Here is a 47,424-nt window from a genome sequence, read left to right on the forward strand (position 1 = left end):
AGAAATTTGAGGCGCTACTCAAGGCCAATGTTGCTTCCACGGCTTGACACTGCCCGTACTAGGATTGGATTGTGTGAGTTCTTGATATTTCCGACTTTCGATTTTCGCATGAGGTGTAGTGCGGCGGTTGCTGCGGCTCGTGTTACGGCAACATCGTCCAGGAGTTCATCCAATAGGTCCAGGTTTTCCGCGATCACATTGTAATTGAACGGTCCGGATGCTTGGTATGGTGCTTCGTCAATGATGACACCGGGATGCTGGCGAAGGAATCTGACTATCGACTTGTCGGACATACCGTCGCCGAATAGTTCGACTCCATTGACCTGTACCCACCCCGACAGGTGGCCACTCTGGTCGATGTTCAGTCTGAACGCTTCCGTCCACCCGATGCTCAGATTGGATAGAGCCCTGTGGGGTGGGATCCGCTCGGGCGAGCTGAGAACCCAGTAGTCGTACTCGGTAAGCAGCGGCAAGGGGACGCACCGCTCGATGTATGTGCGTATGAGGTTGAGTGCGATCTCCGACTGTCCATCTGTTCGGGAGAGCCACTTCTTGTACGCGGGCACACCTCTGGCGCGCTGGTTGGGGGAAATCGTCAGGTTCCGGGCTACTTTACTGAACTTTGAATTCTGCTGAATAGGCTGAGCCAGCCAGTCCGACGTTGAGATCCTGTTTGCAGCGAAAATCTCATCGAGAGCTCGTTTTCCGCTGATATATGTCATTTCACTTTTGTTTCGGGAGTGAAGCCCAGTTTGCTGGAGTGCGGCGAGGAGTTCTCGCTCGACGCGCAGGAGATGGCGTAGGGGGTTCGCCATACGGGCTGCTGCTGGATCAGGGCTTAGACGAATACTGGAGATGTCCTTGTGTACTAACCTGTGTCCTTTGAGTCGCTCCGATATATCAACCGACTGGCCGAGGTAGCAATCACCATTGTCGAATTCAAGAAGGTAATACCCGGTCTCGCCGAGATCCAGCTCGCTGAGAGTCTTCTTGGTGGCTGAGGGGGTTGCCGGCTGAACGATGGTGTGGAATCCATACTCGGATGCCCATGATTCGATGCTTGCCTTCTTCTCGGCTACTTCTGCAGATGATGGCTTATGGTTGTCATCTATTCTGGCGGACGATGAGATCGTTGTTTGCGGCATTGGAGATCCCGTGCTGTGTCGCCTGAAATCGGAATCGATTCCGCTCGTGAGCGTCCATGCTGGAGCTGATGCAATGGCGAGTGCGCTGATGAACCGAGGTGTTGTGGCTATTTCTTCCTGCTCGTTCACCAAGAAGTGAGTGCAATCTGGTTGCCAGTGCCACAGTGGATCTGAATCAGCGTCTGTGGTTGTCCAGCGTGTTTCGAATGCCGTGATCCCCGTCGGGTAACTCCAAGCCTGCAGTGTGGACGAGGCGCGAACCATATCGAGGGTAGGCGGTGTTGCGTACACGTTGACGTCAAAGCGCTGGGGGTCAAAGGCGTTTCTACTATGGGTGATGTGAACCTGCCAGCCGGCGCCGGTCAAAGTCAAGTAGAGCTCGATGAGTTCGGCATGGATTTCTTCAATTTCCATGAGCCATTGATCTGATGTATCATCATCCAATGTCTGACCTCGCAAGTAAGGTGGTATGAGCGGCTCCCAGAATTCATAGTCGGTTGGACTTTCGCGTTCAGTGTCCCAGGTGTCGGTATTGTGGACGTATGAAGATGTAAGTTCTTTGTCTATTTCGTGAGTTATTTTGATCCCGGTGAGTGTGCGTTGCGTTGTCGTTGTCGACCCCTGGGACAATAGTGGTACGTGTGTGCGCCAGATTATTTGGAGGATGTCGGATTTGAAGGCTGGTTGGGGCGAAATATCGGTCACCTGCGCTCCTGATGTTGTGAATGTGGCTCTGCTGATGATGGGGTAAATCGCGCGGATGCCTTCTTGACAGGGGCGTGTGGCCTTGGCACGTACCTGGAATTGTCCTCAGGCTCAGCAGACGATACTGGGCGTCATTCCGTTCAGCACCGCGCCGCGCCCGTCTGTAGGGCTCGGCGGTAGGCAACTTGTTTGCCATTCACCTTGATGCTGCACGTCGCATAGATCTGCGGAGACTGGATGCGGGCGGCGATGTTCTGGCGTTTGGTGACGCGGAACCGGGTCGAGTACCCGTACTGTTCTCGCGAGAAGCCGACGGGTAGCGGCCGGAACCGCACCTGCTTGGTGATCTGCTTGCCGTCTTTGCCGATGTAGGTGATTTGGTTGCCGACGCTGTCCGAGGTCCACTGGTAGTGGACCGTCGAACCTGCTCCGGCGGTCCGGGCATCGGCGACACCCGGAGCGGCGATGACGGCACCGGCTACAGCCGTTCCGACGACGAGTGCACGCATAGTCTTGTTCATCAGGTCTCCACTCTGTGGTTCCGACTTCGGCGGCCCGCCCAATCGTCCCCCGGCCGCCGCGTGATTCGGTGGCGGATCTGAGGTGATTGGTCCATTCGGGCGACAGCGCGGTCACCGGTGCCGTAGAGCGTCGAAGAATGCACGCTCCCCATCCTCCGTGAGACCGTCGATGACGGTGTCCTCTGCGGGCAGGAGTGGGCGGGCCGAGGCCAGAATCGAATCGACGGACTTCTCGAGTGCGATGCAGGGTCGCTCATGCTGCGTCGACGGTTCGCCCATTGTGCCTCCTGCGGTCCCGCTCGATGCTACTCGTACTTCCCATAGTCCTTCCCGCTCAATCATTTCCTTGATCGCCAAACGGATCCGTTTGGCGATCAAGGAAATCGTTGCGCGGGAAGGTCAGGTGAGGGTGGTGCGGATGAGGTCGAGGTTGGCTTGCATGGCGTTGCGCCAGTCGGTTAGGCGGTGGGTGATTAGGCGGGACTCCTTGGCGGGATTGGCCTGGATGAACTCCGAGAGGCGGGAGGGGCCGGGGCCCAGGCGGGCCCATTGGCGGACGATGGTGCCCTTGCTCGACGGCTCGACTTCGAATGCCCACGTTGCCCAGGGGTCGCCACCGGCGGCGGGGCCGACCTGCCATACCCAGCGGCGGCCGGGGTCGACCTCGGTGATCTCGCATTCGCCGACCCAGGTGCCCAGATGCTCGGCGGTGTTGGTGCCGCGGAACCGGGCGCCGACGGCCACACCCGGGTCGCCGACCCATTCGGTGGACTCCAGTTCGCCGGCGGCGCGGGTGGGGAGGGTGATGTCGGTCACCAGGTCCCAGACCTGGTCGACGGTGGCGCCTTCGATGAGCGTGGATACCTCGACGGTCGGTGCGTCCCGGTACAGCATGTGGCCTCCGTGGTGGTCGTCGGTGATTCGGTGGGTACTGACATTGTTATCTCACCGGGTTTCGAGGTTCGTCGCTTGCGCTCCTCTCGCCTCAACCAGCGGAGGGGCGACTTCGCCGGATGCGGGGTGTCGGGGTGATTCGGGGGCTGATCCGGCGGCAGTGGGTAGGCGCATTCGAAAACCGGTGGCCACTCCACATATCCTGGGAAAGTCAACCCCTTCCAGCCAGGAGAGATCATGCTCGCCCGAACCGACCTGCGCGGTAGCACTCCGACGCTCGCCGAATTGCGTCGTGCCCTGCCGCGCGGTGGCACCGATGTCAATGCCGTACTCGAGACGGTGACGCCGGTGGTCCATGAGATCGCCGACCGTGGCGTCGAGGCGGCACTGGAATACGGGGAGAAGTTCGACGGCATCAAACCGGGTTCGGTGCGGGTTCCGGCCGACGTCATCGCGAAAGCTGCGGCCGACCTCGACGCCGAAGTGGCCGATGCGCTGCGTGAATCGATTTCCCGGGCCCGGAAGGTGCACGCCGACCAGCGCCGGGCCACCACCCGCACCGACGTCGTCGACGGTGGCACAGTGAGCGAGAAGTGGATCCCGGTGCGCCGCGTGGGGCTGTATGTGCCCGGTGGTAACGCCGTCTACCCGTCGAGCGTCATCATGAACGTCGTTCCCGCCCAGGAGGCCGGCGTCGGGTCGCTGGTGGTGGCCTCACCCCCGCAGAAGGACTTCGGCGGCTGGCCGCACCCGACGATCCTGGCCGCTTGCTCGCTGCTCGGTGTCGATGAGGTGTGGGCTGTCGGCGGCGCGCAGGGTGTGGCGCTGCTCACCTATGGCGGTGTCGACACCACCGGTGAGGTGCTCGACCCGGTCGATCTAATCACCGGCCCCGGCAATATCTACGTCACCGCCGCCAAGCGCCTGTGCCGCGGCGTGGTCGGCATCGACTCCGAAGCCGGGCCCACCGAGATCGCGATCCTCGCCGACAGTTCCGCCGACGCCGGCATCGTCGCCTCCGACATGATCTCCCAGGCCGAACACGACGTGCTCGCCGCGTCGGTACTGGTCACCGACAGCGTCGAACTCGCCGACGCCGTCGACGCCGCACTCGACACCCAGGTCGCCGCCACCAAGCACCGTGAACGCGTCACCACCGCGCTGTCGGGCAAGCAGTCCGGCATCGTTCTCGTCGACGATCTCGAAGCGGGTATCGCCGTCGTCGATGCCTACGCCGCCGAACACCTCGAAATCCAGACCCGCGACGCCGCGGCCGTCGCCGACCGCATCACCAACGCGGGCGCGATCTTCGTCGGCCCGTACGCGCCGGTCAGCCTCGGCGACTACTGCGCCGGATCGAACCACGTGCTCCCGACATCCGGATCGGCGCGGTTCGCGTCGGGCCTGTCGGTGCAGACCTTCCTCAAGGGCGTGCACGTCATCGACTACGACGAGGCCGCACTGCGGGAGGTTGCCGCCAAGGTGGTCACCCTCGCCGACGCCGAAGACCTGCCCGGGCACGGCGATGCGGTGAAACAACGTTTCGCGGGTGGGGTCGGCGCGTGAGCACACCCACTGTCCCCGGATCACAGATCACCGTCGACGATCTGCCGATCCGCGATAACTTGCGCGGCAAAAGTGCTTATGGCGCACCGCAATTGAAGGTTCCGGTGGTGCTCAACACCAACGAGAACCCGCACCCCCCGTCGCAGGCGCTGATCGACGACGTCGCCGAATCGGTACGCGAGGCCGCCGGTGAACTGCACCGCTACCCGGACCGCGATGCCGTCGCGCTGCGTACCGATCTCGCCGCGTACCTCTCCAAGGCCACCGGCACCGCGCTCGGCCAGGAAAACCTCTGGGCCGCAAACGGTTCCAACGAGATCCTGCAACAGCTCCTTCAGGCGTTCGCCGGACCGGGCCGCACCGCAATGGGTTTCGTACCGTCGTATTCGATGCACCCGATCATCTCCGACGGCACCGACACCACCTGGCTGCCCGCCAAACGAGCCGACGATTTCGGCCTCGACATCGACTACGCGATCGTCGAGATCGAAACCCAGCGGCCCGACGTCGTATTCGTCACCTCACCCAACAACCCGACCGGCGGGTCGACGGGCATCGCAGACCTGCGCCGCATCGTGGCCGCCGCGCCGGGCATCGTGATCGTCGACGAGGCGTACGCCGAGTTCTCCGCACAGCCCAGCGCCGTCACCCTCATCGACGAGTTCCCGGCCAAGGTGGTGGTAAGCCGCACCCTGAGCAAAGCGTTCGCCTTCGCCGGCGGACGACTCGGCTATCTCGCGGCGTCCCCGGCGATCATCGATGCGATCCTGCTGGTCCGGCTGCCGTATCACCTGTCGGTGGTCACCCAGGCCGCCGCCCGCGCCGCCCTGCGCCACGCCGACGACACCCTGGCAGGGGTGGCCGCGATCGTCGCCGAACGCACACGCGTCACCACTGAACTGGCCGCGATGGGATACGACGTCGTCGACTCCGACGCCAACTTCGTCCTGTTCGGGCGGTTTGCGGACGCACCGGCAAGCTGGCAGCGTTACCTCGACCGTGGTGTGCTGATCCGCGACGTCGGCATCCCCGGCAGACTGCGCGCCACGATCGGATTGGCCGAGGAGAACGACGCCTTCCTCGACGTGAGCAGGGAACTGGCGTCAACAGATCTGGAGAACCGCTAGTGTCCACCGCCCGTGAACCGCGCATCGCGCGCGTCGAACGCACCACCCGCGAATCGTCGATCACCGTCGAGTTGAACCTCGACGGCACCGGTGTCACGGACATCTCCACCGGCATCGCTTTCTTCGACCACATGCTCACCGCGTTCGGCCAGCACGGCAGCTTCGACCTGACGGTGAAGGCCGAAGGCGACGTGGAGGTCGAGGGTCACCACACCATCGAGGACACCTCGATCGTGCTCGGCCAGGCCCTCGGTCAGGCGCTCGGCGACAAGAAGGGCATCCGGCGCTTCGGTGACTGCTGGATCCCGATGGACGAGTCCCTCGCCCACGCCGCCGTCGACGTCTCCGGCCGCCCGTACTGCGTGCACACCGGCGAACCCGACCACATGCTGGGCGCCGTCATCGGCGGCTACCCGGGCGTGCCGTATTCGCCGGTCATCAACCGGCACGTCTTCGAGGCCCTCGCCATGAACGCACGCATCGCGCTACACGTGCGGGTGCTGTACGGCCGAGACCAACACCACATCACCGAAGCCGAGTTCAAGGCGGTGGCGCGCGCGTTGCGGGCTGCCACCGAATACGACGCCAGGGTCACCGGCATCCCGTCGACGAAGGGAGCTCTGTGAGCACGAACGTCGCGATCCTCGACTACGGTTCGGGCAACCTGCGTTCGGCCCAGCGTGCGCTGGAGCGCACCGGCGCCGACGTCACCGTCACCTCCGACATGCAGGAGGCACTGAACGCCGACGGTCTCGTCGTTCCCGGCGTGGGTGCGTACGAGGCGTGTATGACGGGCCTGCGCGAGGTGCGCGGGGAGCGGATCATCGGCCGACGACTGGCCGGCGGGCGTCCGGTCCTCGGGATCTGCGTCGGCATGCAGATCCTGTTCGAACGGGGCGTCGAATTCGGAGTGGAAACCGACGGGTGCGCCGAATGGCCCGGCGCGGTCACCCAACTCCAGGCCACGGTGCTGCCGCACATGGGATGGAACACGGTCCAGGCGCCCGAGAGTTCGATCCTGTTCGACGGGCTCGACGCCGATACCCGCTTCTACTTCGTGCACTCCTACGCCGCACAGACCTGGGAGATGGACAACGTCGGCACCGCACTCACCGCACCCAAGCTGACGTGGGCTGACCACGGTGGCCCGTTCCTGGCGGCGGTGGAGAACGGGCCGCTGTCGGCAACCCAGTTCCATCCCGAGAAGTCCGGTGATGCGGGTGCGCATCTGCTGCTCAACTGGGTCCGGGGTCTGTGATGAACGCCCAAGGCAAGCAACAGGATTCGGGCGTTCCCGGATTCTCGTTCGCCAAGCTGGCCCTGTTCTCGCTCGGCTCCGGCGTGGCCGTACTGCTGGTGTCCATCCCGATCATCATGGTGCTCACCCAGGTGTCGTCGGTGGCCGCTCTCGTCGCCGGCCTGCTCGCACTCGTATTGATGGTGGCGGTGATCGGCCTGGTGTCCCATCGCATGATCGCCGCCGTCGAACGGCAGGTGCGCGGCGAATCCGCGGACGACACCTGATACCCCGATCCGGCCAGTAGATTTTCGCTCGAACCCTTCACAGAACAGGAACACCACAACCGATGGGCACAACCCTCGAACTCCTCCCCGCAGTCGACGTCGCCGACGGGCAGGCCGTCCGGTTGGTGCAGGGTGCCGCCGGCACCGAAACCTCGTACGGGTCACCGCGCGAGGCTGCGCTCGCGTGGCAGCGGGACGGAGCCGAGTGGATCCACCTCGTCGACCTCGATGCCGCCTTCGGTAAAGGCAACAACCGTGAACTGCTCGCGGCTGTGGTCGCCGAACTCGATGTGAAGGTGGAACTGTCGGGCGGTATCCGCGACGACGATTCGCTGGCCGCGGCGATGGCCACCGGCTGCACCCGCGTCAACCTGGGCACTGCGGCGCTGGAGAACCCGGACTGGTGCCGCAAGGCGATCGCCGAATACGGCGACCGGATCGCCGTCGGCCTCGACGTCATCAACGAAGGCGGTTCCTGGCGGCTGCGCGGTCGCGGCTGGGTCACCGACGGCGGCGACCTGTGGGAGGTGCTCGAACGCCTCAACAACGACGGCTGCGCCCGCTACGTGGTCACCGACGTCTCCAAGGACGGCACCCTCAAGGGCCCCAACCTTGAACTGCTGGCCGAGGTCGCGTCGAAGACGTCCGCACCCATCGTTGCCTCGGGAGGGGTCTCGGCGATCGAGGATCTGGTGGCCATCGCCGGACTCGTGCCGCACGGTGTTGAGGGCGCGATCGTCGGCAAGGCCCTGTACGCCGGACGTTTCACCCTGCCCCAGGCACTGGAGGCGGTGTCCGGGGCGTGAGCGCGGATCTGGACTATCCGCGTCTGCTGCATGTGGCCGGGACGATCCTCGACGGCGCGGTCGAGGAGTTCCGCGCCGGGGTGGGCGCACCGAGTGCGGTCGTCAAGGGCGCCACCGACTTCGCCACCCAGGTCGATCTCGACCTCGAACGCCGACTGTCGGCGGAACTGGCCGAGCAGACCCAGATCCCGGTGCACGGGGAGGAGTTCGGCGGTCCCGACCCGGACTCGGGCGTGGTGTGGGTGCTCGACCCCGTCGACGGCACCTTCAACTACTCCACCGGTGTACCGCTGACCGGCATCCTGCTCGGCCTGGTCGTCGACGGAGATCCGATCCTCGGACTGACCTGGCTGCCGCTGCAGAACCGGCGGTACGCGGCGCACGTCGACGGTCCGCTGCTCGTCGACGGTGAGCCGGCGCCACCGTTGACCGAGACGGACCTGGCCACCTCGGTGCTTGCCTACGGCCCGTTCAATGCCGGCTATGGCGGCCGCTATCCCGGTGCACAGCGTGCCGATGTGTTGCGTGGCCTGAGCTCGCGGGCGGCACGGGTGCGGATGACCGGCAGCACCGGCGTCGACCTGTCGTTCACCGCCGCCGGAATCTTCGGTGGCGCGGTGATCTTCGGCCGCCACGCCTGGGACAACGCACCGGGCACGGCACTGGTGCGGGCAGCGGGCGGCGTGGCCACTGACCTGGCCGGAGCACCGTGGACTGTCAACTCGCCCTCGCTGGTCGTCGGTGCGCCCGGGCTGCATTCCGAACTGCTGGACGTCATCACCGAGGCCTCGCACGGCGAGTGGAAAGAGTAGTCACATGCCAGTAGCTGTCCGGGTCATTCCCTGCCTCGACGTCGACGACGGTCGCGTCGTCAAGGGCGTCAACTTCCAGAACCTCCGCGACGCCGGCGACCCCGTCGAACTGGCCGAACGCTACGACCGCGAAGGCGCCGACGAACTGACGTTCCTCGACGTCACCGCGTCGAGTTCGGGTCGCGCCACCATGGTGGACGTGGTCAAACGCACCGCCGACCAGGTGTTCATCCCGCTCACCGTGGGTGGGGGCATCCGCACCGTCGACGACGTCGACACCATGCTGCGCGCCGGCGCCGACAAGGTCAGCGTCAACACCGCCGCCATAGCCCGCCCGGAGGTGCTCGACGAGATGAGCCGACGATTCGGCTCGCAGTGCATCGTGCTGTCGGTGGACGCTCGTACCGTTCCCGACGGCGAGCGGCCCACCCCGTCGGGCTGGGAAGTCACCACGCACGGCGGCCGCAAGGGCACCGGCATCGACGCCGTCGAATGGGCCCGACGCGGCCAGGACCTGGGCGTGGGGGAGATTCTGCTGAACTCTATGGACGCCGACGGTACCAAGGCCGGATTCGATCTGCGCATGCTCAAAGCGGTCCGCGAGGCCGTCAGCGTGCCGGTGATCGCGAGCGGCGGCGCGGGCAAGGTCGAGGATTTCGCGCCCGCAGTCCATGCGGGGGCCGACGCGGTGCTCGCGGCGTCGGTGTTCCACTTCGGTGAACTGACCATCGGCCAGGTCAAGGACGCGATGCGCGCCGACGGCATCACGGTCCGGTAGGAGGGAGGTTCCGATGGCATTGGATCCCGAACTGAGCGCCAAGCTCACCCGCAACGCCGACGGCCTGTTCGCGGCGATCGCGCAGGAACGCGGCACCGGCATCGTGCTGATGATGGCGTGGATGGACGACACCGCCCTCGAACGCACCCTGGAGAGCCGCCGCGCCACCTACTACTCGCGCTCGCGGCAGCAGTACTGGGTCAAGGGCGAGACGAGCGGCCACTTCCAGCACGTGCACGACGTGCGCATCGACTGCGACGGCGACACGCTGCTGCTGATCGTCGACCAGGACGGTGCGGCCTGTCACACGGGCAGCCACAGCTGCTTCGACACCCCGTCACTGCTGCCCGAAGTCACCGCACCACAACCGACGTACACACCAGAGAGCTGAGGAGCAGACGATGCCCTTGATCCAGATCTCCCAGACCCCCGGCATGTCCGATCGCATCAAACGCGAGACGATCGCCGCGGTCACCGAGGCCTACGCCCGGGCCACCGGCAAGAACCCCGACTCGGTGTGGGTGACCATCAACGAGATCCCGCGCACCCAGTGGGGCGTCGGCGGCGAGCCGCTCGGATGAGCGCGGCCGTACAGCAATCGGGCTTCGGGCACACGACGACGTTCGAGGAGTTCGCCGACCTGGCCCGTGACCACCGGGTGGTGCCGGTGACCCGCAAGGTGCTCGCCGACGCCGAAACCCCGCTCTCGGCGTACCAGAAGCTGGCCGGTGACCGTCCGGGCACCTTCCTGCTGGAGTCGGCGGAGAACGGCCGTTCGTGGTCGAGGTGGTCGTTCATCGGCGCGGGCACCCCGTCGGCGCTGACCGTCGCCGACGGTGAAGCGCACTGGTGGGGGACGGTGCCCGACGGCGCACCCACCGGAGGTGATCCGCTGGAGGTGCTCGGTGCATCCCTGAAGCTGCTGGCCACCGACCCGCTGCCGGGGATGCCGCCGCTCACCGGTGGTTTCGTCGGCTTCATGGCCTACGACATGGTGCGCAGGCTGGAGAATCTGCCGTCCACCACCGTCGACGATCTCGGGCTGCCCGATCTGGTGATGCTGCTGGCCACCGATATAGCGGCGGTCGATCACCACGAGGGCACTATCACCCTCATCGCCAACGCCGTCAACTGGGACGGCACCGACGATCGCGTCCACGATGCGTACGACGACGCCATCGGCAGGCTCGACACGATGACCGCCGCGCTCGCGGCTCCGCTGGCCTCGACCGTCGCCCAGTACGACCGTCCCGCACCCGAGTACACCGCGCAGCGCGACGTCGACGAATACGGTGCCGTCGTACGGGCCATGGTCGGTGAGATCCAGGCCGGCGAGGCGTTCCAGGTGGTGCCGTCGGTGCGGTTCGAGATGGAGACGACGGCCGACCCGCTCGACGTGTACCGGGTGCTGCGCGCGTCCAACCCGAGCCCCTACATGTATCTGTTGCGGATGCCAGGGGCGAGCGAAGCGACGGGAGGTGTCGGGGCGAGCGAAGCGACGGGAGGTGTCGGGGCGAGCGAAGCGACGGGAGGTGTCGGGGCGAGCGAAGCGACGGGGGATGCGACCGGTCAGCTCGCCGGACACGGGATCGCGCAGGAGCCGTTCACCATCGTCGGCAGCTCACCCGAGGCGCTGGTGACGGTGGCCGACCGGGTGGTCACCACACATCCGATCGCCGGAACCCGGTGGCGCGGGGCGACCGAGGAAGAGGACCTGCTGCTGGGCAAGGGCCTGCTCGAGGACCCCAAGGAGAACGCCGAGCATCTGATGCTCGTCGATCTCGGCCGCAACGATCTCGGACGCGTCTGCCGTCCCGGTACGGTGAAGGTCTCCGACTACTGTCACATCGAGCGGTACAGCCACGTTATGCACCTGGTGTCGACGGTGTCGGGCACCCTGCGCGATGACCAGGAGGCCTTGGACGCGGTCACCGCATGCTTCCCGGCGGGCACTCTCAGCGGTGCGCCCAAGGTACGGGCGATGGAACTGATCGAGGAACACGAACTGACCCGCCGCGGACTGTACGGCGGCATCGTCGGCTACCTCGACTTCGCCGGCAACGCGGACACCGCGATCGCGATCCGCACCGGGATCCTCGCCGGTGAGCGGGCGTTCGTGCAGGCCGGTGCGGGCGTCGTCGCCGACAGCGACCCGGTCTACGAGTACACCGAGGCCAAGAACAAGGCGATGGCCGTCCTCAACGCGATCGCGGCGGCGGGAACGATGCGCCGCGTCGGGGACATTTCGTGACCGACGACCCATCCGGACAGACCGGCGACACCCAGCGCCGCGTGCGCCGCACCAAGATGATCGCGGCGTTGCTGCTGGCACTCGCGGCGGTGGTGTTCTGGGCAGCCGGACAGTTGCACTGGTGCCGGGTCGAGGCCGAACCGCTCGACGGACTGACGCGGCAGCGGGCGTTCGACGTGAAGGGCTCGGACTGGAGCCCGTGGCTGACGCCGCTCGCGCTGGTGCTGCTCGCGGCGATCGCGGCCGCGTTGTCGGTGCGGGGCTGGGGTCTGCGGCTGATCGCGGTCCTGGTGGCAGCCGGTGGGGTGGTGGCGGCGATCCCGGTCATCTCATTGCTCAAAGACGGCGCCGACTCCGGCTACGCAGGCGATGTGGCCGACATGCCCGACCGTTATCAGGTGCTGTTCGTCGACGTCCACGAGTGGGCGGTGGCCACGGTCCTGGCGGGTAGCGCGCTATGTGTGGCGGCGGGTGTGTTCCTGCTGCGGGCGGCCCGGGGCGGTGCGGCGCCGGCATCGAAGTACCGGACGCCCGCGGCGCGCCGCGAGGACGCCGAGCGCGAGATCTTCCGCGAGTACGAGGAGCGTAAAGCTGCGCAGGCGCAGAGTCCGGGCGAGTCGGCGGCCGAGGGCGGCACCAGCGAGCGGATGCTCTGGGACGCACTTGACACCGGTCTCGATCCGACGGATCTCGACGTCGGTGACAACCCTCGCACCGATCCGGACGTCCACTAGGGACACGCATCAGGTGACCGCGTTGTACCCGCGATCACCACTGTTTCCCGATGCGTCTACCCTTAATCCACATACTTCAGGTGAAAGGGGCCGACCACCCGTGAGCACGCCGACCGTCCTCGACTCGATCATCGAGGGAGTCAAGGCTGACGTCGCCGCACGCGAAGCCGTTATCGACTACGCGGCGATCAAGACGGCCTCGGAGAAGGTCGCGCCGCCCAAGGACGCGACGGCCGCACTGCGGCTGCCCGGCATCGGGGTGATCGCCGAGGTCAAGCGCGCTTCGCCGTCGAAGGGTGAGCTGGCCAGCATCGGCGATCCGGCACAACTGGCCAAGGCCTACGAGGACGGTGGCGCCCGCATCATCAGCGTCCTGACCGAGCAGCGGCGATTTCGCGGATCGCTCGCCGATCTCGATGCCGTCCGGGCCGCGGTTTCGATCCCGGTGCTGCGCAAGGATTTCATCGTCGGGCCGTACCAGATCCATGAGGCACGGGCGCACGGCGCCGACGTGATCCTGCTGATCGTCGCCGCTCTCGAACAGAACGTGCTGGCCTCGCTGCTGGACCGCACCGAAAGCCTGGGTATGACGGCCCTGGTGGAGGTGCACACCGAGGAAGAGGCCGACCGGGCACTGCAGGCGGGTGCATCGGTGGTGGGTGTGAACGCCCGCAACCTCAAAACCCTTGAGGTCGACAGGGATTGCTTCGGCCGGATCGCACCTGGATTGCCCACCAAGGTGATCCGGATCGCCGAGTCCGGTGTCCGGGGCACCGCCGACCTGTTGGCATACGCCGGTGCGGGAGCCGATGCCGTTCTGGTGGGTGAGGGTCTGGTCACCAGCGGTGATCCGCGGGCCGCGGTCAGCGAGCTGGTGACCGCCGGTACGCATCCGTCGTGCCCCAAACCTGTTCGCTGAGAGCAGTTTTCGGCGCGTGAGTATTTAATAGTTTGTGCCCTGGGGATTTCCGGGGTGTGATCAGTTGTATCCGGGGGTTCTGGCCGCCGGTGCGATGATGAGGGAGTCCGCGAGTTCATGACCGGTAGCAATGCCCAGGAAACGGCCGAATTTCCCACGGCCAGTACGGGATTGACGACGCGGACCAGTATCGAACCGGACGCCGGGGGACACTTCGGGGTATACGGCGGGCGACACGTTCCCGAGGCGCTGATGGCCGTCATCGAGGAAGTCACCGCCACCTACGACAAGGTGCGTTCCGACGACACCTTTCTCGCCGAACTCGACCGCCTGCAGCGGCAATACACCGGACGGCCGTCGCCGCTGTACGAGGCGACCCGGCTCAGTGAGTTCGCCGGCGGTGCTCGGATCTTCCTCAAACGAGAAGACCTGAACCACACCGGATCCCACAAGATCAACAATGTGCTCGGGCAGGTGCTGCTCGCGCACCGTATGGGCAAGACGCGGGTGATTGCCGAGACCGGTGCCGGCCAGCACGGTGTGGCCACCGCCACCGCCTGCGCGCTGCTGGGCATCGAATGCGTCATCTACATGGGCCGCGTCGACACCGACCGCCAAGCCCTCAACGTGGCCCGGATGCGGCTCCTCGGCTCCGACGTGATCGCCGTCGACAACGGCTCGGCCACCCTCAAGGACGCCATCAACGAGGCGCTGCGCGACTGGGTGACCAATGCCCACAACACCTACTACTGCTTCGGCACCGCCGCCGGACCGCACCCGTTCCCGGCTATGGTTCGCGACCTGCAGCGCATCGTAGGCCTCGAAGCGCGAGTACAGATCCTCGAACAGGCCGGGCGGCTGCCCGACGCCGTCGTCGCCTGCGTCGGTGGCGGCTCCAACGCCATCGGCATCTTCCACCCCTTCATCGACGATGCCGGGGTGCGCCTTGTCGGTTACGAGGCGGCCGGTGACGGTGTGGAGACGGGGCGCCACGCGGCCACGTTCACCGGCGGCACACCCGGCGCGTTCCAGGGCGCCTACTCGTACCTGTTGCAGGACGAAGATGGCCAGACCATCGAATCGCATTCGATCTCGGCGGGCCTGGACTACCCGGGTGTCGGCCCCGAACACGCCTACCTCAAGGACATCGGCCGTTCGGAGTACCGGCCCATCACCGACACCGAGGCCATGGACGCCCTCGCCCTGCTGTCCCGGCGCGAGGGCATCATTCCGGCGATCGAGTCGGCGCACGCCGTCGCCGGCGCGCTGCAACTCGGCCAGGAACTCGGTGAAGGCGCCATCATCGTGGTGAGTCTGTCCGGGCGCGGCGACAAGGACGTCGACACCGCCGGACGCTGGTTCAACCTGTTCGACCCCCCGCCGTCGGAGAACGACGTGCACGCCATCGACAACGCAGGGAAACAGTGATGAGCAGCGAGAGCGCCGTGGCAGAAACCGGGACCGTGAAGGCGGCCCCCGAATCCAGGCTCGCGTCGGTGTTCGCCCGCTGTAAGGCCGAAGGCCGCGCCGCCCTCATCGGGTATCTGCCCGTCGGCTATCCCACCGTCGAGAAGTCGATCGAATCGTTCCGGACAATGGTAGAGGCCGGCTGCGACATCATCGAGGTCGGCGTGCCCTACTCCGACCCGGTGATGGACGGCCCCACCATCCAAGAGGCCGCCGAACTCGCCCTCACCAACGGGGTGCGGGTGCGTGACGTGTTCACGGCCGTCAAGGCCATCACCGAGGCCGGTGGTGCCGCCGTCGTCATGAGCTACTGGAACCCGGTCCTGCAATACGGTGTCGATCGGTTCGCCCACGACCTGGCCGAGGCCGGCGGTGCGGGCGTGATCACCCCCAACCTGATCCCCGAGGAGGGCGCGGCCTGGCACGAGGCGTCCGACAAGCACGGCCTCGACCGCATCTATCTGGTCGCGCCGTCATCGACCACCGAACGGATCGCACTCACCGTCGACGCCTCCCGCGGCTTCGTCTACGCGGCTTCGACGATGGGCGTGACGGGTGCCCGAGACAGCGTGTCCAACGCGGCCCCCGAACTGTGCGCACGGGTCCGTGCCTATTCCGACATCCCCATCGGGGTCGGCCTGGGTGTGCGTAATCGTGAGCAAGCTGCCGAGATCGCCGCCTACTCCGACGGTGTCATCGTCGGCTCGGCGCTCGTGACCGCCGCGCACGCCGGCCAGGACAGGCTGCGTGAACTTGTCGCTGAACTGGCCGAAGGTGTCCGCGGCCACCGGGCCCTGTAGCCGGTCGGTTAGTGTTGGCAGGCGTGACCATTGCACCTCTGGCCTACATTCCCAGCCCGTCACAGGGCGTATGGCATCTCGGCCCCGTGCCGTTGCGCGCCTACGCGCTGTTCATCGTTCTGGGCATCATCGTCGCGGTCTGGTGGGGCGGACGCCGCTGGGTGGCCCGCGGTGGCCGCGAGGGCGACATCCTCGACATGGCCATCTGGGCGGTGCCGTTCGGCCTTATCGGCGGCAGGCTCTACCACGTCATCACCGACTGGAAGACCTACTTCGGTGACACCCCCGACGACGGCAAGAACGCCGTCGATGCCCTGCGTATCTGGGAGGGTGGCCTCGGCATCTGGGGAGCGGTGGCCCTCGGCGCGGTCGGCGCGTGGATCGGTGCCCGCCAGTACGGCATCAAACTGCCGGCCTTCGGTGATGCGATCGCGCCGCCGGTCCTGCTCGCCCAGGCGATCGGGCGTCTCGGCAACTACTTCAACCAGGAGTTGTACGGCCGCGAGACCGACGTCCCGTGGGGCTTGAAGATCTACGAGCGCATCGACGAGTCCGGCCATCGGGACGCCATGAACGGTGTGTCGACCGGCGTCGTCGAGAAGATCGTGCATCCGACATTCCTGTACGAGTTGCTGTGGAATCTGCTGGTGGTGTTGATCCTGGTGGCCATCGACCGCTACGCCCGCATCGGCCACGGCCGGCTGTTCGCGCTGTACGTGGCGATGTACTGCGTCGGCCGGCTCGGGGTGGAGCTGATGCGTTCGGATCCGGCGACGGAGATCGCAGGTATCCGCATCAACGTGTTCACCGCCTGCATCATCTTCGCGATCGCGGCCGCCTACTTCGTGATCGCCCCGAAGGGCCGCGAACAGGGTCTGACGATGTACCGCGACGCCAAGGCCGCCGAACTCGAGGCACTCGGCCATATCGGTTACGTCGACGAGTTCGACTATTACGACGACGAACCGGTCGCCGAGCCCGATCCCCACGAAACCCTCACCGAGGCCATTGCCCGCCACACAGGCAACACCGGAAACATCCCGGTGATCACGGACGCTCCCGGCAACGAAACCGATCCCGAGGCCGACCCATCGGACAAGCCGAAGTAGCTCACATTCGCCGCCCGGCGCATTCACCGGCATTGGGTTAGTGTTGAGAACGCCACTCGACCACGGTATTTGACCAGCCCCACGTGGTGTCGGGCGGCGCTCATGCTCCACCGGACAGTGTTGTCCTGAGGATGCCGGTACATGTCGGCGTCGGCGACACGCAGCGCGTTGCCGGCGCGTTCGAGTGTGGAGGTCTCGATGCTGTTTTCTGCGCTCCCCGAAAAGCAGGGTCTGTACGATCCGGCCCAGGAAGTCGACTCGTGCGGTGTGGCGATGGTCACCGACATCTACGGCCGGCGCACGCATTCGATCGTCGCCGACGGGTTGCTCGCACTGGAGAACCTCGAACACCGGGGTGCGGCGGGCGCCGAACCGAACAGCGGTGACGGTGCGGGCATCCTGATCCAGCTTCCCGACGAACTGTTCCGGGCCGCCACCGATTTCGCATTGCCGGCGCCGAGTGCGTCGGGTGCCAACACGTACGCGGCGGGTGTGTGCTTCCTGCCCGCGGACCCCGAACTCCGGGCGGTCGCCGTGCGGCGGGTCACCGAGCTTGCGCAGTCCGAGGGCATCACCGTGCTCGGCTGGCGCGACCTGCCCGTCGACCCGCAGCGCGCCGATGTCGGCGCCACCGCACTGGCCTGCATGCCGTACATGAGTCAGCTGTTCGTCACCGTCGACCCGTCCTTGGGCCACGACCGCCTCGCCGGGATCGACCTGGACCGGGCGATCTATCCGTTCCGCAAACAGGCCGAACGCGTCACGCCGGAGATCGAGGCCGAAGGTACGGGCCTGTACTTCCCGTCACTGTCGAGCCGGACGATCGTGTACAAGGGCATGCTCACCACGATGCAGCTGCCACTGTTCTACGACGATCTGCGCGACGAACGCTGCCTGAGCGCGATAGCGATCGTCCATTCCCGCTTCTCCACCAACACCTTTCCGTCGTGGCCGCTGGCGCATCCGTTCCGGTTCGTCGCCCACAACGGCGAGATCAACACCGTCCGCGGCAACCGCAACCGGATGCGCGCACGCGAGGCGATGCTCGCCACCGACCTGATCCCCGGCGACCTGTCGCGGGCGTTCCCGATCTGCACCCCGGAGGCATCCGATTCGGCGTCCCTCGATGAGGTGCTTGAGCTTCTGCATCTCGGCGGTCGCAGCATCCCGCATTCGGTGATGCTGATGGTGCCGGAGGCGTGGGAGAACGTCACCGACATGGACCCCAAACGCAAGGCGTTCCTGCAGTTCAACTCCTCGATCATGGAGGCCTGGGACGGACCTGCCTGCGTCACCTTCACCGACGGAACCCTCGTCGGTGCGGTCCTCGACCGCAACGGGCTGCGCCCCGGCCGCTGGTGGCACACCCGCGACGGCCGGATCATTCTGGCCTCGGAAGCCGGTGTGCTCGACGTACCGGTCGACGACGTGGTTGCCAAGGGCCGCCTGGAACCGGGGAAGATGTTCCTCGTCGACACCGCCCACGCCCGGATCATCCCGGACGAGGAGATCAAGGGCGACCTGATGAACGCCGAGGCGTACGACGAGTGGCTGCACGCGGGGCTCCTCGACATCGCCACGCTGCCGCTGCGCCCGGTGTACCAACCGAACCACAACACGGTGGTGCGCCGGCAGCTCTCGTTCGGGTATACCGAGGAGGATCTGCGGGTGTTGCTCACCCCGATGGCCTCGTCGGGGTACGAACCGCTCGGGTCGATGGGCACCGACACCCCGATCGCGGTGCTCAGTAAACGTTCCCGGCTGCTCTACGACTACTTCGTCGAACTGTTCGCGCAGGTCACCAATCCGCCGCTGGACGCGATCCGCGAGGAGATCGTCACCTCGATGGCGCGGGTGATGGGTCCGGAACAGAACACGCTGGAACCGTCGGCGGCGTCGTGCCGGCAAATCATGTTGCACGGGCCGGTCCTGGACAAGGTGGGGCTGGCCAAGATCGTGCACATCAACGACGACGGTGAGCATCCGGGGCTGGCGACGACTGTGCTCTCGGGTCTCTACGAGGTCGACAGGGGTGGTGAGGGGCTGGCCGCGGCGCTGGAAGACCTGCGGACGCGGGCGAGTGAGGCGATCGCGCAGGGCTACCGGACGCTGGTGATCTCCGACCGCCACACCGACCGCGAGCACGCGCCGATCCCGTCGCTGCTGGCGACCGCGGCCGTGCATCATCATCTGGTTCGCACCAAGGAACGCACGAAGGTCGCGCTGGTGGTGGAGTCCGGCGATGCCCGCGAGGTGCACCACATCGCGTTGCTGATCGGTTTCGGCGCTGCGGCGGTCAATCCGTATCTGGCGATGGAATCGATCGAGGACCTGATCAGCGAGGGTGAGCTGATCGGCGTGCGTCCGGCGAAGGCGGTGCGCAACTACGTCGAGGCATTGGGCAAGGGCGTGCTCAAGGTGATGAGCAAGATGGGCATCTCCACCATCAGCTCGTACACCGGCGCGCAGGCATTCGAGGCGGTCGGGCTGTCCTCGGAAGTGGTGCGCGAGTACTTCACTCGCACCGTGTCCCGGATCGAGGGCGTGGGTCTGGACGAACTCGCCGAGGAGGTGCGGCTGCGCCATCACCGGGCGTTCCCGGAGAACCCGACCGAGCAGGTGTACCGCCGTCTCGACGTGGGCGGCGAGTACCAGTACCGCCGCGAGGGCGAACTGCACGTGTTCACCCCGGAGACGGTGTTCCTGTTGCAGCACGCCACGAGAACGGGTCAGGCGGAGGTCTTTCAGAAGTACTCCGACGAGGTGGACCGGCTCTCGCGCGCCGGTGGTACCCTGCGCGGTCTGTTCGAGCTCGATCTCGCTGAGCATCAACCGATTCCGCTCGATGAGGTCGAACCGGCGTCGGAGATCATGAAACGCTTCAACACCGGCGCGATGAGCTACGGCTCGATCTCGGCCGAGGCGCATGAGACGATCGCGATCGCGATGAACCGGATCGGCGCGCGCTCGAATTCGGGGGAGGGCGGTGAGGATACCGACCGCCTCTACGATCCGCAGCGGCGCAGCGCCGTCAAGCAGGTGGCGTCGGGCCGGTTCGGCGTCACCAGCGACTATCTGATCAATGCCACCGACATTCAGATCAAGATGGCCCAGGGTGCCAAACCCGGTGAGGGCGGCCAGCTTCCGGCGTACAAGGTGTATCCGTGGATCGCCAAGACCCGCCATTCCACGCCCGGCGTGGCGCTGATCTCCCCGCCGCCACATCACGACATCTACTCGATCGAGGACCTGGCGCAACTGATCCACGATCTGAAGAATGCCAACGCACAGGCCAGGATTCACGTCAAACTGGTGAGCGCGGTGGGCGTGGGAACGGTTGCCACCGGTGTGTCCAAGGCGCACGCCGACGTCGTGCTCATCTCCGGGCATGACGGCGGCACCGGCGCCTCACCGCTGACTTCGCTCAAACATGCCGGGACGCCATGGGAGATCGGCCTGGCCGACGCACAGCAGACCCTGATGCTCAACGGTCTGCGCGACCGGATCACGGTGCAGTGTGACGGCGCGCTGCGCACCGGCCGGGATGTGATCATGGCGGCGTTGCTCGGCGCCGAGGAGTACGGATTCTCGACCGCGCCTTTGGTTGTCAGCGGTTGCATCATGATGCGGGTCTGCCACCTCGACACCTGCCCGGTGGGTGTGGCGACCCAGAACCCGACGCTGCGGGCCCGGTTCACCGGCCAGGCCGAGCACATCGTCAACTTCTTCCGGTTCATCGCCGAGGACGTACGAAAGTACCTGGCGCAGTTGGGGTACCGGACACTCGACGAGGCGATCGGGCAGTCGCAGCGACTGCACACCGATGCGGCGCTGGCGCATTGGAAGAGTCAGGGCCTGGACCTGACACCCATCTTCCGCCGGGTACCCGACGCCGGATCACCACGCCGGATCACCGGTCAGGATCACGGCATCGACAAGGCGCTCGATAACACCATCGTGCAATTGGCAGAGGGTGCGCTGAACGACGCGCGTCCGGTCACCGTCGAACTCCCGGTGCGCAACGTGAACCGCACCGTGGGCACGCTCTTGGGGTCGGAGGTGACGCGGCGATACGGTGCCACGGGCCTGCCCGAGGACACCATCACCGTCAACCTCACCGGCTCCGCGGGACAGTCGCTCGGCGCCTTCCTGCCGCCGGGCGTCACCATCAACATGGCCGGCGACGCCAACGACTACGTCGGCAAGGGATTGTGTGGTGGCCGGATTGTCGTTTCGCCGCACCAGGATTCGTGGTTCATCGCCGAGGATCAGGTGATCGCCGGAAACACCATCCTGTACGGGGCGACGTCGGGTGAAGTGTATCTGCGCGGCCGGGTGGGTGAGCGCTTCTCGGTACGCAATTCGGGAGCGATCGCCGTCGTGGAGGGTGTGGGCGATCATGCCTGCGAGTACATGACCGGCGGACGCGTGGTGATCCTGGGACCGACGGGCCGGAACCTGGCGGCCGGTATGTCGGGCGGTATCGCCTTCGTCTACGACCTCGACGCGGACAAGGTCAACACGGCGCTGGTGACGCTGATGCGTCCCGACCCCGACGATCTGCTGTGGCTGCACGACACCATCGCCACCCACACCAAGCTCACCGATTCGTCGGTGGGGGCGTCGTTGCTGGCCGACTGGCCGCGCCGGTGCCTCGGCTTCACCAAGGTCATGCCCAGCGACTACAAGCGGGTTCTCGACGCGGCCCAGATCGCCGAGGCCGAGGGGCGTGACGTCGATTCAGCGATCATGGAGGCGGCACGTGGCTGATCCACGCGGTTTTCTCGACGTTCCCAAGCACGAGGCCCGCTACCGGCCGGTGGATCAACGCGTCCACGACTGGGGCGACGTCTACGCACATCCGGCCGATCCGAGGCTGGAACTGACCGACGTCTCCGATCAGGCCCGGCGCTGCATGGACTGCGGTATCCCGTTCTGCCACTCCGGAACTGCCGGATGCCCGCTGGGCAACCTGATTCCGGAATGGAACGACCTGGTGCGCCGCAGCCGCTGGGACGCGGCCAGCGCCCGGTTGCACGCCACCAACAATTTTCCCGAGTTCACCGGTATGGTGTGCCCGGCGCCGTGCGAGGCGGCGTGTGTGCTGTCGATCTCCGAACCGACTACGGGCGGCTCGGTCACCATCAAGCGCATCGAGAAGACAATCGCGCACCAGTCCTGGGACGACGGCTTCATCCAGCCCGAACCACCCGAGGCACACACCGGGAAGTCGGTGGCGGTGGTGGGGTCGGGTCCGGCGGGTTTGGCTGCCGCACAACAACTCACGCGGGCCGGTCACGATGTCACCGTCTACGAGCGGGACGACCGGCTCGGCGGGCTGCTGCGCTACGGCATTCCCGAATACAAGTTGCAGAAGTCCGACATCGACCGCCGGATCGGTCAGATGGAGGCCGAGGGCACCAGGTTCGTCGTCAATTGTGGTGTGGGAACCGATATCTCGGTTTCCGACCTCCGGGCGAAACACGATGCCGTGGTGTTGGCGATCGGCGCGATGACCGCCCGCGACAACCCGGTGCCCGGCCGCGACCTGAACGGCGTGCATCTGGCGATGGAACATCTGGTGCCCGCCAACCGTGAATGCGAGGGCGACGGACCGAGCCCCATCACCGCCGCCGGCAAGCATGTGGTGATCATCGGCGGCGGCGACACCGGCGCCGACTGCCTGGGCACCGCGCACCGGCAGGGCGCGGCGTCGGTGGTGCAACTCGACTACAACCCCGAACTTCCGCTGGACCGCGACGATTCCAGATCGCCGTGGCCGACGTGGCCGCTGGTGATGCGGACCTCATCGGCGCACGCCGAGGGCGGGGAACGAAAATATCAGGTCGCGGTGCAGCGATTCACCGGCGACACCGACGGCAATGTCACCACGATGGTGCTGGCCGAGGTCACCGTCATCCGGGACGCCGACGGGCGCCGGTCCGTCACTCCGGTGGGTGAGGAATTCGAGATCCCCTGTGAGCTCGCATTGTTCGCGATCGGATTCGAAGGTGTCGAACGTGGGCCGCTGCTAGACGGACTGGGCCTGGCGCCCAACCGGCGCGGCGCGCTGTCCTGCGGCAGCGACTGGCAGACCGACACGCCGGGCGTATTCGTGTGCGGGGACGCACACCGCGGTGCCTCGCTCGTGGTGTGGGCGATCGCCGAGGGCCGCTCCACCGCGCGCGCCGTCGACCAGTTCCTCATGGGTGCTTCGGATTTGCCGTCACCGGTGAAACCGGCGGCGCTGCCCCTGAGCGTGCGATAGCGGTCGGCGTCAACCGGAGGTCTATGTTCATCGGCTGAAGGGGCCGGGCACCAAGCCCGCAACCGCATAGAGATGCTTACCCGACGGGACTAAGGTAGCCAAGGTGACGATGCGACGTACAAAAATTGTCTGCACGATGGGTCCGGCCACCGACTCCGACGAACGGATTCTTGAGCTGGTCCGCGCCGGGATGGATGTGGCCCGGCTCAACATGAGCCACGGCAAACATGAGGATCACGCCGAGATGTACATGCGCATCCGGCGCGCCACCGATATCACCGAAAAGGCCGTCGGTATCCTCGCCGACCTGCAGGGCCCCAAGATTCGTCTCGGCCGGTTCGACGGCTGTGACGGTAAAACCCTGTGGGAGAACGGCGAACAGATCCGGATCACCATCGACGAGGTCGAGGGCACCCACGACCGGGTGTCCACCACCTACAAGGGTCTGGCCCGCGATGCGGTGGCCGGGGACCGCCTTCTCGTCGACGACGGCAAGGTGGGTCTGGTCGTCACCGGAGTCGACGGCAACGACGTGATCTGTACCGTCACCGAGGGTGGCCCGGTCAGCAACAACAAGGGCATCTCGCTTCCCGGCATGAACGTATCGGTGCCGGCGCTGTCGGAGAAGGACATCGCCGACCTGGAGTTCGCGCTGCAACTCGGCGTCGACATGGTGGCCTTGTCGTTTGTGCGCAGCCCTTCCGACATCGAACTGGTCCACGACGTGATGGACCGTGTGGGGCGCCGGGTGCCGGTGATCGCCAAGCTGGAAAAGCCGGAGGCCATCGACAATCTGGAAGCAGTGGTCCTGGCCTTCGACGCGATCATGGTGGCCCGTGGCGACCTCGGTGTGGAATTGCCGCTGGAGGAGGTTCCGCTGGTGCAGAAGCGGGCCATCCAGATGGCCCGGGAGAACGCCAAACCGGTGATCGTGGCCACCCAGATGCTCGACTCGATGATCGAGAACTCGCGACCCACCCGCGCAGAGGCCTCCGATGTGGCCAACGCCGTGCTCGACGGCGCCGACGCCGTGATGCTGTCGGGCGAGACATCGGTGGGCAAGTTCGCAGTGGAGGCCGTCGCCACGATGGACAAGATCGCCAAGGCCGTCGAGGGAGGTTCGCGGGAAGTACCGCCGCTGTCGCACGTTCCGCGCACCAAGCGCGGCGTGATCTCGTTCGCGGCCCGCGACATCGGTGAGCGGCTGGAAGTGAAGGCGCTGGTGGCGTTCACCCAATCCGGCGACACTGTCCGGCGCCTGGCCCGGCTGCATTCTCGGTTGCCGTTGCTCGCGTTCACGCCGCTGCAGGAGGTGCGCAGCCAGCTCGCCCTGAGCTGGGGCACCGAGACATTCATCGTCGACCACGTCGACAGCACCGACAAGATGATCGCCGAGGTTGATACGCAGTTGATGCGGATCGGTCGGCTCAACGACGGTGACGTGGTGGTCGTGGTGGCCGGCGCGCCGCCCGGAACGGTCGGCTCCACCAACATGATCCACGTCCACAAGATCGGCGAGAAGGACCACTGACGGCCCCCGATAGGGTGTGCCTATGACCGCGCCACCTCCCGACGAAGTCGGCAACGTTTCAGACGAAGTCGGTAATAATTCAGACGATCTCGGGCAACTGTTGTCGATTCTCGACCTCGAACGCTCCGGTGACGATCTGTTCCTCGGGCAGAACCCGCCGAAGGTGAGCACCCCGCGCACCTTCGGCGGGCAGATGCTCGCACAGGGAGTGGTCGCCGCCGCCCGCTCACTGACTCGCGGCAACCCCCCGGTGCACGCCCTACACGCGCATTTCATCCGGGGCGGCGATGTGCACAAGCCGATCGAGTACCACGTGCAGCGTTTCCGCGACGGCAAGTCCTTCGCCAATCGGCAGATCACCGCGATGCAGGACGGTGAGGAACTGTGCACGATGCTCGTCGCGTTCCAGGACAATCTGGCCGGCCTCGAACACGCTGTCCGGATCCCGGAGGTGCCGCACCCGGAGGAACTGCCGACGATGGGTGAGCAGTTCGCGGGTTTCGAGGACAAGATCGCGACGTTCGTCGACGCCCTGCATCCGATCGACGTGCGGTTCGCCAACGATCCGAGCTGGAAGCTGCGCGAGGCCGGCCGCAGTCTCGATCACAATCGGGTGTGGATGAAGACCGACGGCCCGTTGCCCGACGACCCGGTCCTGCATGTGGCGGCGATGTGCTATGCCTCCGACACCACGGTGCTCGACTCGATCATCACCACGCACGGATTGTCGTGGGGATTCGACCGGCTGTTCGCCGCCACCGTCAACCATTCGATGTGGTTCCACCGCGAGTTCCGGTTCGACGATTGGCTGCTGTACGCCACCGAGTCACCGGTGGCGGCAGGTGCCAGGGGATTGGGCTCGGGCCGGTTCTGGACGCGTGACGGAGACCTCGCCGCGTCTGTCACCCAGGAAGCGCTGATCAGGCACTTCCCCCGGAAGAATTGACGCGAGCCCCCGGAAAAATTGACACGAGCCCCCGGAAGAACTGACACGAGCCCCCGAACGAACTGACCTTGGACCGTCGCGCCGTCATTTATCCAGGGCGGCAATGCTTTCTGGATCGGGCTCGGGGTCACCCCAGGTGGCGCGAATCAGTGCCCACGGGTCGGCGTACTTGCCGGGTTTGCCGCGGTATGGCGAGCGGTGTTTGAGGATCTGCTTGATCAGCGGGGTGGTCGCCGACATACCGAGGCGTTTGACGCCGCTGAGCCGGCCGCGGGCCATCAGCTCACCGAACGTGGTGTTCTGGAACTGCAGCACCCGCTGGGATTCGGTCGAGTCCATCCAGTCGGTGGCGAACCAGGCCGCGTCGTCGTCCGGGGTGGCGGGCCGGGCGGGGGCCCCCCATCGCCCCGCCGATGCCGAGTGAATCACCAGCCGCCTTCACCAGCGGTCCCTGGATATGGCGGTGGGTGTCGTCGCCGCCGATCAGGTACTCGCGGCGGGTTTCGGGGGTGGTGACGGCGTTGGTGAACGCCGTGGCCACATCCGATGCGGCGACTGATTGCACGTGGCCGTCGTCGGGGAGGACCGCGTCGAGTTCGGCCAGGCGCGGATTGGCGGTGAGGAGACTGTCGGGCAGCACGCCACCGAGCCGCAGAATCACCCATTCGAGTCCGGAGTCGCGCACGATGGCGTCGGCCTCGGCCTTGTGCCCGCCGTAGAGGTCGCCCGGTGCGACGGGTGTGTCGGACCGCAGAATTCCTCTGCGGGAGTATGGATTGCGGGGACCGTACACCGCGATGCTCGACGTCTGCAGGAATCGTGGGGGATTGTCCAGCTTCTTCGCGGCATCGACGAGACTGCGGGTGCCTTCGACGTTGACAGCGCGTGCGAGCTTGCGGTTCTCGTAGCAGAACGGTGGGATGACGGCGGCCAGGTGCACGATCGCATCCGGCGCGGTGCGGGCCACGAGGGCATCGACGGCCGATCCGTCGGTGAGATTGACCCATTCGACGGCCAGGGTGCCCGGCGAGTCGGCGGTATCGGCGGCCAGTTGCCTGATCGCCTTGCGGCCGGCGGGGGTGTCGAGGTCGGTGGCGGTCACATGAAAACCGCGGCGCCGCAACTGCGCGACGGTCGCCTTACCGACCAGCCCGCATGCTCCGGTGACCAGCACCCGGGCTGCGTTCCTCGATGCGGGGCCGTTCTGTGTCGCAGATGTCTGGGTCATGGATCCACTCTCCTGTTCGACTGTTCCGGCGGGCTCGCGCCCTCTGCGCGATAGTGTCGCCATCGTTGGGCTGGTCTGACGGGTGTGCCACAGCTCACCCGATCAGCACGGTCAGACCCGGACCACGGTCCGTCCGCCCACTGACGCCCGCTGCCGGGGCGCGAGGTCGAGCCGGTACAGCGTCGCCCAGAACGCCAGAAGCATGAGGACGGTCGTCGCTGCGGCCAACAACTGCGATCCGAGCAGGAACCTATCAGACGACGCCCAGTCGAGTGGCGTCCGGTTCCAGCCGTCGGCGATCACCATGACTCCCGCCGCGGAGACCGTCATCGCCCCGGCCGCGAGCGCCACGACCGCCGCGTTACGCAGTGCGGTACTGCCTATCTCGTCTGCCACCACTCGCAACCGGATCGCGCCGCACGCGGTGAACATGATCATCACCAGGCATGCGACGCCGACGGCGACCGCGTTGGCGCCCACGGTGTCCGAGAGCCGATGCCACTTGGCGACGACGGTGTACGTACTGATCGCGGTGGCGGCCACCACGCCGAGCACCCCGACGATTCCCCGTAGGCGGAACGGCACGACCACCAGAAGGGCACAGACGATACTCGCGGCGATCGCGCTGTGGCCGCTGGGGAAACTGTTATGGCCGGGTGCCCCGGTCGCCGTGAGCAGGAACGGCCGGGTCAATTCCTCCTTGAGAGGCTGCGCGACGATCTGGCCGCCGATCACGATCACGACACCTGCCAGTGCGAGCAGCGGCCGGCCACGGACGAGCCCGATGGCAGCCACGACGATCGTGGTGATGATCAGTGAACCGGTCGTTATCTGCGACAGGAAGTCGCTCGCCCGAAGTTGCGCGTTGTTTCCGATCTGGTCGGCGCCCGACAGCGCGTAGTCCTCGATGATCTGGCCACGTTCGGTGCGGACCATCAGGTAGTAGGTGGCCGCACACACCGCTGCCGCGACGACAAGGAGTAGCACCCAGCGCACGACGGCGCGCACCGACCCGTTGACCGGGTAGTCGGCGTTCCGGTGGTCGTGGTGCATCTGTGTCCTTTCCTGGGGCGTGGCGATTCCCGAAATCGAAGGGTAGTCGCCGGGTGCGGCACACCGCACGGTGTGCCGGATTGAGCCTAGGCTGGGCGGGTGTCGTTGACCGAGCTCGTTCCGCTGCCCGGCGGGGTGTTCGTCATGGGCTCGGACCGCCACTATCCCGAGGAACGGTCGGCGCACGAGCGTCGGGTTGCGGCGTTCGCGATCGAGCGCCACCCGGTGACCAACGCACAGTACGCCCGATTCGTCACCGACACCGGTTACCGTACCGTCGCTGAGGAACCCGTCGATCCGGCTGATTTTCCCGGTGCCGACCCCGCACAGCTCGTGCCGGGCGCGCTGGTGTTCACCGCGACGGACGGTCCGGTCGACCTCGGTGACTGGACCCGCTGGTGGCGGTGGGTGCCCGGGGCACACTGGCGGGCCCCGGCCGGGCCGGGCAGTGGCGTCGACCATCGGCCCGACCATCCGGTGGTGCATATCGCCTACCGTGACGCGACCGAGTACGCGCGCTGGGCGGACCGGCGCCTGCCGACGGAGGCCGAATGGGAGTACGCGGCGTGGGGAGGGCGGACCGGTACCGAGTACGCCTGGGGATCGGAGTTGCGTCCCGACGGACGGGTGATGGCCAACACCTGGCAGGGACGCTTTCCATATGTCAGTACCGGCTGGGGGTCGACGTCGCCGGTCGGAACGTTTCCGGCCAATGGCTTCGGGCTCGACGACATGATCGGCAACGTCTGGGAGCGGGTGAGCGATGTCTTCGTGCCCCGACATGACACCGGTGTCGGTCCGGTGATCGATGCCGACGGGCGTCCCGATCTGCTGTCACCCACCACGTCACCGAGGGTGATGCGGGTCACCAAGGGCGGGTCGTTTCTGTGTGCGCCCGAGTACTGCAAGCGCTATCGTCCGGCGGCCCGCTCGGCCCAGTCCGACGATTCGGCCACCGCGCACCTCGGATTCCGCTGCGCCGCCGATCTCTGACCCCGGTCGCGACGGGACGGACCACATCCTGTCGGACGACACGAGTTGGCGGATTTGTACCACCCACGGCTACGGTCGACGGTGTGTCTGGGATCGCGAATTGGCTCGAGGGCCTCGTCTCCGACGTGCCGTCGTGGGCGGTGTATCTGATCGCGTGCGCCGTCGTCTACGTGGAAACCGCGACCCTTGTGATGGGATTGATCTTCCCGTCCACGGGAGTGGTGCTCGCGGCCGGCGTCGCGGCCGCGGTGGGCCCCACCAATATCGGCTGGCTCGTCGTCGCGCTGTGTGTGGCCGCGTTCGCCGGTGACCTGACCGGCTACTGGATCGGCCGGGCGAGCGGCCCGCGCATCATGTCATCGAAGGCCGGTCGCCGGTTCGGCGGCGAACGCTGGGTGAACGCGCAGAAGCGGGTGGACGAGAGCGGCATGATCGCGGTCGCCACCGGACGTTGGCTCGGGTTCGTCCGCACGGTGATGCCGCCCGCCGCGGGCATCGTACGGATGCGCGTCGCCAACTTCGTGATCGCCGACGTCGTCGGCGTCGTCACCTGGGGAACGACGATCCTGCTCGTCGGCTATTTCGCGGGCGCCAAACTCGGCACCACCCTGATGTTCTCCATGGGTTTGGCGATCATTGTCGGCCTCGCGGTGTGGTGGGTGGTCAAACGGTTCCGGCATCCGGGTGTGCCCGAAGGTGTCGGCGAGTCCGGACAGGGGCGTCCGGTCGGTCAGTGATCCCGGCCTTGCCCGCAGGCTCCGGCCCGCGGCGTCACTTCAGGAAGTGGAAGTCGTAGGCCGATTCGGCGTGCTGCCCGTCGTCGATGCCGTCGGCTTCATGTTGCCGGTCGGCACGAAGACCGATGGTGCGGTCGATGGCGAATGCCAGGATCGCGGTCACCGCCATCGCGTACGCCATGACCGCGACGACGGCCACGGCCTGCCGCCAGAGTTGGTCGAGGCCGCCGCCGTAGAACAGGCCGTCGACGCCGGCCGGTGCCGAACTGCTGGCCACCAGCCCGATCATCAGCGTTCCGACCACACCGCTGACGAAGTGGACACCGACGACGTCGAGGGAGTCGTCGTAGCCCCAGCGGAACTTCAGTTCGATGGCCAGGCAGCTGATCGCTCCCGCGGCGATGCCGACGGCGAGCGCACCCAGGGGCGTGACCGCCGAGCACGACGGCGTGATGGCGACGAGTCCGGCCACCACACCGGAAGCGGCGCCGAACGACGTCGGATGTCCGTGCCGGATCTGTTCGACGACCAGCCAGGCCACCATCGACGCCGCACCCGCACCGAGGGTGTTGACGGCGATCAGCGCTGCCGACCCGTCGGCCGCCAGCGCCGATCCGGCGTTGAATCCGAACCACCCGAACCACAGCAGCCCGGCGCCGAGCATCACGTAAGGCAGATTGTGCGGCCGCATCGGATCCTTCGGCCAGCCGCGGCGCCGTCCGATCAACAGCGCGAGAACCAAAGCCGAAGCACCTGAATTGATCTCGACGGCTGTACCGCCGGCGAAGTCGATCGCCTTGAGATGCGAGACGATCCAGCCACCGTGCTCGTCGGTGAGTCCGGGAGCGCTGAAGACCCAGTGCGCGACCGGTAGATACACGAAGATCGACCAGGCCGTGGCGAAGAGGATCCACGACGCGAAGCGCATCCGGTCGGCGACGGCGCCGGCGATCAGCGCGACCGTCACCATCGCGAAGCCGGACTGGAAGGCGACGAACAGGATCGCCGGGATCGTACCGACCAGCGGAGTCCCGGCCCCGCCGTCGTCGCCGTAGAGGTGTTCGAGACCCGCGAAGCTGGTGAAGTCCCCGATCAGGCCGCCGTGATCGTCACCGAACACCAGCGAGTATCCGAACGTCACCCACACGATCCACACGATCGGGATGGACGTAAGGCACATCATCATCATGTTGAGGACGCTCTTGGAGCGCACCATGCCACCGTAGAAGAGGCCGAGCGCCGGTGTCATCAACAACACGAGCGCGAACGCCACCAGCATCCACGCGGTGTCGCCCCCGTCGGGCGTGCCGTGCGCAGGGAACATGAACTGTGTCCTTCCGTCGAACCAAGCGACGAAAGTTTAACCAGGACGTCTACGGCTTCTGCGATCAATCCCACAATGCCGCAATCGATTTCCGGCATTTCCGGCAAACCATACCCACTGCTGGTGACTCAACCGACGAGGGGGCGCACACCCTGGTGGTGGGGCGCCCTGGACGCGAGGAGTGCGACCACGGCGATCAGTGCCGACGCCGCCATAACGATCGCCATCGGGGCGGCGGTGTCCTCGCCGCCGAGACCGACGAGCGGGGAGACGACCGCGGCCAGGCCGAACTGCAGGGCTCCGAGCACCGCCGATGCGCTGCCGGCCGCCGCAGGAACGGCGCCGAGGGCCAGCGCGGTGGCGTTACCGAGGATCAAGCCTAGTGAGGCGACGGTGAAGAACAGCGGAACGCTGAGCCAGATCGGGTCGACGCCTGCGGCCACCAGCACGCCCACGACGATGACGCCGGTGGTCATCAGGCCGACGCCGGCGGCGAGCATGCCGCTCACCGAGCGGGTGGCGGCCAGCCGGGCGGCGATCCCGCTGACGATCATCAGGGCGAAAGCATTGCAGCCGAAGGCGATTCCGTACGCCATGCTGCTCAGACCCATCATGTCCTGATACACGAACGGCGAGGCCGAGATATAGGCCATCATCACGGCGAACGAGAATCCGAAAGTGAAGGTGTAGGCGAGGAATTCGCGTGAGCGCAGTGCCGCTGACGATGAAGCACTTTGCGCTCGCTGAGCTTTCAGCTCGGCGCGCCGTGGCGCGGGCAGTGTCTCGCGGATTCCGGCCACCACGCATGCAACCATGATCACCGCCAGCGCCAGGATCACGGTCAAGATGCCGCGCCACCCGATCGGATCGACCAGGAATCCGCCGATCATCGGCGCGATCACGGGGGCGATGCCACCGACGATCATCATGAGGCTGAACGCGCGCGCCGCGGCCTTGCCGTGTGCCACGTCGGAGATGATGGCCCGGCCGATCACCATGCCGGCCGCACCGCCGATGCCCTGCACCAGGCGTGCTCCCACGAGCACCGCGACGTTCGGCGCGATCACGGCGACGATACTGGCGACGACGCACAGCACCGCGCCGATCAGCAGGGGCCGCAGCCTGCCGAACCTGTCGGACAGGGGACCGAAGATCAACTGCCCGATAGTGATTCCGACGAGGAACGCGGTCAGGGTGAGCTGGACCGCCGACGTAGAGGTGGCCAGATCGTCGGCCATCGCCGGGAACGCCGGCAGGTAGAGGTCGATCGAGAGCGGGGCCACCGCGGAGAGCAGGGCGAGGATGACGAGCAACTTCGTGGTCAGCGGCGTGTTCGCGGCGACGGCGTTCGCTTCATCGGTGTTGTGTGCTGCGCCGGCTCCCGGCGCGGCGTGTGCCTGTGGCATGTCTGGCCATCCTTTGACTTTTCGGTAATACAATTATGAAAACATAACTAGTTGCTCGATGTAAAGTCCCGGAGATGGCGATGCCCGACACACCTACACCCGATCCCGTCCTGGTGGAGCTGGCCGATGCGATCCTGCGGGTGGCCAGGGAACTGGAACCGCATTCGCTGGCCGGTGCGGGACTGCCGGCGCTGACCGGCACCGAGGCGACGGTCATGCGGTGGGTTCATCGCAATCCCGGATGCACGCCGAGCGCGGTCGCGCAAGCGAATGGGTTGCAGCGCAGCAACATCAGCACCGCGCTACGTAGTCTGACCGCCAAGGGGCTGATCGAGCGCCGCCGTGACGGCACCGACTCCCGTCAGATCAGTCTCGACGTGACGGACACCGCCCGTGAAGGCATCGCCGGGCTGTATGCGACCTGGTCGCAGATCATGGGTGACGCGCTCGGGGACCGGACCCGGCAGGCGGATACGGCCGTGGAGGTTCTCGGGCTTATCGAGGAGTACCTGCGCCGAGCGCGGTGACGGGTCTACTTGGTGACCTCGGTGCATGAGACGCGTTGGGTGCGGTTGTACAGCCAGGCCACCGAGGCGGCGAAGACGATCACGCCGAGCGCCTGGGCCCACTTGTCGAAGCCGTCGCCCACCACCTGCAGCACGCTGTCGTCGCTGGTCGCGGCGACGATACCGGCGAACACCACCCCGAAGAGCGCCTCACCGACGATCAGGCCGGTCGCCAGCAGGGTACCCATCCGCTTCTTGTGTTCCACGTTGCCGCCGGAGCGTTCGGCCCACTTGTTGTAGTACGAGCCCAGGAACGCACCGACTGGGATGATCAGCGTCACCACCATAGGCAGGTACATGCCCATCCCGACGGCCAGCGGCGGCAGCCGGAATCGCGACGTACGGGTCAGCACCTCGTCGATCACGATGACGCCGGCGCCGATCAGAGCGCCGACACCGATGAGACCCCAGTCGAGGTCGCCGCCGAGAACGCCCTGGGTGAGGTCCTTGAGCAGACCGGCCTGCGGGGCCGCGAGCGAATCCTCGGTTGCGCCGGGGGCGCCGACGAAGCCGAACGCGTCGTACATCAGGCCGAGGATCGGCGGGATCACCGCCGAGCCGAACAGCACACCGATCACCAGCGCGACCTGCTGTTTCCACGGGGTGGCGCCTACCAGTTGACCGGTCTTGAGGTCTTGCAGGTTGTCGTTGGAGATGGTGGCCACACCGAACACGATGGCCGCGGTGAACAACGTGAACGCGACGAGCGCCTGGACGTGGGAGTCGTCGGTGTCACCGAAGGTGGCCTTGATCAGGATGGCCGCGATCAGTACCACCAGGATCCCCACGCCGGAGATCGGGCTGTTCGACGAGCCGATCAGACCGGCCATGTAACCGCAGACCGCCGCGACGGCCAGACCGATCACGAAGACGAAAACAACACTCACCGTGATGATTCCGGCCGAACTGCCGCTCAGCACCGTGTCGTGGGCGAAGTCCCACAGCATGAACGCGATGGGAATCAGCAGAACGAGGATGGTGCCGCCGACGATGGTGATCGGGATGTCGCGTTCGGTGACGTCGACGCTCACCCCTTCGCGACGTGCCCGCGTCGACTTCATCGCCGACGTCATTCCTTTGACGATCGGGCCGATGATCTTGACCAGCGTCCAGATGGCGGCGATCGCGATGGCACCGGCGCCGATGAGCCGCACCTCGTGGCTGAACACCGAGCCGATCACGTCGGATAGGACGTCACCGGCCGCGGCCTTGTCCTGTGACTTCATCGGCAGCAGCACCGCGTACGAGATGAGCAGGCCCACCAGCATGGCGATACCGACGGCCACACCCACCAGATGCCCGATGCCGATGAGCGACATCAGGAGTCCGGCGCTGAACAGGGTGCCGCCGGTGCCGATCTTGAGGGTGCCCGAGACGGTGTCGCTGATGACCTTGAGCTTGGTGAGCAGTGAATAGACGGCCGATGCGACGGCACCGAGGATGATGACGTGCAGTCCGGCCTTGTTCTCTGCGGCACCGCCGGCCGAGTCACCGACCTTGAGGACCTCGGCCGCCGCGACACCTTCCGGATACGGCAGGTCCGATCCGGTGACCAGCGCTCTGCGCAACGGGATGGAGTACATGACGCCGAGGATGCCGCCGATCGCGCAGACGGCGACAGTCGTCCAGTACGGGAATCCCGACCACCAGCCGATCATCACGAGGCCGGGGATCACGAAGATGATCGCCGACAATGTGCCCGCCGCCGACGCGATCGTCTGCACGATGTTGTTCTCGACCACCGAGTGGTCGGCGAAGTACCGCAGAATCGCCATCGACACCACCGCCGCCGGAATGGCCGTGGCGAAGGTGAGTCCCACTCTCAGGCCGAGATAGACGTTGGCCGCGGTGAACACCAGCGTGATGACGCCGCCGAGGATGATTCCCCGGAGCGTCATCTCCTTCATGGTCGTTGCCGTGGTTGCGGTTCCAGGCGTTCCGGTAGAGGACATCGACGTCCACCCTTCAGGCTCTCGGGGCCGCCGGTGCGGCCGGTAGGTGAGGCACTGCTGTCGTTACGTGTCCTCACCATAGGACCGTCAGGGCGTCGCCGAGTGGCAATCAAACGGTGTCTTTGTGCCTGTCCTTCCGGATGCTCGATTCGGGTTTCCGTTTTGTCGGAAATCCCTAGACCGAGTGTTTGCCGCCGCCGACAGGTGCCGACGGATCGAGTGGTCGTAGGTTCCAGGCGCCACCGCCGGTCAGTTCGAGCAGTTGGGTGTGATGCTGGTCGGTGGTGCTGCGGTGGCTCACCGAGACGAGGACCGTGTCGGGCAGTTCGCGCCGGATCAGGGAGTACAGCTCGAACTCCAGACCCTCGTCGATGGCGGAGGTGGCCTCATCGAGGAATGCGACACCGGGCCGGTTCAGCAGGATACGGGCGAACGCCACGCGTTGCTGTTCGCCTGGTGAGAGGACAGCGGCCCAGTCGGCTTCCTCGTCGAGCCTGTCGACCAGGTGGGCCAGGAAGACCCGTTCGAGTGCGGACCGGATGGCGTCGTCGCCGACGGACTCCGGCGGTGCCGGGTAGCTGACCGCGGTGCGCAGGTCGGTCAGCGGGATATAGGGGATCTGTGACAGGAACAGTGTCGACTCGCCGGGCCGGGCGAACTCGCCGTCGACGAACGGCCACAGCCCGGCCAGTCCGCGCAGCAGGGTGGTCTTGCCGGTACCGGAACGTCCCTTGATGACGAGTGCGTCGCCGGGGTGGAGCGACAGATCCAGGTCGCGGACGAGGTCGATGCCTGCGGGCGTGGATGCGGTCACCTTGCGCAGTGTGATACCGCGCTCCTGTTCGACGGTGGCGATCCGGGGGAGTTCGCGGGAGTCGTGGTTGGCCTGCTCGAGGCCGTCGAGCCGGTACAGCGACGCCCTCAGGTCGGCGAAGGAATCGTAGGCCTCGCGGAAGAACGACAGCGAGTCGTGGACGTTGCCGAACGCCGACGCGGTCTGCGTCATCTCGCCGAGCTTGATCTCGCCGGCGAAGAACCGTGGTGCCTGGATGATGTAGGGGAAGACGGCCGATGCCTGATTGACCACGAAGTTCCAGCCGTTGAACTTGAGGGATCGAAACACAACCTGCCAGAAGTTGACGACGATCGCCGCGAACCGGTCGAGCAGTCCGCGCTGTTCGGTGTCGGCGCCGCGGTACAGCGCCACCTTCTCGGCGCCGTCGCGCAACCGGACCAGCGAGTAGCGGAAATTGGCGGCGAGGCGTTCGCGCAGGAAGTACAGCCGGATCAACGGATGGCCGAGCCAGAACGCGACGACCGTCGACACCAGGACGAACAGGTACACCATCCACACCATCGCACGAGGTACGTCGACGCCGAAGATTTCCATCGGGCCGGACAGATCCCACAGGATGAGCGTGAACGAGCAGATGGTCATGATGGCCGGGATCACGCCGTTGGTCGATGATCCGCCGGACCCGAACACCAGCCGCCGGCTCGATGTCGCGACGTTCGCGATGTCGATCTCGATGCGCTGGTCGGGGTTGTCGACGCCGGGCTGGATTTTGGCGTCGGCGCCGTCGATGCCGGTGTTGACGAACCGGTTGCGGTAGAACGCCAGGTCGGTCAGCCAGTCGGCGGTCACCCGGGTGGTCATGAAGGCGCGCAGCCGGATCTCGAACATGCTGCCGATGTAGAGCTCGATCATGGTGCGGACCACATGGATGGTCGCCAGCAGCCCGAACAGCCACAGCGAGTTCCAGAACATCTCCTCGGCGGCGTCGAGCGTTTTGCCGTCGTCGTTCGACATCGCCTCGGCCGCACCCTGTAGCGCGTTGAACATGTCACGCCCCTGGTAGGACAGGACCACGGTCAGCCGCACGCCGATCACCATGAGCAGCATCAGCACCACCACCAGGACCCACGCACCGACCCGGGTCTCACGGCCGGTGAAGAAGCCGCCGGTGGCCCGCCAGTACTGCCGGCCCCACAGCGTGATCCGAGACAGGATTGCGCCGGCCACCAGGACGCCGACCATCGAGTAGCCGAACATGGTCAAGATCCAGCGGAGCGAGGTCAGGAACTCGTTCCCCCAGTCGATGCTGTATTCCACGCGTTCCCTATCTGTCCGGGCGAGCAGTCGACGCTGCCGATCCGGCAGATGGCGGGAATCTTAACCCGGCCCGACCGGTACCCGCCCGACGTGGGGGTCACCGGCGAACCGGAACACAGTGGGAGATGAAACGACCGATGCCGTCGACATCGTGTTACGACGTCGACGGCATCGGCGGGCTGCAGAGAAAAGTCTTTTGGTCATATGGCGTTGAATGCTCTGTGGAGAAGCCTCCGTACTGGGCTTTCAACGTTGTACGCACCGAGAGTAGAACGCGAAGTCGGACTCCGCCAGCAAGCCAAGTCTTACCTAACTTATTGTTCTGGCCCGCTGATCGGCGGATTCGGGTAACGTGCGCGGCTCATGTATCGGGGTCGGCAGGTTCCAGGCTCACGACGGTGGCGGTGTCGAGTTCCTGTCGGGAGGTGTCCTTGAGGTCGACGCCCGAGCGGCCCAGGGCGCGCGCTCCGGCAACGAGGGCGGCGGTGACCGCGGCGGCCGCGGCGTATCCGAGTCCGTCGGGTGGGTGGATGTTGGAGATGCAGTTGCGGTCGGCGTCGGTGCGTCCTACCTGCGGCCGGTGCGTGAGATAGATGCCGAGACTGTCGGCGACGGACAGTCCGGGTCGTTCCCCGATGATCACGATGAGCGTCGTCACGCCCAGAGCGGCACCGATGTGGTCGCCGAGGGCCACGCGGGCCTGGGTGGCGATGACGGGCGGTGCGATCGTGTATCGGCCATCGAAGGCATCCAGAAGTGCGGAGATCATGCCGTGGGCGTGGTCGACGAGTGCCCGCGGCGACAGCCCGTCCGCCAGGACGATGCCGATATCGCTCGGCGACGCGGGCAGTTCGGTGCCGTCCGCCGGTTGTCGCCCGAGGTCCGGGCGGCGCAGGTATTCGCCGCGGGTGCGGGCCTTGCTGGCCACCCGGAGCGGGTCACCCAGTCCGAGGTCGGCCAGTGTCGGCGCGAACGCGTCGACGTCGAGCGGATCGTGTACGGCGTCACGTGCGGCGGCATGGGCGGCGGCGAACTCCAGCACCCGGGTGGTGGGCAGCGAGTTGCCGGCCCGGCCCAGCCCGATGCGGGCCTGGGTGGTCAGCCTCAGGTCGGCCCACACGTCGTGGGCGGGAGTGGTCTCGCGGGGCGCGTTCATGGCGCCGTCAGCGCGAGTAGGGGTGAGGTGGCCGGATCCACCGGGAGGATGCGACCGTCTGCGTCCGCCATTCCCAGACCGGCCAGCCAGGCCTCGAATTCCGGTGCCGGCCGCAGTTTGAGTGCCTGCCGGACGTACAGCGCGTCGTGGAACGACAGGCTCTGGTAGCCGAGCATCACGTCGTCGGCGCCCGGTACGGCGATCACGAATGCCGCCCCGGCCACCCCGAGCAGGGTGAGCAGGGTGTCCATGTCGTCCTGGTCGGCCTCGGCGTGATTGGTATAGCAGACGTCCACGCCCATCGGCAGGCCGAGGAGTTTGCCGCAGAAATGATCTTCGAGTCCGGCGCGGATGATTTGTTTACCGTCGTACAGATACTCGGGTCCGATGAATCCGACGACGGTATTGATCAGCAGTGGTTCAAGCGCGCGGGCCAGACCGTAGGCGCGGGTTTCCAGCGTTTGCTGGTCGACGGGTTTGCCGCCCGTCCCCAGGTGCGCGTGCGCCGACAGTGCCGAACCCTGCCCGGTTTCCAGGTACATGACGTTGTCGCCGACGGTGCCCCGCTTGAGTGACCGCCCGGCCTCGTTGGCCTCCAACAGCATCGGCACCGTGACGCCGAAACTGCTGTTGGCGGGTTCGGTCCCGGCGATCGACTGGAACACCAGATCCACCGGCACACCCTGGGAGATCAGGTCGACTGTGGTGGTGACGTGGGAGAGCACACACGACTGCATCGGGATCGAGAACCGTTGGCGGATGTCGTCGAGCAGATGCAGGAGATCGGCTGTGGCGTGCGGCGAGTCGGTGGCCGGGTTGATGCCGATGACGGCGTCGCCACAGCCCATCAGCAGCCCGTCGAGGGTGGCGGCGGCGATGCCGCGCGGATCGTCGGTCGGGTGATTGGGTTGCAGGCGTGTCGCGATCCGGCCCGGCAGCCCGATCGTGGTGCGGAACGCCGAATGCACCCGCGCCGCCGACGCCACCAGAATCAGATCCTGATTGCGCATGAGTTTGCTTGTGGCCGCCACCATTTCGGGTGTCAGGCCGGGGGAGACGGCATCGTAGCGGGCGGCGGCGTCGTCGAGGGTGGCCGTTTCGAGCAGCCAGTCCCGGAAAGCGCCGACGGTCAGATGCGATATCGGCGTGAATGCCTCACGGTCGTGGGTGTCGATGATCAGCCGCGTCACCTCGTCGGTTTCGTACGGCACCACCAGTTCTTCCAGAAATGTCGCCAGCGGGACATCGGCCAATTGCCATGCGGCAGATGCCCGTTCGGCGTCGGAGGTGGCGGCGCACCCGGCGAGTTGATCCCCGGATCGCAATGGGGTCGCCTTCGCCATGAGTTCGACTATGCCGTCGAACTCATAGGTGGTTCCCGAAATGGTCTGCGTGAACTTCACCGCACGTCTTCTTCAGCTTCGGCGAGTGCGGCGAACTCCTCGTCGGGGGAGTTGGCGACGAGCCGGTGCCGCGAGTACACCGCAAAATACAGCATGAAGGCGGCGAACACCGCCAGACACCAACTGGCCGCCTTGACGTCGACAAGGAAGGTGGCGATGACTGCGATCACGGCGATGACCAGCGCGAATCCGGTGGTGACGACCCCGCCCGGAGTGCGGTAGGGCCGGGACATCTCGGGTTCGCGGACGCGGAGCACGATGTGGCTCACCATCATCAAAACGTAGCTCAGCGCCGCGCCGAATACCGCCATATTCAGCAGCAACGCACCCTGACCGGTCAGTGACAATGCGAATCCGATGATGCCGGGCACGATGAGTGCCAGCGTCGGAGCTTTGCGGCTGTTGGTCACCGACAGCACCGGCGGCAGATAGCCCGCCCGCGAGAGCGCGAACAACTGCCGCGAGTAGGCGTAGATGATGGAGAAGAAGCTCGCGATCAGACCGGCCAGGCCGATGTAGTTGACGATCTTGGCCGCGGTACCGTCCCCGAGCGCCTCCACCAGCGGGTTGCCTGACCCTGACATCTCCGACGCGCCGCCGGCCGCCGTGGTCAGGATCAACACGGTGACGCAGGAGATCAGCAACACCGAGATCGCCGCTATGATGCCGCGCGGCACATTCTTCTCCGGATTCGCCGTTTCCTCGGCCGCCAGCGGAACCCCTTCGACGGCAAGGAAGAACCAGATCGCGAACGGGATCGCAGACCAGATGCCCATGTATCCGAACGGGAGGAATTCCGATGCGCCCACAGCGTCAGTCGCGTCGATGTTGGTGAGGTTCGCGCCGTCGAAATGGGTGAGTGCCGCGATGGCGAAGACCACCAGACCCACCAGGGCGATGGCCGTGATCACGAACATCACCTTGAGAGCTTCACCAACACCACCGAGGTGAATACCGATGAAGATCGCATAAGCAACCAGATACACCCACCAGCCGTCGGTGATCCCGAACAGGTCCAGTGATTCGACGTACGCACCGATGAATGTGGCAATGGCCGCAGGCGCGATCGAGTACTCGATGAGAATCGCTGTGCCGGTGGCAAATCCACCCCACGGTCCGAGAGCGCGCCGGGCGAATGTGTAACCGCCACCGGCAGCCGGTAGTGACGAGGACAACTCCGCCATCCCGAGCACCAGCGCCAGATACATCGCGGCGATGACGATCGCAGCAATAGCCAGTCCACCGAATCCACCTTCGGCCAGACCGAAGTTCCAGCCTGAATAATCGCCGGAGATCACATAGCTCACGCCGAGCCCGGCCAGCAGCAACCAGCCGGCGCTACCACTCTTGAGCTGCCGTTTCTTCAGATAGTCAGCTGATTCGTCGTGGCTGTCGACGCCGCCGGCGAGATGATGTTCATGGTCGGGGACCGTCATGGCCGCCTCCGCACTGTGTCTCGTGGGTGCCCGCTCCGGGTCCCCGAAGCATATGACCGCCCAGAACTGTTCGCAGTGCGAGCGAAAACGGCCCGGGTCAGGCTGCGGTTCGGTGGCGCCGGATTGCGATGCCTGCCAATGCGATACCGACGACCACTATAATCATGCCGGCGACGAGCAAGAACGGACCGGCCATCACGCCCATGATCGTGACGTCGGAATCCTTGTAGATCACCTGTTGATAGGGGGAATCGTCGGCGGCGTCGGCAAAGACGAAATCGGACGAAATGGTCTGCGGAGCGATGATCATGGTCTGGATCGTAGTGAGGTAGCGGCCGTCATCGAGGCGCCCGGCGTAGAGGACGTGCCCCTGCTGTCGGCTGACATCGGCGTCCGTGCGCTGCTGACGATGATCAGTGAGCACATACAGGTCGACCATCTGGGTTCCGGTGGCCGCAACCGACATTCGCATCGGATAGACGAGTGTGTCCGAGTCGAACTCCAGGCGGATCGGGTCGAGCGGCCCGGACAATGCGTTCGGCGACGTGAGTTTGATCGCTACGAACGACCATCTTTCGGACACGTACGGTGCCAGCGCCGCACTCACGGCCGGCATGAGTTGGTAACCGTTGCCGGACAACCACTTTTGCAGGCCGGTCAGGTCACCGCCGGTGAGGGTGGTGATGTCGAGCGGGCCGAGTTGCACGCGGCCGACGACTTCGGGGCCGGAACCTCCCGCAGCGCTGCCCGGAGGTAGCGCACCGGCCCTGGCGCCGTCGTAGTCCGACGACCTCGACCACCAGTGTCGTCGCGTTTCGGTACGAGGTGCGCTGATCGCCTCGTATTTGTCGAACAGCGCCGAATCGCCCGCCGACACGGTGGCCGGTGCCGGAGTCGGAACGATCAGCGCCGCATCCGAACGTACCGACCGCATCGACAATCGCATGTCGATGGTTTCGCGTCGACCCGCCATCGACACGATCGCCGTCTCCTGACTGACCTGCGCCGCGGGGTCGTTGCTGGCGATCCCGCCGCATGCGCACGCCGACGCCGGTGACGCGATCAGCAGCGCCGGAACAGCGAGCAGAAGTGCCACGATGAGGCGCAGCAGGTGGGTTGACATGGCAAGCCCTTCGTCCGGCGAACGCATACCATCCCAGCAGACGCGGTGCTCCCGGTCACGCCGTCCGAACAGAAATCATTCGGTCGGCGCACCGGGAGCACTCGGTCACTTCAGGACCGGCGCGCCCATCGGCAATGCCGGGCCGCCGGTGGCCGTCGAGAGGGCGTCGACGGTCAGCAACACGATCAGGATCAACCGCGACGACAGGACCGTCGTGTGCTTCGCCGTGGCCGAGCGGGCACAGCCTTGTATTTCAGGGTGCGTCCGAGCCGGAACAGTACCGGTCCGGTTACAGGAAGAACCCGCCCGGGCCGCAGCGAACGGGCTTCGCTCGCTCAGGATCGAGTTCGTTGAGCAATACCTGGGTGACGTTCGGGTCGGCGATCATTCCGAGGTGACCGACCCGATCATTCGGGCACACATCCTGAATCCGGATATTGCGCACATTCGGCCCCGATGGCAGGAAGGCCACAGTGTGGGGGATCGCGAGTTCGTCATACTGGCTGACGATGTTCGAATACCGGACCGACGGATAGACGCGGGGAGACAACTTCGTGTACTCGGCGGGTGTGAGTAGCTGCTTGGTTGCCGGCACAATAAGTCCCACAACGTCTTTCCATCCCGGGACGAGCTTCATGATGTCGACCCAGAACGTTGGCGGATTGTTCGCCGCGGCCAGACCCACAACACGATGGACGTACCGCCATCCGTCGTTGTGTTTGAGATAGAACAGGTTGACGGTGCCGCCCTGGGAATGCCCGACGAGGTCGACCTTCTCCGCACCTGTCCAGTGGCGCACCTTCTCGACGAAGGCGGCGAGCTGCGCCGCAGAGGTGTACACGGAATCGAGTTCGCCGAAGTTCCTGATGTTGAACAGGCTCCCGACGGTCACCGTGTAGACGCAGTACCCACGGTTGGCCAGTTCGGGGCCGATGGCCTGCCAACTATTACTCTGGTTGGCGCCCGTGCCGTGCACGAGAATCACCGGCCGGGGATTTTTGGTGCTGCGGCATCCCGGCCGATTGGCACCGGGCGGCGGTGTGTCGGGTGAGAACGTCCCTGCCGTGAGCGTTCCGAGCAGGTTGTAACTGACGGGGTAGTGCGGTGCGGCGCTCACCGACTGTGCCGCCGCCGAACCAAGAACGACTGTCCCGACTACCAAGCACGCAAGAATTCGCCACCGCAACAGCTGTCGTGTACCCGAGCGCATATGCCCTCCCCGTTCACGCCTCTATATAGCCGTGAAGCGAGACGCTAACGCAGGCAGATCACAACCGTCGCGGCTTCGGCAATCCGGGATACGACTGTGACAGCGCCGGAAGTAGGTGGCCACCGCCCGGGGTGTCTCGCCGCCGGGCGGGATCAGCCGACGCTGACGCCTCGGTTTTGGAGCCATACCTGGGGGTTGATCTTGTTGCCGTTGGTGTCCCAGACCTCGTAGTGCAGGTGCGGGCCGGTGGATTGTCCGCGGTTGCCGACTGTGGCGATCTGCTGGCCGGCCTTGACCCGCTGACCGGCCGTCACGAAGCTCTGGTCGACATGGCCGAAGACGCCGGTGGTGCCGTCGTCCTGCCGGACCCGAACCCACTGGCCGAAGCCGGATGCGGGACCGGATTCGAGGACGGTGCCGTCGGTGACGGCGTAGATCGGAGTGCCGATCTCGTTGGCGATGTCGACGCCGTAATGTACGACGCCCCAGCGTGCGCCGTAGCCGGAGGTCACGACGCCGTGGACCGGCTTCACTGCGGTGTGTTTACCGGGATTGGGCAGGTAGTCGCCGGGAGTCGGCAGGGGATTGCCGGGAACCGGCAGTTTCCGGGGCAGCAGGTCGCGCAGGGCCTTGTCGACCGGTCCGGGCAGGTCTTTCAGCGCCTTGTCGACCGGTGCCGGGAGGTCCTTCAGGGTCTTGTCTATCGATGCGGTCAGATCCGCCACGCCCGGCAGTGACGCCAGCGATTGGAGCGTCGGCAGTGCGGGGTTCGCACTCGAGCCGGTCGTGGGGTTCGACGGCAGTTCCGCAGCCTGTGCCGCGCCGCCGGCGGCGAGTCCGATCGCTCCGGCGAGGGCCATGGTCGCACCCGCGACGGTGGTCACGGACGCCGTGGAGTTCTTGCAGACGCGGTGCTGTCCGGCCCGGCGGGCACTCGACGATGCGTCGGAGAGCAGCAGCGTCGTGACGGGAATCGAGGCAGGGGCGTTCAGGCGATGTTGTGGCACTGTATCGGTCCGCTCGTCGTTGGTAACAGTTTGATCTCGATGGAGACACGGTGAGATTACTACACATCACGAACGAAAGGGAAGGGTCCTGCAAGGTCGCGTGTTGCGCGTCCGAAGGGGGTTGCGTGAACGACCTCGGTTGCCGCTGAAATGGCTCGGTCGAGTGCTGAGATGGCCGGCTGACTTAGCTGCTGAACCCGGTTCCGGGATTGCCGGCAAACTCAGGCGAAAATATGGTGCCCTCGGTGAGACTCGAACTCACACTGGACGGGTTTTGAATCCGTTGCCTCTGCCAATTGGGCTACGAGGGCATCCTCGCGGGCCGGGTTGCGGCGCCGCGAGTGTCCACATTAGACGATGAGCCGGAAGCGTCGCCAACCGGTACTCTGCACGCATTGGCCAGGGTGGCCGCCCGGGGTGATCGGCCGGACACGGGGAGGATGTGCCTGCCGGGACCGGGGTTCGGTGAGGAGGAGATGTGACGGTGATTCAGGAAGCTCCGACGGACGGCGACACCCCCGCGACCACGCATCGGGTGCTGGTGGCCGAGGACGACTCCTTGATCCGGATGGATCTGATCGAGATGCTCCGCGAAGAAGGCTACGACGTCGTGGGGGAGGCGCCCAACGGACAGGTGGCGGTGGAACTGACCGAATCGCTCAAGCCGGATCTGGTGATCATGGATATCAAGATGCCGGTGCGCGACGGGATCGACGCCGCGAGTGAGATCGCCGCCAAACGTCTTGCGCCGGTGGTGATGTTGACCGCGTTCAGTCAGCGCGACTTCGTCGAGAAGGCCCGTGATGCCGGTGCGATGGCGTATCTGGTCAAGCCGTTCACCAAGGCCGACCTCGTGCCGGCCATCGAGGTGGCGGTCAGCCGCTACCAGGAGGTCAAGTCGCTCGAGACCGAGGTCGCGACGATGCAGGATCGGCTCGAGACCCGCAAGCTCGTCGAGCGCGCCAAGGGGCTGCTGATGGAGAAGCAGAACCTGAGTGAGCCCGAGGCGTTCAAGTGGATTCAGCGTGCGGCGATGGACCGGCGCACCACCATGAAGGCCGTCGCACATGTCGTCGTCGACACACTCGGTAAGCCGAACTGACTACACGCGCTCGTCCCACTGACCGCCCCGAAGCCTGGTGGGAACGTTAAATCTGTGCAACAGGGCGCCACGCCCGTGCGACTTTACCCGCAGAACCCACGCGTACAAGGCTGATTCGGGCTAAGTTTTCCGTCAGGTCTCTTCCGGACCTCTCGACGGTCACGTCGAGCGGCAAGAACTGAGAGGTTTCAGATATGCATCGTCGGATGACGACCGGTGCTCTCGCGGTGACGATGGCAGGCATCCTCGCCTTGTCCGCGTGTAGTTCCAAAGACGACGACTCCGATTCGGACACAGGTGCCGGCACCTCGACCGGGGCGAGTTCAAGCCTGACGATCGCGCCGTTGGCGCAGATCGACACCAAGGGCAACAAGGTGGAGGCGACGTCGGAGTCGGACGCCGAAAGCCCCGCGGGCGATGGCAAGGCCAAGTGCGACCCGACGACGATCGCGATGGCCGGTGCGCTGACCGGCGCCGATGCCGCGCTCGGCATCAACATCCGCAACGGCGCCCAGCTCGCCGTCGACGAGCACAACGCCGCCAACGCCGACTGCAAGATCACACTCAAGACCTACGACACCGAGGGTGATCCGCAGAAAGCCACCCAGGTGGCTCCGCAGATCGTCAACAACAAGGACATCGTCGGTCTGATCGGTCCCGCCTTCTCCGGTGAGACCAAGGCCACCGGCGGCGTCTTCAACCAGGCCGGCCTGGTGTCGGTGACCGCATCGGCCACCAACCCGGCACTCACCGACAACGGCTGGAAGACCTTCTTCCGTGGCCTGGCCAACGACGACGTGCAGGGCCCGGCCGTGGCCAACTACCTGACCGGCACCGCCGGCAAGGAGAAGATCTGCGTCGTCAAGGACGACACCGAGTACGGTGCCGGCTTCGCCAAGGCAGTGATCAAGACCCTCGGCTCCGCGAGCATCAAGAGCTGCGAGGGTGACGTCAAGAAGGGCGAACGCGACTTCTCGGCGATCATCTCGACCATCACCAACGCCAAGCCCGACGCCGTGGTCTACGCCGGCTACTACTCGGAGGCCGCGCCGCTCGCCGAGCAGCTCAAGCGTGCCGATCCGTCGATCACCTTCGTCTCCGGCGACGGTTCGAACGATCCGCAGTTCACCGCGCTCGCCGGCAGCTCCGCCAAGGGTGCGGTCCTGACCTGCCCGTGCGGTCCGGCACCGGACAAGTTCAAGGCCGCCTACGAGTCGAAGTTCAAGCAGGCACCGGGCGTGTACTCGGTCGAGGCCTACGACCTGGCGACGATCCTGATGAAGGGCATCGCCGAAGGCAAGACCACCCGCGCCGACCTGCTGGCCTACGTCAAGGGCTACAAGGGCACCGGCCTGGCACGTGAGTACGAGTGGACCCCGAAGGGCGAGCTCACGTCGTCGCTGATCTGGGTGTACGAAGTCAAGTAACGGCTACCGGTACACATGGTGCACCCGGGTGCGAGAATCTCGTCCCGGGTGCATCTGTGTGCCGACCACGACATTCCGGCTGAAAGGTACGCATGATCGCGTATTCGTTGGCCGAATCGACTTCGGTGGTCGCCTCGACCATCGGTTTCGATCTCGGCGCTCTGCGAGACGGATTCTGGACGCTGACGATCCAGGGGCTCGCCTACGGTTCCATCTACGCCCTCGTGGCAGTGGGCTACACGCTCGTCTACGGCGTGCTCAGGCTGATCAACTTCGCACATTCGG

41 protein-coding genes, 1 tRNA gene and 2 pseudogenes are annotated in these 47,424 nt (G+C 65.9%); 26 read left to right on the plus strand and 18 right to left on the minus strand.

Features of this window, described 5'->3' with window-relative positions; genetic code table 11:
• Positions 1-14: 14 nt before the first annotated feature.
• From Q0627_RS02560 to Q0627_RS02575, 4 genes are all read right to left on the minus strand, one after another.
• The gene (locus Q0627_RS02560; RefSeq protein ID WP_298807555.1) at positions 15-1,850 is read right to left on the minus strand and encodes a GIY-YIG nuclease family protein; all 1,836 of its coding nucleotides are present in this window, start codon (positions 1,848-1,850) and stop codon (positions 15-17) included.
• A 140-nt stretch (positions 1,851-1,990) separates the two neighbouring features.
• Complete coding sequence (locus Q0627_RS02565) at positions 1,991-2,371, minus strand: hypothetical protein (RefSeq protein ID WP_291016465.1); 381 nt, start codon at positions 2,369-2,371, stop codon at positions 1,991-1,993.
• A 111-nt stretch (positions 2,372-2,482) separates the two neighbouring features.
• A complete protein-coding gene (locus tag Q0627_RS02570) occupies positions 2,483-2,650 on the minus strand; it encodes a hypothetical protein (protein ID WP_291016468.1) in 168 nt (55 codons plus the stop codon).
• Between the two features lie 120 nt (positions 2,651-2,770).
• On the minus strand, positions 2,771-3,265 hold the full coding sequence (locus Q0627_RS02575; RefSeq protein ID WP_291016469.1) for an SRPBCC family protein: 495 nt from the start codon (positions 3,263-3,265) through the stop codon (positions 2,771-2,773).
• Between the two features lie 237 nt (positions 3,266-3,502).
• Here Q0627_RS02575 and hisD point away from each other — a divergent pair, with 237 nt between their 5' ends.
• The 20 genes and pseudogenes from hisD (at position 3,503) to Q0627_RS02675 (ending at position 25,903) form a co-directional block, all read left to right on the plus strand.
• Positions 3,503-4,831 carry a histidinol dehydrogenase gene (gene hisD / locus Q0627_RS02580; protein WP_298807558.1) on the plus strand — a complete coding sequence of 443 codons (1,329 nt, stop codon included), beginning with the start codon at positions 3,503-3,505 and terminating at the stop codon, positions 4,829-4,831.
• Positions 4,828-5,958, plus strand: a complete 1,131-nt coding sequence (locus Q0627_RS02585; RefSeq protein ID WP_298807560.1) for a histidinol-phosphate transaminase — start codon at positions 4,828-4,830, stop codon at positions 5,956-5,958. The genes hisD and Q0627_RS02585 overlap by 4 nt, the downstream gene beginning before the upstream one ends.
• The gene (hisB, locus tag Q0627_RS02590; RefSeq protein WP_298807562.1) at positions 5,958-6,584 is read left to right on the plus strand and encodes an imidazoleglycerol-phosphate dehydratase HisB; all 627 of its coding nucleotides are present in this window, start codon (positions 5,958-5,960) and stop codon (positions 6,582-6,584) included. The genes Q0627_RS02585 and hisB overlap by 1 nt, the downstream gene beginning before the upstream one ends.
• Positions 6,581-7,216 carry an imidazole glycerol phosphate synthase subunit HisH gene (gene hisH, locus Q0627_RS02595; RefSeq protein WP_298807564.1) on the plus strand — a complete coding sequence of 212 codons (636 nt, stop codon included), beginning with the start codon at positions 6,581-6,583 and terminating at the stop codon, positions 7,214-7,216. The genes hisB and hisH overlap by 4 nt, the downstream gene beginning before the upstream one ends.
• A complete protein-coding gene (locus Q0627_RS02600; protein ID WP_298807565.1) occupies positions 7,216-7,482 on the plus strand; it encodes a hypothetical protein in 267 nt (88 codons plus the stop codon). The genes hisH and Q0627_RS02600 overlap by 1 nt, the downstream gene beginning before the upstream one ends.
• Positions 7,483-7,544: 62 nt before the next feature.
• Entirely contained in the window at positions 7,545-8,288 is a 744-nt protein-coding gene (gene priA / locus Q0627_RS02605; RefSeq protein ID WP_291015599.1) for a bifunctional 1-(5-phosphoribosyl)-5-((5-phosphoribosylamino)methylideneamino)imidazole-4-carboxamide isomerase/phosphoribosylanthranilate isomerase PriA, read from the plus strand.
• Positions 8,285-9,100 (plus strand): inositol monophosphatase, encoded by an 816-nt coding sequence (locus tag Q0627_RS02610; protein ID WP_298807567.1) that lies wholly within the window; start codon positions 8,285-8,287, stop codon positions 9,098-9,100. The genes priA and Q0627_RS02610 overlap by 4 nt, the downstream gene beginning before the upstream one ends.
• 4 nt (positions 9,101-9,104) lie before the next feature.
• Entirely contained in the window at positions 9,105-9,878 is a 774-nt protein-coding gene (gene hisF / locus Q0627_RS02615; protein WP_291015589.1) for an imidazole glycerol phosphate synthase subunit HisF, read from the plus strand.
• Positions 9,879-9,891: 13 nt separating this feature from the next.
• A complete protein-coding gene (gene hisI, locus Q0627_RS02620) occupies positions 9,892-10,269 on the plus strand; it encodes a phosphoribosyl-AMP cyclohydrolase (RefSeq protein ID WP_291015590.1) in 378 nt (125 codons plus the stop codon).
• Positions 10,270-10,279: 10 nt separating this feature from the next.
• The gene (locus Q0627_RS02625) at positions 10,280-10,459 is read left to right on the plus strand and encodes a 4-oxalocrotonate tautomerase family protein (RefSeq protein WP_213243634.1); all 180 of its coding nucleotides are present in this window, start codon (positions 10,280-10,282) and stop codon (positions 10,457-10,459) included.
• Positions 10,456-12,129, plus strand: a complete 1,674-nt coding sequence (locus tag Q0627_RS02630) for an anthranilate synthase component I (RefSeq protein ID WP_291015592.1) — start codon at positions 10,456-10,458, stop codon at positions 12,127-12,129. Before Q0627_RS02625 ends, Q0627_RS02630 begins: the two co-directional genes overlap by 4 nt.
• 56 nt (positions 12,130-12,185) lie before the next feature.
• The gene (locus Q0627_RS02635) at positions 12,186-12,863 is read left to right on the plus strand and encodes a TIGR02234 family membrane protein (protein ID WP_291015600.1); all 678 of its coding nucleotides are present in this window, start codon (positions 12,186-12,188) and stop codon (positions 12,861-12,863) included.
• Positions 12,864-12,963: 100 nt separating this feature from the next.
• Positions 12,964-13,782, plus strand: a complete 819-nt coding sequence (gene trpC, locus Q0627_RS02640) for an indole-3-glycerol phosphate synthase TrpC (RefSeq protein ID WP_291015594.1) — start codon at positions 12,964-12,966, stop codon at positions 13,780-13,782.
• Between the two features lie 117 nt (positions 13,783-13,899).
• Positions 13,900-15,210 (plus strand): tryptophan synthase subunit beta, encoded by a 1,311-nt coding sequence (gene trpB / locus Q0627_RS02645; RefSeq protein WP_291015596.1) that lies wholly within the window; start codon positions 13,900-13,902, stop codon positions 15,208-15,210.
• On the plus strand, positions 15,210-16,049 hold the full coding sequence (gene trpA / locus Q0627_RS02650; protein WP_291015597.1) for a tryptophan synthase subunit alpha: 840 nt from the start codon (positions 15,210-15,212) through the stop codon (positions 16,047-16,049). Before trpB ends, trpA begins: the two co-directional genes overlap by 1 nt.
• 23 nt (positions 16,050-16,072) lie before the next feature.
• Positions 16,073-17,011 (plus strand): annotated as a pseudogene (gene lgt, locus Q0627_RS02655) (prolipoprotein diacylglyceryl transferase); the annotation flags it as partial.
• Positions 17,012-17,356: 345 nt separating this feature from the next.
• Complete coding sequence (gene gltB, locus Q0627_RS02660; protein ID WP_291017520.1) at positions 17,357-21,928, plus strand: glutamate synthase large subunit; 4,572 nt, start codon at positions 17,357-17,359, stop codon at positions 21,926-21,928.
• A complete protein-coding gene (locus Q0627_RS02665; RefSeq protein ID WP_291017522.1) occupies positions 21,921-23,426 on the plus strand; it encodes a glutamate synthase subunit beta in 1,506 nt (501 codons plus the stop codon). Before gltB ends, Q0627_RS02665 begins: the two co-directional genes overlap by 8 nt.
• A gap of 109 nt (positions 23,427-23,535) precedes the next feature.
• Positions 23,536-24,957 carry a pyruvate kinase gene (gene pyk, locus Q0627_RS02670; protein ID WP_291017525.1) on the plus strand — a complete coding sequence of 474 codons (1,422 nt, stop codon included), beginning with the start codon at positions 23,536-23,538 and terminating at the stop codon, positions 24,955-24,957.
• A gap of 22 nt (positions 24,958-24,979) precedes the next feature.
• A complete protein-coding gene (locus Q0627_RS02675) occupies positions 24,980-25,903 on the plus strand; it encodes an acyl-CoA thioesterase II (RefSeq protein WP_298807574.1) in 924 nt (307 codons plus the stop codon).
• An 84-nt stretch (positions 25,904-25,987) separates the two neighbouring features.
• On the opposite strand, the gene Q0627_RS02680 is transcribed toward Q0627_RS02675, so the two are convergent.
• The 3 genes from Q0627_RS02680 to Q0627_RS02690 all read right to left on the minus strand — a co-directional run bounded on the left by Q0627_RS02680 (position 25,988) and on the right by Q0627_RS02690 (position 28,184).
• The gene (locus Q0627_RS02680) at positions 25,988-26,242 is read right to left on the minus strand and encodes a hypothetical protein (protein ID WP_298807576.1); all 255 of its coding nucleotides are present in this window, start codon (positions 26,240-26,242) and stop codon (positions 25,988-25,990) included.
• On the minus strand, positions 26,187-27,131 hold the full coding sequence (locus Q0627_RS02685; protein ID WP_298807577.1) for an NAD(P)-dependent oxidoreductase: 945 nt from the start codon (positions 27,129-27,131) through the stop codon (positions 26,187-26,189). Before Q0627_RS02685 ends, Q0627_RS02680 begins: the two co-directional genes overlap by 56 nt.
• 111 nt (positions 27,132-27,242) lie before the next feature.
• Positions 27,243-28,184 carry a phosphatase PAP2 family protein gene (locus Q0627_RS02690; protein ID WP_298807578.1) on the minus strand — a complete coding sequence of 314 codons (942 nt, stop codon included), beginning with the start codon at positions 28,182-28,184 and terminating at the stop codon, positions 27,243-27,245.
• Positions 28,185-28,283: 99 nt separating this feature from the next.
• Here Q0627_RS02690 and Q0627_RS02695 point away from each other — a divergent pair, with 99 nt between their 5' ends.
• Together Q0627_RS02695 and Q0627_RS02700 are read left to right on the plus strand one after the other, a co-directional pair.
• Complete coding sequence (locus tag Q0627_RS02695; RefSeq protein ID WP_298807579.1) at positions 28,284-29,177, plus strand: formylglycine-generating enzyme family protein; 894 nt, start codon at positions 28,284-28,286, stop codon at positions 29,175-29,177.
• An 83-nt stretch (positions 29,178-29,260) separates the two neighbouring features.
• Positions 29,261-29,914 (plus strand): DedA family protein, encoded by a 654-nt coding sequence (locus Q0627_RS02700; RefSeq protein WP_298807581.1) that lies wholly within the window; start codon positions 29,261-29,263, stop codon positions 29,912-29,914.
• A gap of 34 nt (positions 29,915-29,948) precedes the next feature.
• Here the strand turns inward: Q0627_RS02700 and Q0627_RS02705 are convergent, their stop codons facing one another.
• Both Q0627_RS02705 and Q0627_RS02710 read right to left on the minus strand, forming a co-directional pair.
• A complete protein-coding gene (locus Q0627_RS02705) occupies positions 29,949-31,238 on the minus strand; it encodes an ammonium transporter (protein ID WP_298807583.1) in 1,290 nt (429 codons plus the stop codon).
• A 128-nt stretch (positions 31,239-31,366) separates the two neighbouring features.
• On the minus strand, positions 31,367-32,644 hold the full coding sequence (locus Q0627_RS02710) for a multidrug effflux MFS transporter (protein WP_291014567.1): 1,278 nt from the start codon (positions 32,642-32,644) through the stop codon (positions 31,367-31,369).
• Positions 32,645-32,718: 74 nt separating this feature from the next.
• Here Q0627_RS02710 and Q0627_RS02715 point away from each other — a divergent pair, with 74 nt between their 5' ends.
• Positions 32,719-33,171 carry a MarR family winged helix-turn-helix transcriptional regulator gene (locus Q0627_RS02715; protein WP_298807584.1) on the plus strand — a complete coding sequence of 151 codons (453 nt, stop codon included), beginning with the start codon at positions 32,719-32,721 and terminating at the stop codon, positions 33,169-33,171.
• A 5-nt stretch (positions 33,172-33,176) separates the two neighbouring features.
• On the opposite strand, the gene Q0627_RS02720 is transcribed toward Q0627_RS02715, so the two are convergent.
• The 9 genes from Q0627_RS02720 to Q0627_RS02760 form a co-directional block, all read right to left on the minus strand.
• Positions 33,177-35,162, minus strand: coding sequence for an OPT family oligopeptide transporter (locus tag Q0627_RS02720; RefSeq protein WP_298807585.1), 1,986 nt, complete (start codon positions 35,160-35,162; stop codon positions 33,177-33,179).
• A gap of 175 nt (positions 35,163-35,337) precedes the next feature.
• On the minus strand, positions 35,338-37,275 hold the full coding sequence (locus Q0627_RS02725) for an ABC transporter ATP-binding protein/permease (protein ID WP_291014615.1): 1,938 nt from the start codon (positions 37,273-37,275) through the stop codon (positions 35,338-35,340).
• A gap of 361 nt (positions 37,276-37,636) precedes the next feature.
• Positions 37,637-38,431: an ethanolamine ammonia-lyase subunit EutC gene (gene eutC / locus Q0627_RS02730; protein ID WP_291014617.1), complete on the minus strand. Its 795-nt coding sequence runs from the start codon at positions 38,429-38,431 to the stop codon at positions 37,637-37,639.
• Positions 38,428-39,834, minus strand: a complete 1,407-nt coding sequence (locus tag Q0627_RS02735; RefSeq protein ID WP_291014619.1) for an ethanolamine ammonia-lyase subunit EutB — start codon at positions 39,832-39,834, stop codon at positions 38,428-38,430. Before Q0627_RS02735 ends, eutC begins: the two co-directional genes overlap by 4 nt.
• On the minus strand, positions 39,831-41,270 hold the full coding sequence (gene eat, locus Q0627_RS02740; RefSeq protein ID WP_298807587.1) for an ethanolamine permease: 1,440 nt from the start codon (positions 41,268-41,270) through the stop codon (positions 39,831-39,833). Before eat ends, Q0627_RS02735 begins: the two co-directional genes overlap by 4 nt.
• Positions 41,271-41,367: 97 nt before the next feature.
• Positions 41,368-42,393 carry a DUF2330 domain-containing protein gene (locus tag Q0627_RS02745; protein ID WP_298807589.1) on the minus strand — a complete coding sequence of 342 codons (1,026 nt, stop codon included), beginning with the start codon at positions 42,391-42,393 and terminating at the stop codon, positions 41,368-41,370.
• 289 nt (positions 42,394-42,682) lie between these two features.
• On the minus strand, positions 42,683-43,510 hold the full coding sequence (locus Q0627_RS02750; RefSeq protein ID WP_298807590.1) for a triacylglycerol lipase: 828 nt from the start codon (positions 43,508-43,510) through the stop codon (positions 42,683-42,685).
• 245 nt (positions 43,511-43,755) lie between these two features.
• Positions 43,756-44,610, minus strand: a complete 855-nt coding sequence (locus Q0627_RS02755) for a M23 family metallopeptidase (protein WP_291014627.1) — start codon at positions 44,608-44,610, stop codon at positions 43,756-43,758.
• Positions 44,611-44,844: 234 nt separating this feature from the next.
• A tRNA-Leu gene (locus Q0627_RS02760) sits at positions 44,845-44,921 on the minus strand.
• A gap of 167 nt (positions 44,922-45,088) precedes the next feature.
• Between Q0627_RS02760 and Q0627_RS02765 the strand changes: the two genes are divergently transcribed.
• The 3 genes and pseudogenes from Q0627_RS02765 to Q0627_RS02775 all read left to right on the plus strand — a co-directional run.
• Complete coding sequence (locus Q0627_RS02765; protein ID WP_291014629.1) at positions 45,089-45,712, plus strand: ANTAR domain-containing response regulator; 624 nt, start codon at positions 45,089-45,091, stop codon at positions 45,710-45,712.
• Positions 45,713-45,906: 194 nt separating this feature from the next.
• On the plus strand, positions 45,907-47,139 hold the full coding sequence (locus tag Q0627_RS02770) for a branched-chain amino acid ABC transporter substrate-binding protein (protein WP_291014631.1): 1,233 nt from the start codon (positions 45,907-45,909) through the stop codon (positions 47,137-47,139).
• A 92-nt stretch (positions 47,140-47,231) separates the two neighbouring features.
• Positions 47,232-47,424 (plus strand): annotated as a pseudogene (locus Q0627_RS02775) (branched-chain amino acid ABC transporter permease); the annotation flags it as partial.

It is taken from the genome of uncultured Gordonia sp. (genome assembly GCF_937858515.1).
Taxonomy (GTDB): domain Bacteria; phylum Actinomycetota; class Actinomycetes; order Mycobacteriales; family Mycobacteriaceae; genus Gordonia.

Bases quoted from the DNA above. Each gene is read 5' to 3' on its own strand.
- Q0627_RS02565 (WP_291016465.1), bottom strand. From the start codon at position 2,371: ATGAACAAGACTATGCGTGCACTCGTCGTCGGAACGGCTGTAGCCGGT.
- Q0627_RS02570 (WP_291016468.1), bottom strand. From the start codon at position 2,650: ATGGGCGAACCGTCGACGCAGCATGAGCGACCCTGCATCGCACTCGAG.
- Q0627_RS02575 (WP_291016469.1), bottom strand. From the start codon at position 3,265: ATGCTGTACCGGGACGCACCGACCGTCGAGGTATCCACGCTCATCGAA.
- hisD (WP_298807558.1), top strand. From the start codon at position 3,503: ATGCTCGCCCGAACCGACCTGCGCGGTAGCACTCCGACGCTCGCCGAA.
- Q0627_RS02600 (WP_298807565.1), top strand. From the start codon at position 7,216: ATGAACGCCCAAGGCAAGCAACAGGATTCGGGCGTTCCCGGATTCTCG.
- priA (WP_291015599.1), top strand. From the start codon at position 7,545: ATGGGCACAACCCTCGAACTCCTCCCCGCAGTCGACGTCGCCGACGGG.
- hisF (WP_291015589.1), top strand. From the start codon at position 9,105: ATGCCAGTAGCTGTCCGGGTCATTCCCTGCCTCGACGTCGACGACGGT.
- hisI (WP_291015590.1), top strand. From the start codon at position 9,892: ATGGCATTGGATCCCGAACTGAGCGCCAAGCTCACCCGCAACGCCGAC.
- Q0627_RS02625 (WP_213243634.1), top strand. From the start codon at position 10,280: ATGCCCTTGATCCAGATCTCCCAGACCCCCGGCATGTCCGATCGCATC.
- Q0627_RS02630 (WP_291015592.1), top strand. From the start codon at position 10,456: ATGAGCGCGGCCGTACAGCAATCGGGCTTCGGGCACACGACGACGTTC.
- Q0627_RS02635 (WP_291015600.1), top strand. From the start codon at position 12,186: ATGATCGCGGCGTTGCTGCTGGCACTCGCGGCGGTGGTGTTCTGGGCA.
- trpB (WP_291015596.1), top strand. From the start codon at position 13,900: ATGACCGGTAGCAATGCCCAGGAAACGGCCGAATTTCCCACGGCCAGT.
- trpA (WP_291015597.1), top strand. From the start codon at position 15,210: ATGAGCAGCGAGAGCGCCGTGGCAGAAACCGGGACCGTGAAGGCGGCC.
- gltB (WP_291017520.1), top strand. From the start codon at position 17,357: ATGCTGTTTTCTGCGCTCCCCGAAAAGCAGGGTCTGTACGATCCGGCC.
- pyk (WP_291017525.1), top strand. From the start codon at position 23,536: ATGCGACGTACAAAAATTGTCTGCACGATGGGTCCGGCCACCGACTCC.
- Q0627_RS02675 (WP_298807574.1), top strand. From the start codon at position 24,980: ATGACCGCGCCACCTCCCGACGAAGTCGGCAACGTTTCAGACGAAGTC.
- Q0627_RS02680 (WP_298807576.1), bottom strand. From the start codon at position 26,242: ATGGACTCGACCGAATCCCAGCGGGTGCTGCAGTTCCAGAACACCACG.
- Q0627_RS02685 (WP_298807577.1), bottom strand. From the start codon at position 27,131: ATGACCCAGACATCTGCGACACAGAACGGCCCCGCATCGAGGAACGCA.
- Q0627_RS02690 (WP_298807578.1), bottom strand. From the start codon at position 28,184: ATGCACCACGACCACCGGAACGCCGACTACCCGGTCAACGGGTCGGTG.
- Q0627_RS02705 (WP_298807583.1), bottom strand. From the start codon at position 31,238: ATGTTCCCTGCGCACGGCACGCCCGACGGGGGCGACACCGCGTGGATG.
- Q0627_RS02710 (WP_291014567.1), bottom strand. From the start codon at position 32,644: ATGCCACAGGCACACGCCGCGCCGGGAGCCGGCGCAGCACACAACACC.
- Q0627_RS02715 (WP_298807584.1), top strand. From the start codon at position 32,719: ATGGCGATGCCCGACACACCTACACCCGATCCCGTCCTGGTGGAGCTG.
- Q0627_RS02720 (WP_298807585.1), bottom strand. From the start codon at position 35,162: ATGTCCTCTACCGGAACGCCTGGAACCGCAACCACGGCAACGACCATG.
- eutC (WP_291014617.1), bottom strand. From the start codon at position 38,431: ATGAACGCGCCCCGCGAGACCACTCCCGCCCACGACGTGTGGGCCGAC.
- eat (WP_298807587.1), bottom strand. From the start codon at position 41,270: ATGACGGTCCCCGACCATGAACATCATCTCGCCGGCGGCGTCGACAGC.
- Q0627_RS02745 (WP_298807589.1), bottom strand. From the start codon at position 42,393: ATGTCAACCCACCTGCTGCGCCTCATCGTGGCACTTCTGCTCGCTGTT.
- Q0627_RS02770 (WP_291014631.1), top strand. From the start codon at position 45,907: ATGCATCGTCGGATGACGACCGGTGCTCTCGCGGTGACGATGGCAGGC.